This window comes from Dietzia sp. (assembly GCF_036741115.1).
Lineage (GTDB): Bacteria > Actinomycetota > Actinomycetes > Mycobacteriales > Mycobacteriaceae > Dietzia.
Map to the genome: position 1 here is coordinate 1 of NZ_DAINST010000002.1, position 57,671 is coordinate 57,671.

The following is a 57,671-nucleotide window of genomic DNA, read 5'->3' on the forward strand; positions in this document are numbered from 1 at the left end:
GGACGACGGGGAGCTCATCCACTTCTGGGTGCGCGACCACGGCCACGGCATCCCGCCGGGACAGGAGGAGCTCATCTTCGACCGCTTCGCCACGGCACGCGGGCAGCTCCGCGACCGGCGGGCGGGGACCGGGCTCGGGCTCGCGATCGTCTCGACGATCGCCGCGGCGCACGGCGGTACGGCGGGGGCCGCAAACGCCCCGGACGGCGGCGCGTACTTCTCCATCACGATTCCGCTCATCCGGCCGCGGCGTGCGTAAACACTCCTCGGCCCGACAAACTCGTCCCTGCCTACCCTTGGCCTGGCGCTATAGTCGTGAGTCGTGACAGGCCGACGGCCCCTCGAGGGACCGGAACGCGCTCGGACGGCACGCCTGCCCCGCATGGCGGATCCACTATGCTTGTGCGAGGTTTTTGCCGGTGCGTACCCGGGACCGCGTCGTCGTCGGCGCAGCGGACAACCCCGTAATGGAGGACGCTAGATGAAGAGCATTCTGGTCGTAGAAGACGATGAACTGATTCGATCAATGCTCGTCAAGGCTCTTTCCGAGGCGGAGTACACGCCGCTGGAGGCCGCCGACGGGGAGAGTGCCCGCTCGATCCTCGCCTCCATCTCCGATATCGATCTCGTGATCCTCGACATCGGCCTCCCCGATATCGACGGCTTCGAGCTCCTCCGCCAGGAGCGCGAGCGGGGCCTCGACGCGCCGGTCATCATCGTCACCGCGCGCGACAGCACCGACGACACGGTCGAGGGCCTCGAATCGGGTGCGAACGACTACGTCCCCAAGCCGTTCCGCGTCCCCGAGCTGCTCGCACGGATCCGCCTCCGTCTCAAGGAGCACGACGAGTCGGCGGGAGACGATTCCGCGTCGATCATCGAGCACGGCGGCCTCCGCCTCGACATCCGCACCCGCCGGGTAGAGGTCGACGGACAAATCGTCGAGCTCACCAACCGCGAGTTCGCGCTGCTCGAGCTACTCATGCGGCGCAGCGGCGAGACGATCAGCCGGCTCCAGCTGCTCAACAGCGTGTGGGGCTCGGAATTCGATCCGGCGTCGAACATCGTCAACGTCTACATCCGCTCGTTGCGGCGCAAGATCGGCGAGCAGAAGGTCCAGACCATCCGCGGCGTCGGCTACCGGGTGGGTTAGCGTCCGCGCTTCTCCAGCACCAACACGAGGTTCGACACCGCGACCTCGCGGAACAGCGGGATGCGCGTTGCCCACCATGCCCACGCCGGGTGGTAGCGCGGGAAGGCGGCGAGGAGTTCGGCATCCCCAGAGGCCGTTACGTGCTCGGCCCAGCGCAATCCCTCGGCGCAGCCGACCTCGAACAGCGACTCGCCGTAGAAATTCTTGGGTCTGTGCCCGTGCCGACGCTCGTACATCCGCGCGGCCCTGGCTCCGCCGAGATAGTGGGTCAGCCCCATCTCGTGCCCGCCGAACGGACCGAACCACAACGTGTAGGAGAGAACGATCAGGCCGCCGGGCCTCGTGATCCGCACCATCTCGTCGGCCATGGTCCATGGCTCGGGGACGTGCTCGGCGACGTTCGAGGAGAAGCACACATAGACCGCGTCGTCGGCGATCGGCAGAGCCATGCCGGAGCCGCGGATCACGGATTCGTGGCTCAGGCCCGCGGCGGAGAGCTCGACGGGATCCGGCTCGACGGAGACGTAGCGCGCGCCGACATCGGCGAAGGAATCGCGGAAGTATCCGGGCCCGCCGCCGACGTCGAGGACCGTCGCACCGGCCAGCGCGTTGTCGTGTCTCGCCGCTCCCGCACCCCGGGCGGCCCCCCGCGCGCCGCCGGCGTCCCCCGCCTGCGCGCCGGCCACGAGAGCGCCGAGCAACTCGCGCGTGTCGTCGGCGAGGCCACGGTAGAAGCGGTCGGGATCGGATTGCTCGAGCGGAAAGGAACGAAGGAGCCCGAGCGAGCGCGAGAGCGTCGCCCGCCCTTCGAGGAAGCGCAGCGTCTCCGGGCGCCGGCCCGGCACCGCGAGGCGGCGGCCCCGCTCACGGAGCGCGGCCAGTCGAACCGATGACGGCGTCGGCACCCTCACGCCCCGACGTCCCGGCGATCCGCCCCTCGACCGAACGGGCGCCTGCCGCGCCGCGCCTCGACGTGGGGAGTCGCCGCCGCTCCGCGGTTCGGCTTCGCCGCAGCGGTCTTCTCTGCGGCGCCCGAGTAGCCCGGCGAGGCGTCCGCGGACCCGGCGTCGTGATCCGCAGAGTCATCCGCATCGGGTGCGGAGTGGGCGGTCGGCACGATCGTTTCTGCGTCGTCGGGCGCCGCGCGCTGGGCGCCGCTCGCGTGACCCTCGGCGGCATGTGCGTCGGCGGTCGTGGTGGTCCACTCGCCTCTCGGCTCTTCGGAGGACCGGGTGCGTGTCGCTCCGTCCACGTCGTCCGCGGTGGAGTCGGTCGTGGGGCTCTGGCTCGAGTCGACGCCGCCTTGCTTCGAGGTGGTCGGCAGCGAGGTCGCCGACGTCGTGGGCGCTGCCGTGCTCGAGGTGGTCGTGACCAGGGTTGACTGCGCAGTCGAGGGTTCGCGCACCGACGACGCGGCGGTCGACGTAGAAGTCACGGTAGTACTGCCGCATATTCTTTCGCCGGATTCGAAAACACAGAACGAGGGCCGATCCTTCTCCCGCGAGGTCGAAGTGGAGGAAGATGGCGTTCGATCGTCGATTGCCATGTCTCCATCGACTGCACCGGCCAGCTGATCCGCAGGAACCTCGACGGGCGCATGTTCGCCCTCTACCGTGCCGTTTCCGCTTCCATCCTGCGGCGAGCCCGGCACCTCGGGTGCGACGGGAGTTGCGGAATCGAAGTATGACGGCGGGAGGACGGAGTACCGGTTATCGCGGGTATTCGGGGTGGCATTGCCCGAGGACGGGCTCATCGAGCCGCTCGTCGAAGTGCCTTGGGCCGCGCTCGTCGACGAGGTATCCGACGTGCTCGTCGCGCTCGTTTCACTCGATTCGCTCGGCGAGGACGGCGCGCCGGAGGGAGACTGCTCCGGCCCCTGTCCGGTTTCCGGGTCGCTGCCGTCGTCGCCGCTCGCCACGCCCGAGGGGGGCGAGTCCGGGCCGGTCTGGTCCGAGGACCCGCCGATCATCACGGCTCCGCCGACTGCGGTGGCCGCGACGAGGCCCACCGCGCCCGTGATGGCGGTGATCGCCCCGAGGCCCAGCCCGCCTGCGGTCCCTGCGACTCCGGCTGCGCCTGCAGCGCCAGCCGCACCGACTCCGGCCGCGCCCGCGGTCCCTGCGGCCGCCGTGGTCCCCGCGCCCGCGGTTCCCGCCGCAGCGCCTGCCGAACCGGCGGTCCCGGCAGCGCCGGCCGCCCCGCCGCCCGCCGAGCTGTACGCAGCATGGCCGATGGCGCCCGCGAGCGCCGCGGACCCCGCCGCGCCGGCCACGAGCGTGAATCCCTCAGCCGAGGGCATGCCGGCGGACGCGGACCCGAGTAGCCCGGAGAGCGGGGAGGCCGTCTCCCCGCTGCCCTCAAGCAAGTGCTCGAGGTCCTCGCCCGTCAAGGGCATGCCATCATTGTCCACAGTTCTCCAGTTCACCAGAAGGCGAGATCGTTACACGTCGGGCGGTTTTTCCGGGCTCTTCGGCGCCCTTCTTCCGGTTTTTCGGCTATAACCCGCCGTCCCGGGATCCTTTCGGCTCTGCGAGCCGGCCCCTCGATCTCCCCCTGGCGGAGAGTTCCCCGAAGTCTCCGTAGCTTCGGCCTTGCGTTCCTCGAGAAGCTGCTTCTCGAGCGAGCGGAGACCGCGATGCGCCGACGTCCGCACGGCGCCGGGCTTCTTCTCGAGCACCTCTCCGGCGCTCGCCACGTCGAGGCCGACGATGCTGCGTAGGAAGACGGCCTCGGCCTGCTCCTTGGGGAGCCGCGCGATCCGCGCCAGCGCCTCGGCCGTGGCGAACCTGTCCTCCACGGTCTGCGCGGTGTCGGTCTCCGCTGCCAGGACGCCGACGAAGTCGTCGACCGTCGCCACTGTCTTGGGGCGCGAGCTCTGCCGTCGGTAGTGGTTGAGCGCGCGGTTGCGGCCGATACCGATCACCCACGCGCCGATCGTGTCGGCGCCGCCGATGTAGCGCGGAAGACTCCGCATCACCTCGACCCATGTCTCCGAGGCGATATCGTCGGCCTCGCGACCGACCATGAGCACCAGGTATCGGGTCAGACGCGGGTTGAGTACCGAGAACAGGACGCCGATCGCACGACTCTCACCCATGACGGCGGCGGCCACCAGCGCATCGTTGATACCGGCGACGGCGCGCGGCGAATCACCGTCGCTCCGGGACTCGGGTTCCGGCGCGGTCGGCGCTTCGGCGGGGTCCACTGGGTCGACCTGGCTCGAATAGTCGGCCACATCGCCCCCCTTCCCCCGTCTGACCACGCGATCACATCATTCCACTGGATTGTTATGGCCCCGTTTCCGCTCGTCAAATCGGTATTCACATAGCGTGACTAACTATCGGCGGCGCCGAGCATGCTGGGGATGCAGCACTCGGAATCACACCGACCGAGCGGGTATTGTGTCTCGCCATGGCTCGTTTCGTTCTCCTGTGTTGGCGCGACTGCGCGCACCCTCAGGGCGGCGGAAGCGAGCGATACCTCGAACACGTCGGCCGGCACCTCGCCTCCCGTGGCCACGACGTCGAGTTCCGCACCGCCCGCTACCGAGGCTCGGCCCGGCGGGAGCGGAGCGGCGGCGTCACCTACATCCGGGGCGGAAACCGGCTCGGCGTCTACCCGCGCGCATGGGCCTACCTGCTGCGACGCCGGCTATTCGCCGCTCTGGGCCGTGAGGCGCCGATCGACGCCGTGATCGACACGCAGAACGGCGTGCCCTTCTTCGCGGCACCGTTCTCCGGCGCGCCGACCATCGTGCTCACGCACCACTGCCACAGGGAGCAGTGGCCCGTCGCCGGGCCCGTGCTCGCGCGCATCGGCTGGTGGACCGAGTCCCGGCTCTCTCCGCTCGTGCATCGACGCCGGCAGTGGCTCACGGTGTCGGGGCCGTCGGCGGAAGAGCTCGCACGGCTGGGGGTACCCGCCGGAAATATCGCCATCGTGCGAAACGGGGTGGATCCGGTGCCGGCGGCCCTCGTGCCCGCCGAGCCGGCTGCGCCCTCGGATCCCTCCGCCCCACCCGATCCCGACGGTCCAACGGCGCCCGTACGACCGCCGCGGCTCGTCGTGCTCTCCCGCCTCGTCCCGCACAAGCACGTCGAGGACGCCCTCGACGCCCTCGCCGAGCTGCGCCCGGAGTTCCCCGGGCTGCGTCTCGACGTGATCGGCGACGGCTGGTGGGCCGAGAAGCTGCGCGAGCGGGCGGCGGAGCTAGGGGTGGGCGGCGACGTGGACTTCCACGGCCACGTCTCGGAGGAACGCAAACACGAGATCCTCTCGGGAGCGGATCTGCACCTCATGCCGTCGCGCAAGGAGGGCTGGGGGCTCGCGGTGATCGAGGCCGGCCAGCACGGCGTGCCGACGATCGGCTACATGCATGCGGCGGGCCTCTGCGATTCCGTCGACTCCGGCCGCACCGGCCTCCTCGTCGAGGATCTGCCGCAGCTCGTGTCCGCCGCGCGCGGTTTGCTCTCCGAGCCCGTCCGCCGCTCCGCGCTCGGCGCGGCCGCCCGGGCCAAGGCCGAGACTTTCTCTTGGACCGCCACGGGGGACGCGGTCGAGTGGCTGCTCGGCGAGGCGGCGGCGGGCCGCATCCACGCCGGCGATATCGCCGCACCCGCTGGCGGAGAGGGCGCCGAGGGATAGCTCGGAGTTCGTCTACTGTCCCCCGCCGGGCATAGACCGCCCGTGGGGGCCATTCCCTCTATGACGGCGCGCGCCGCTCCTCCCCCGGCGCGTCACGGTAGCCCCTGGTGCCACCGCAATGCCGCCGAGGAGCAGTGCGCCCCAGGCGATGTGCGCCGCCACCGCCGCGGTTCGGGCCCCCGTCGAGGCCGCCGGCGCCTGGGGTTCGCCGTTGTTCGCGGGCAGGCGCCACAGCGACAGCTCGTCGTCCTGGAACACGAGCTCGGCGTGCGCCAACGTCTCGGCGGACTCGCCGCGCTCACCTGCGCTCGTGCGCTCCTCGAGCACCCAGCCGACCCCGAGCGCCGTGAGCCGCGCCGGGTGGGCCCCGGCGATTAGCTCGGTCTCCGCGACGCGCGCCTTCGTCCCCTCGCCCTCTACGGCCTGTCCACCGACGTAGAGGTCGCCGCTGGCGAGGACCGGCGCGTGGAGGAGGCGGGCGGCGGGATCGAGGACGGGCCGCCCGTCCGCCCACAACGGCGTCCTGCGGAACGAGCCGTCGGGGAGAACGAGCACGCCGGCGGCGGCACTCGCCCCGGCGCCGGCGCCGGTCCCCGCATCTGCGCCCGCCCCGGCATTCGCGCCCGCCCCGGCGCCGGATCCTTCCCAGTCCGCGACGATGCTGTCGACCTCCGTCCAGCCCTCGCCATACCGCGTGGCCTGGAACTGCTCGGCGAGGAACACCGGGGCGTCTGGCACAGCGAGCAGCGGTACGAGGCCGAAGGCGGCCGCCACGGCTCCCATGGCCCCGGTGCGCGGCGCCAGCGCCGTAGAGGCGCGCTCGACGCACAGAGTGAGCGCGACGACGAACCCGGGAATAGCGAGGCCCACCCATTTCTGCCCGTCGCGGACGACCCCCGCGGCGGGGAAGGAGTCGACGAAGGACGTGACCACCGTCTGGCCTAGCCCGGTCGCGGCGATCGCGACGAGCAGGACGACCACGACGGCGCCCGTCACGGCGAAGCGGAGGGCAATGTCGCGGACGGGGTCGGCTGTCCCCGAGCGGCGCCGGGAGCCGATTATCGCGAGCACGGTCCCGACGCTGAACACGGCGATCAGCGCCGCCGAGAGTAGGAGCGCCCAGGCGCTGTGCCTGCTCCCCGGCACGGCGTCGGCGTTCCAGATCCCGCCGAGCGAACCGAGGGAGCCGAGCGTGCCGAGCAACGGCTCCGCGCGCGCCGCGAACGCCGCGACCCCGGCCGCCGATGAGGACAGGCCCAGGTCCGTCGCGCCGAGCTGCAGCCCGTCGCTCCCGCTGCCCCATCCGAAGGCCGTGGCGATGACGACGGGCAGCGCGCTGATGACGAGGGCGAGGACGGCGACGAGCTCGATGCGCCCCGGGCGGCCGACGACGATCGGCGAGTGCTGGTCCTCCTCGTCCGGGTCGTTGTCGCCGGTGTCGGTCGGTGCGAGCGCGGCCTCCCCGAATGCGCTGGCCCCGGGCTCGGGGACGAGAGCGACCTCGGAGTCCGTGTGCCATCGGGCGGCGCGGCTCATGCGGCCGGCGAAGGAGCCGATCCCGCAGGCGATCACCACCATCACGAGGCCCGTGGGAGTGAATGCCGCGAGGGCGATGAGCGCGGCGACACCGGCGTGGATCCGCAGGTCCCGCGGGAGCCGGTGGGCGCCGCGTTCCTCCGCCGTCAGGAAGAGAAGTGGGATGAGCGCCGCGGCCGCGACGCCCAGGAGCAGCGACCACGCGCCCTGCGCAAGGCGCTCGACGACGAACGGGTTCCACACCGCGAGCACGATCGCGGGGGCACGGAGCCAGAAGCTCCGCGCCGCCGCAGGGGCTGCGACGCGCGCCCAGCCGCGCCCGGCGACACCGAGTAGAGCGAGCGCGAGAGCCACGAGTAGCGGAAGGACCAGCGCCTCCGGGAGGCCGAGCAGACGGAACACGCCCTGCACGGCCCACATCGCGGTGTCCTGGGGGACGGCGCGCGCGGCCTGCTGCCCCACGCCGAGCGCCCCGTCCGACAGCGGCGGGCGCGGAGTCGATACGGCGTCGCGGAGTAGCACGAAACCGCCGCGCTCTCCTCCCGCGGCGGCGGCCACGAGCACCTTGCCCCACAGTGCCGCGACGAGCACGGCGATGAGCAGCGCATCCGGGAGCCACGACCGGGCGAACCGGCCGCCGCGCGCTCGTCGAATGGGCTGCATACCCCGACGTTATCGGCACCGGGCGGGTTCCGTGGGAGCGACTGGCACACTGTTTATCGTGTCCGACGAGCCGAAGAACCCCGCCGGCGGCGAAGAGTCGGCCGCGGACCCGGTCGTATCTCGAGACTCGGCGCCGCCCTCGGTACCGGTCGAGGCCCCCTCCGAGACACCAGCCTCGGCACCGGCACCGCAGAGCGGCTTCGGCCGCAGCGCTATCGTCGTGACGCTCGGCGCGATGATCGCCAACGTCGCCGCCTATCTCGTCCACCTTCCCGCTTCGCGCTGGCTTGGCCCGGAGCTCTACGGCGAGTTCGCGGCGCTGCTGTCCGTCCAGCTCATCGCCTCGGTCCCGACGCTCGCCCTGCAGGCCGTCGTCGCCCGTGACCGCACGCAGTGCGCGGGGACGAGGCGCCTCCGCCGGGTCGGGTACTCCGCAGCCGTGGCGCTCGCCGTCATCGTCGCTCTCGCCGCGTGGCCGGTGGCATGGGCGCTGTCGACCTCGGTGTGGACCGTCACGGCCGCCGGGCTCGGTGCCCCGCTTCTCGCCGTTCTCGGCGTGGAGATGGGGCTCCTCCAGGCCGAGGGACGGTTCCGGCGCTTCTCCTTCTTCTCCGCGCTCACCGGGGTCGGCAAGGCGGCGCCCGCGGTGGCGGCCCTCGCGCTCACGGGGCAACCGGCTCCAGCGCTCGCCGCCGAGGCTCTCGGCGTGGCACTCGTCTACGTGGCCGCACGGGCGAGTTCCCGGAGCAAGGAGGCGGCGGGCTCGGCAGCACCCGCAGAACAGTCCGCAGAGACCCCTGCCGAGCCACCCGCGCGCACTGATCTCGCGGCCGTCGCGCGCGCGAGCCAGGTCCAGCTCGCGCTCATCGCGCTCACCTCGGCAGACCTCCTCATCGCCCGCAGCGTCCTCTCCCCCGGAGATGCCGGCCTCTACGCCCTCGGCTCCATCGCCACGAAGGTGGGCTTCTGGCTCCCCGCCGCGATCGCCACGGTGCTCTTCCCGCAGATGGCCCGCCCGGAAACGCATGCCCGCGCGCGCCGGCTCGCGCTCTCCGCGGTCGCGGCCATCGGCGTGGTCCTCTGCGCGGCCGCCGCCCTCGTCGCGCCGCTCGTTCCCGTCGTGATCGGCGAGGACTACGCCCCCGTCTCCGGTCTCCTCTGGCTGTTCACCGCCCTCGGCGCCGTGCAGTCCATCCTCCAGGTCCTCCTGCTCGCCGGCATCGCAGCGCACCGCACACGCGAGTCCGGATTCGCCTGGCTCGGCGTGCTGTTCGTCGCCGCGCCCCCGCTCCTCGCGCACTCCGGCGTGCTGGGCGACGCCGCGCGGGACGCGCTCTCCGTCCCCGTACTGGCCGGCTGGGCCCTGGTATTTCTCCTCCTGACGGCAGGGCTCGCCGCGTTCGCCCTGCGGTCCCGCCCGGCGCGGGGCGCCGACTGATCGGCAGGCGCAAGAGCGGCCCCGTATCCCGGTGAGTCCGGGGTACGGGGCCGCTCGCTGTGGGCCAGGGCGAAGTCGGCGTGCGCCGTCATGCACCCGAATCGTGCGCCGAGCCGGGCGCCGGGCCCAGCCGGCCGGGAATGGTGCCCGGCCGGCAGGGGCCGCCTAGCTAGCCTCGGCGCCGTGCGACGAGGACGCCGCCGATGACGAAGAGGAAGCCGATGATCCCGAGGCTGATCGGGAGGACGCGGCCAAACGTGTTGATCCGCGAGGCCGACTGGTTGGAGGAGTCGACGGCGCGATCGATGGACGGCTGGTCCCACTGCGCGACGAGGTCGATCGCGGTGCGGGTGGGCGTGTTGCGCTCCTGCTCGACCGCGGTCTTATCGTTCCAGAACTGATCCGCTTCGCCCTGGTTCTCGGCGAAGAACTGGAACTGCTCCTCGCGGCCGTCGAGGACTCGGCCGGTGACCTTCGAGACCTTGATGGTGCGGTGATTCGTGTAGAAGCGGCTCATCTGGACTTCACGCGCCGCGTCACCGGGGAGGCCCCAGGCGCCCGCCGTGCCCTTGATCCGGTAGGAGGCGAGGATCGAGTTCGTGGTCTGCGAGAAGCCCGGGTTGATCGCCTGGAGGTGCGCGCCGATCGAGGTGTACATGTCGATCGGACCGATCTCTTGCTCGTAGACGTTGACCTTGACCCCATCGACCTCCGACTCCTCCTTGAAGTGGATGGGGTTCGTGGTGAACGTCGCCTGGTCGAAGTACGGGTAGTCCTCGTTCTTGGGATCGAAGGGCCACTTGTACTGCAGGCCGTCGCGGTGGAAGTCGCCGGGCGCCTCGCCGGTCGTGCCGGAATCGATGAGCTCGACCGAACCGTTGTTGTCGGCGACGGGCTCGGCGGTCTTGCGGTCGAGGGTCACGCGGTCCTTGGTCGCGCTGACGAGCGCGGCCTTCTCGTCGCCTGCGTCGAGGCGGTCCTCACGGACCACCGACTGCACAGCCTGAAAGGTCGTCTCGTCCTTGTTCCCGGGCTCCACGCCGTAGACCTGTCGCTGTGAGACCAGCGGCACCTTGGACATGAAGCAGGACATGGGGAGAACCGCGTTCTCCTTCGGCGTCTCCGCCTGGTCCTCGGCCGGCTCGTCCTCCCCCTCGGCGGGCTCCTCCGGCTTCGCCTCCTCGGCCGGCTTGCACTCGGATTTCTGGGCGTTGTCGCCCGTGGGCTTGCCTGATGCGAACGCTGCGGAGTCGAGCAGCGTGGCGTCGTCCTTCTCCGTCACGGACAGGGAGTCCACGTCCAGCGGTGTCACCTTGTTGGCCGGGACCACGACGAACACGAGCATGAGGGCCGCGGCCAGCGCGAAGCCGCCGATGGCCATGAGGATCGCGGGGAGGAGGCCGGCGATCCGGCCGTTGGCGCGGCCTCGGCCGCTTCGGCTTCTGTCGCCGCCGCTAGTGGCGTTCGCCCCAGACGTGGGAGAGGACATTCTTGAAGCTCCTTTTCGGCGAATCCCGTCGCGCGATCCGCGGTGCCGGTGGGGCGCGTCCGGTGGATCGGCCGGGAGACCGTCGATTTTCAGGTCACGGGGCAGTATATGTGCGACCGTTGCCACAACCCGAACCGACGCGGGCGCCACCGGCCAAATCGCGGCACGGTGCGGGCTCTTCCCGGGCGTCTGTGGCCCCTTCGCAGTGCCCGGCGCGGCTCCGAGTTCCACACGCGGCGCGGAGGTGCGACGATGAGCATCACGATCATGAGCAACTCACCTCGCGCCAAGGGCGCCCTTCCGCAGCGCGCTGCAACCGGCTTCATCGCGCCCCTCGAGGGCATGCGCGCGATCGCCGCCGTCGGTGTTGTCACCACTCACGTCGCGTTCCTCACGGGCACGTCGACGGGCTCGGTGATCGCCCGGATCTGGGGCCGCTTCGACCTGTGGGTCGCTGTGTTCTTCGCGCTCTCGGGTTTCCTCATGTGGCGCGGGATCGCTCGCGCGGCGCGCGCCGACGCGCCCCCGCGCCCCGCGGGGAGCTACTTCCGTTCCCGCGCCGCACGCATCCTCCCCGCATACCTGGCCATGGCGCTGACGGCGCTCGTCCTCCTCCCCGGCAACGTCGGATTGCCCATCCGCGACTGGATCGCCAACCTGCTGCTCCTCCAGGTCTTCGTCCCCGGCTCCCTCGTCGACGGGCTCACGCACGCGTGGTCCCTATCCGTCGAGGCGACGTTCTACGTGGTGCTGCCCGTGCTGTGGCTTGCACTGCGCCCGCTGTCCGGGCGGGCGGCGCGGTGGCGGGCTCCGATCATCGCGGCGGTTGCCGTCATCTCTCTCGGCTGGGCCTACCTCCCGCTCGCCGCGTGGGGGCTGCCAGGGGAGGTCAATACGCACACCCTCCCGCCGGCCTTTGCTTCGTGGTTCGCCGCCGGGATGTTGCTCGCCGAGTTCGTGGCGGCGCCGCCCGCGTGGCTGCTGAGGCTGTACGCGGCGCGCTGGTCGCGCTGGGCGTGGTGGGCGCTCGCGGCGGCCGTCTTCCTCACCACGACGAGCACACGCCTCTACACCGAGGGTTTCGTCCAGGCGACGCCGGCGGAGTTCGCGGGGCGCACGTTCTCGGGCGCGCTCATCGCATGGTGCCTGCTCTCGCCGCTGGTGCTCGCGGCGCCCGGCGCGCGCTTCCGCGTGCTGTCCTCGCCGCCGATGCTCGCACTCGGCCGCTGGTCGTACGGGATCTTCCTGTGGCACGTGCTCGTTCTGCAGCTGCTCTTCTCGCCGCTCGACGTGCCGATGTTCGGCGGGCACATGGCGCTCATGTGGGTGGCCACGCTGCTCGTGACCATCGTCGTCGCCGCCGCAAGCTACTCCTGGGTCGAGGAGCCGGCGCGCCGCTTCTGGTCCGCGCGCTCCGCCGCTCGCGCCGAGCGCTCCGCCGAGGAGTCGAGCGTCGCCCGGGCGAAGACCACCGAGAGCGCGGCGAGCCCGAAGAGCTGAGCGGTGATCGAGTCGCCGCCCCACACCGTTCCCGGCCAGGGCTGACGGCCCACGAGCGCCGCGCCCACGGCGAGCGCGCCCGCGGAGAGCAGCGGTGCGGCGCGCGGCGGGAGGCGACGCAGCCAGAGGATCGCGGCCCCGAACATCGCCAGCCCGGGGATGCCGCCGAGGAACAGCCCCGCGACCGCGCCGCCGATCGCCCAGCGGCGGCGGGTGCCCCGGATGGGCTCCGCCGCGGCACCGGCGCGGTCGTGCCCGCGGGCGAAGAGCATCCACAAAACGAAGACCAGCGCGAATGGTCCAGTCGCGAGGGCCGCCCTGTACGGGGTGTCGAGGGGGAACGTGAGCACGACGCGCGCCCCTGCGGGGGCACCGGCAGGAAGCACGAAGCCCTGTTGCCAGCCGCCTACGGGCACCGCGGAGAGTGGCGTGGAGCCGTCGGCCGTGACGAGCCGCGCCGTCCATCCGGTGTTGTACGACTGCGGGACCACGAGGAGGCTCCCGGTGTCGCCCGTCGGCGAATCGAGCGAGAGCTCGCGGCGCGCCGGCGACCACTGTTCGACGGAAGTAGAGACGCGCTTCTGCTCGACCGCGCCGAGCGTCCGCCCCGCGAGCCCTGGAGGGCTCAGCTCGATGCCGTCGACGCTCAACGCGGGGCCCGGATCCACCTCGACCGTGGTGTGCCCGGCCGGCAGATCGAGGGCGGTGTCGGCCGTGGTCCCGCACGGCGCGGCGAGGACGGGAGTGCCGCGGCGGAGGTCGTCGACGCTCGCGCGCAGGGTCATCCGCGTGGAGGACACGGTTTGTCCGCCGTCATCCACGACCTTCACCTCGGGCCCTGCGGAGCACGGCACCTCCACGAGGTCGCCAGACGAGCCGAGGGCCGGGGCGAGAGACTCGCCGCGCGCGCCGAGCACATCGACCTCGCCGAGAGCGACGGGGCGGGGCACGAAGCCCTCGCCGGCGTCATTGCGGACGTTGGACCACTCGGTGATCCGGAGGGTCACCTCGTCGTTCGTGGCCCGCGGCAGGTCGAGGACCCACGAGCCGTCGGACTCGGCGGGCACGTCGGCGAGGTCGAACTCGGTGGTGCGGTCGCCGACCGCGACCTCGATCTTCTCGGGCTCGGCGCCGTCGACGGCGGGGGCCGGGGTCACACGCACGGCGCCGACCGCGCCGCGCCGCGGCAGCGAGACCTTTAGCTCGGGTGTGGGGGTCTCGGCATCGGCGTCGGCGCCGTCCTTGCCGTCGCCCGAGCCCGAGCTGGTCGTCTCCCCCGCGACCACTCGGTCGCGCTCGGGGATCGTGTCGGTGGGGGCACGCCACGCAGTGAGCGGGTCGCCGTCCACGGCGGCGAGCGCGTTGCCCATCGGATCGTCGACATCCGAAGCACCGCTCGCCGTGCGCTCCGCGCGCCCGGCGGTGAGCAGCGAGTCCAGTTCGGCGCCGGGCCGCGCGCGCATCGTGAGCACAGGCCGCAGCTTTTCGGCGGCCGCCAGATCGAGGGTGCGCGAGAACGTGCCCGGCTCCTCCGCCGCCATCTCGAGGCTCGAATCGCATGGCGTGGCGCGTTCGGCGCCCGGGCGGTTCCCCGGCCCGGCGATACGCCCGGCCTCGGGCAGGCACGCCGAGCGCCCCGGGTAGTCGGTCCCCAGCGACCAGCCGAGGACCTGCCCGTCGGCGCGCGGCACGTCGACCCCGCGGCGAGGGAGAACATCCTGCCCCGCGCTCGTGAGTCCGAGTTCGGAGACCTCGAACGCCGTGCCGCGCGTCCCGGACTCCGTGGCGGCGGCCCGGATCTCGATAAAAGTAGTGGGCCCGGCGGGGAGCGCCACCGAAGCGGCCGTGCCCGGGGTGATGCTCTGCAGCGCCGTGCCGTTGTCCGTGCGCACCTCGACCCGCACCACCGGCGAGCCCTTCTGTTCTTCGGCGGGCGGCGTGAGCATCCGCAGCAACAGGCGGTCTCGCGGCTGTGCGATGTCGATGCGCACGCTCTGCCCGAACGCGCCGTAGCCGGTCCGCGAGCGCCACGAGGTGCGCTCGTCGCGGTCGGCCAGCGCGGCGACGCCGAGCCCGATCTGCACGGGCCCGGGCTGGTTCGCGTCGCCTGCCGAGCTCGACACGCCGATCGAGCCGCCGCTCCAGCTCGCGGAGGTCCGGCCCCGTGCGCCCGCGGCCGCGTTGCCCTCGGAATCCTGGTCCGGATCCCCGACCTGCGCGGCGTAGTCGGGTAGCGGGCTCAGCGTTTCCCGCTCCTGCCCGGGCGTGCGCAGCTCGGAGGTGGATTGGGTCGCGCGCCCGAAGTCCGTCTCGCGGTTCGTCGGGGAATCCGTGCCGATGACGGCGGTCGGCGCGATCCCCGCGCCGGCGGCGTCACCGGCGAGCAGCCGCGCGGTTGGATCGACTGGCCCTTGCGCGCGCAGTGCGGCGACGTCGTCGAGCCGCGCGAGGGATTCCGGCCCGCCGGCGACCTGCGGCACCTGGTCGAGCGGGACGGTGTAGGGCTGCTGCGCGGCGTCGGTTCCGGGGCCGACACGGTAGATCACGATCGGCGGCACCTCCGGGCGGAATCCGGAGTCCACGGTGGCCGTGGCCTCAGCACCGACCACGGGCTCGGAGCCGAGCGGCTCACCGAAACTCGCTACGGGCGTGAACCCGCCGGAGGAACGCAGCGCCTCGTGCACGAGCGCCGGCCGGGTGCGGCTCTGGTCGGGGACGAGATCGGCGCGGACCACGACATAGCCGATGCCCTGCTGCTCGAGCGTCGCAGACAAGCCGGGCGCGGGCCGGCCGGAGTCGAAGACCCGCTGCACGGAATCGAGTGCACGGATCGCGGGCGCGGGTTGCAGGGGAATCGAGTCGCGGACGGCCCATGGCGATTTTGCGAGGGGCTGCAATGTCTCGTCCCTGCTCGTCCCCCACACCTGCACGCCGAACGAGGTTCCGGGGGCGACGAGCGTCCGCGAATCGGAGGCGTTCTCGGCGAGCCAGCCGGCGGCCTCGTCCCAGTACGAGGCGGGCGCGTCGTGCGGGCCGTTGTCGGCGAGCTCCCCCTTCCACACCGGCACGACCGCGAGCGCGAGCGCGAGGACCACCGCGAGCGCCGCAGCGAGCCCCGGGTAGGCCTCGACGTGCTCGAGCCGTCGCACCAGGCCGGGCGCGGCGCCCCGCTCGCCCGAGGCACCGTCCCTGTCCCCGGCACTGGCCCTGCCCCTGACGGCGGACGCCGCTCTCCCCAGCGCGTACGCGAGGCCGAGCACGATCGGGATCCTTCCGACGGGCTCCCATTTGTGAAGGTTCCGGAGCGGCGCGGCGGCGCCGTCGAGGAAATCGCGCACGGCGCTGGCGAGCGGGAAATGCGGGGCGAGGTGGGAGTCCCAGGTGCCCATGTAGGCCGCCGTCATCGCTAAGAGCCCCACCCCGAGCATGAGCGCGAGCCGGTCGCGGTGCGGGATGGCCGGGGCCGGGGCCCGATCGCGCCCATCGGCGCGCGCCTTGGCGGCCGGCCACGCGAGACCGGCGAGGCCGGCGCCGGCGACGACGGCGGTCGCGACGATCACCAGCGGGGAAGAGACGAGCGGGGCGTTCGCCGGCACGGCCGGGGAGACGTAGGGGACCCAGGCGCTGGTGCCGCGCACGACCTCGACGAGGGCGGCCCAGCGGGAGGTCACGGCCGAGGACTCGATGTAGTCGAGGAAGGGCGGCGCGACACCACCGAGCACGAAGAGCGGCACGATCCACCACAGGCTGACCAGCGCGGAGAGCCCGATCCACCACGCGGCGACCCGCCGCCACGTCCTATTGGGCCGGCACGTGAGCAGCCAGATCAGCGCGGGGAGGCACGCGGCGACCGTGGCGACGGCGTTGACCGCGCCCATGAGCGCGAGCGCCAGCGCCCCCGCCGCCCCCGCTCGGCGCGGAGTCCAACGCCCGGTGAGCCCCGCGTGCACTGCGAGGAGCACCCACGGAGCGAACATCATGGGCCAGATCTCCGAGGAGATCGAGGTGAGCGAGGTGAGGACCTTCGGCGCGCCGACGTAGGCGAGCGCGGCTAGCACCCGCCACGGACCGGTAGCAATACCGAGTGCGCGGGCGAGCCGGTAGAGACCGGAGAAGCCGACCGTGAGCGCGATCGCCCACCACAGGCGCTCCGTGAGCCACGGCGGGACGTGGGCGAGCTGCCCCAGCGCGAAGAAGGCGCCGTGGGGGAAGAGGTAGCCGTAGGCCTGGTTCTGCACCTGCCCGGAGAACGACTGGTCGGTCCAGACGTGCAGGCTGCGGCCGAGGAAGCCCGCCGGGTCGACGAGCAGGTCGTATTTCGTGTCCGAGACGATCTGGCCGGGCGATTGCAGCCCGACGACGATCAGGAAGAACGGGAAAGAAAAGAGGACATCCGCGAGCGGGACGCCGAGGAGGTTACAAACCCGGGCCCGGAGCGGCGCGGACGCCGTGCTCACCGCCGGTTAGTTACGCGAGCCGTACTCGACCTGGCCGAACAAGGCCTGGTCCGCAGGCGGGGTGTCGAGCTCGGGGACCGAGTTCTGCGCGAAGGCCGCGCCTCCGATGAGGGCGACGGCCACGCCGACGACGGCTCCGGCCACCAGGCCGACCACGCCACTGGTCATTGACTTCATCTAAGGATCCTCCGCTGCGTTCGCACCGCCCTGCCTCCGGGCATTTCGAGGCGAGCGTCCTCCGCTGCGACTTTAACAGCAGCACCGGCACGGACCCAACGGCACGGCGCGGCGAGATGCGGGCGAGCAGCCCGGCGGGCGAGCATCGGCGGACCGCTTTCTCCCCATCCGGGTGACGCCGGATGTTACCGGCGGGTAATGTATGTCACAGCGCGGGCGCCCAGGGCTCCCGTAGAGGACAGTTCGCAGGCAGGGGCAACGGCCGAGCGCAGGCGAGGCGAGACCGAAGAGTCGGAGGTGCACGTGGCGAGAAGGACTACGCTGGCGGCAACGAAACCGGCGCCGAGCGGCAAATCGCAGACGGGCAAACAGCCGACGGACAACTCGCAGTCCGGCAAAAGGCAGTCCGGAAAGTCCAAGAACGCCCGGACCTCCAAGCGCATCCCGCGCGCGATTCGCGAGCAGCAGATGCTCGATGCGGCGATCTCGATCTTCGCCGAGCACGGCTACCGCTCGACCTCGATGGATGCCATCGCGAAGGCGGCGGACACCTCGAAGCCTATGCTCTACCTCTACTTCGGCTCCAAGGAAGAGCTTTTCCTCGCGTGCGTCACCCGCGAGTCCGGGCGGCTCATCGACACCCTCAGCTCGCAGATCGCCCCGGACGACACGGGCAGAGAGCGCCTCCGCAAAGTCATCACCTCGTTCCTCGAGTTCGTCGAGACGAACGCGGATTCGTGGAACGTCGTCTACCGTCAGGCCGAAGCCGAGCCGCCGTTCCGCGAGACTGTTCAGTCGACCCGCAAGCTCTTCATCGAGCTCACCGCCGATCTCCTCGAACGCTCCACGGCAGAGACCTATTCGAGGGAGGACGCCGAACTCATCGCCGTCGCCCTCGTCGGCGCGGGCGAGTCCGTCGCCGACCGGGTCGCCTCGCACACGGTCGAGAAGAAGGCGGCCGCCGATCTCATCGTCCAGCTCGGCTGGTCCGGGCTCTCCGGCACAGAGTCCGCAGGCGTACCCCGCGCCCGCCGCTAGCGCCCCACCACGAAAGAATCGACACAGGGAGAGTCTTGTCCGTGAACCCGCAGCCCAAGCAACACACGGAGAACCGATACAAGCGAGTGACCGCGCTCGACGTCGCCCGCGGGATTCCGGACATGATCCCCGACCTCCCCAGCGTGTTCCGCGGGCTCGTGCTTCTGCGCACCATCCGCAAGAGCCACCGCCGCTCCATCGGCCAGGTGTTCGAGAAAAACGTCGAACGCCACCCGGACTCGCCGTTCATCCGCTTCGCCGGCGAGACCCTCACCTATGCCGAGTCCAACGCGCGGATCAACCGGATCGCCTCCGTGCTGACGGCGAAGGGCGTGGGTTCCGGGGACACCGTCGGCATCTGCATCACCAATAGGCCCGAGGCGCTCCTCTCCGTCATCGCCACGGTCAAGCTCGGCGCCAACGCGGGGATGATCAACGTCAACCAGCGCGGCGACGTCCTCGACCACTCGCAGAAGCTCCTCGGCTCGAAAGTCGTGCTCGTCGGGGCGGAGTGCGCCGAGGCCTTCGAGTCGCTCCCCTCCGGTTCGGAATGGGTCGGCGAAGTCATCGGCGTCGAATCGGACCGCGACCTTCGCGTCGGCTCGTACACGGCCGGCGAGCGCACCGAGTCGATGGCCGCGCTGCCGTGGCTCGGGGAGACGATCTCCGAGTTGGGCGATCGCGCGAGCGCGGAGAACCCGCCGTCGACCGGCAAGGTGACGGCCGGCGAGACCGCTTACCAGATCTTCACCTCCGGAACCACGGGGATGCCCAAGGCGTCGAAGATGTCGCACCTGCGGTGGAACAAGGCGATGGTCGCGTTCGGCCTCTCCGGGGCACGCCTGCGCCACACCGACGTGCTTTACTGCCCGCTGCCGCTGTATCACAACAACGCGCTGACGGTCGCGCTGTCCGCTGTGCTCGGTGGCGGGGGTTGCCTCGCGATCTCGGAGAAGTTCTCGGCACGCCGCTTCTGGTCGGAGATAGTCGACTCGCAGGCCACCGCCTTCATCTACATCGGCGAGCTGTGCCGCTATCTCCTCAACCAGGCCGAGCGCCCCGAGGAGCACGAGCATTCCCTGCGGATGATCCTGGGCAACGGCCTCCGCCCGGAAATTTGGAAGGAATTCCAGGAGCGCTTCCGGATTCCCCGCGTCTGCGAGTTCTACGCCGCCTCCGAATCGCCCGTCGCATTCGTCAACGCGTTCAGCATCGACGCCACCGCAGGATTCACCACCGTCCCGCACAAGCTCGTCAAGGTCGATACCGATACCGAAGAGCTCATTCGCGGTGCCGACGGCAAACTCGTCGAGGCCAAGCCGGGCGAGATCGGGCAGATGATCGGCCACATCACCAAGACCACGCCCTTCGACGGATACACCTCGAAGGAGGCGACGGAGAGGAAGATCGTCCGCGACGCCTTCAAGAAGGGCGATGCCTGGTTCCTCTCCGGCGACCTCATGTTCAACCAGGGCTTCAACCACGTGGCCTTCGTGGACCGGCTGGGCGACACCTTCCGCTGGAAGGGCGAGAACGTCGCCACCACCGAGGTGGAGGGGGCGTTCGCCGGTATCGACGGCGTGGATACGGCGACCGTCTACGGAGTCCAGATCCCCGGCGCGGATGGCCGCGCCGGCATGGCCGCGCTCAAGCTCGTGGACGACGCGGAGTTCGACCCGGTCGCCACCGCACATGCGCTCACCGCGCGCCTCCCCGGCTACGCGGTACCGCTGTTCATCCGACTCGTCGACCAGGTCGCCCAGACCTCCACGTTCAAGGTGCAGAAGTCCTCGCTCAAGAAGGAGGGCTACGACGCCTCCGCGACGAAGGACCCCATCTACGTCTTCTGCCAGTCCGAGTGCACCTTCGTCCCGTACTACGAGGGCGCGGAGCTCGATGCGGCTGCGGGCTCGGTCTCCTCGTAAACTGGCATCTTCTCGTCAACCGATCTCTCATCTGCGGGCCTGCGCGCAGCGGTTCTCCCGCCGGCGCACCCAGCCGCGCGCGAGGAGCGTCACAGCGTGCCGCGCGGGCACGAGCGCACGCACCTCATTAGGATCAGCTCAAGCGTTTCGGCGTGCGCCGGCGCCCGGATCGGCCTCGTCGCCCGGGCTCGGTCACCGTCACGAGCCGGGAGTACTCGTCGAGCAACTACCGAGCTAAAGAGCCATCGAGCACAGCAGGGGGAGATGAGCATGTCACGCCGTGGGGGCCCGAGCTGGCGACGCCCCGCGACCCGCAGACAGCTGCTCCTCGGAATGGCGGTGGGCATGGGCGGCGCCGCGGGACTGTCGCTGGCGCGGCACCAATCCGGCGGCGAAGGCCTCTCAGGCGCCGTCGCGGAGGAGGTCCGCGGCGTCGACAGGCCGAGCACCTTCCGCTATCAGCGGCCCGACGGGCCCGTCTCCGTGATCCCGCCGCGACGGGAGTTCTACATCGACGCCGAAGCCGGGGCGCAGCAGACCTTCGGGGACCTCTACCTCCCTGCCACGGCTAATCCGTCGTTGCCCGTCGTCATCCTCATCCACGGGGGCGGCTGGTCGAAGGAGCTGGGGCTCGAATACATGGGCAAGCTCGCCGAGGACCTTGCCTCGTTCGACGTGGCGGTGTGGAACATCGAGTACCGCCGCATCGGCTCCGGCGGCGGCTGGCCCACCACGGTCCAGGACGTGTGCTCGGCCGTCGACTACCTGCAGGACATCGACAAGCAGATGGGCGGGCGCCTCGACCTCGAACGCGTGGCGGTGTGTGGGCACTCCTCCGGCGGGCACCTCGCGCTGTGGGTCGCGGGACGCGAACGTCTGCCCGCGAACCTGCCCGGCGGCAAGCCGAAGCAGGTCGTCAGCCACTGTGTCTCGCTCGCCGGGGTCGCCGACCTGGTCAGCGCCGAGGAGTCGGGCGACCGCTACCTCAAGGACCTGCTCGGCACCACACTCTCCGACAACCGGGATCTGTTCGTGCAGGCCAGCCCCATCGCGCATCTGCCCACCGGATGCCAGGTGGTCACCATCCACGGCGAGAACGACGACGTCGTGCTGCCCTCGCAATCGCGCGCCTACGTCGACGCCGCGCGGGCGGCCGGCGACGATGCTCGGCTCGAGATCGTCCCGGGCGGCAACCACGATCCGTGGACGGATATCCGGCAGTCACCGTGGAAGCGGGCGCGCACGATCCTCTTGTCGCAGCTGCGCGTGCCGGGGTCCTCTCTCACTGTGACCACCCCGACCACCACGGCCCCGGCGAACCCCTGATCCGCCGGCTACGTCGTGTAGTCGGCGTTGATCGCGATGTACTCGCGCGTGAGGTCGCAGCCGTACACCGTCGCCGCGCCGGCCCCGGGCCCGTCGGCGACGCCGAGCTCCACCCCGATCTCGACTGTATCCGCGGCCATGATCCGCGTGAGCTCCGCGAGCTCCGCCTCACCCGCGAAACGCGGATAGGTCTCGAGGTCGCCGAATACGATCCGCACCTTCTCGGGGTCGATGTCCTGGTCGGGCCCACCCGCGCGGCCCAGCTTGCCGATCGCCATGGCGACGCGGCCCCAGTTGGGATCGGCGCCGTGCACTGCGGTCTTGACCAGCGGCGAATTGAGCACCGCCTTCGCCACGCGCTTCGCCTGCTCGTCGTCGCGCGCCCCCGTGACCGAGACCGTGAGCAGCTTGCTCGCGCCCTCACCGTCGCGCGCGAGCTGCTTCGTGAGGTCGAGGCACACCGCACCGAGGGCCTCCTCGAACGCCTCGCGTTCGACCTCCCCCGCCTCCCCGGAAGCCAGGATGACGGCGGTGTCCGAGGTCGATGTGTCCGTATCGACGCTCAGGGCATTGAACGTGCGGTCGACGACGGAGCGGAACCCCGAGTCGAGCGTCTCCGCGGGCACCTGGGCATCGGTGCAGATCACGGCGATCATCGTCGCCATGTTCGGCTCGACCATTCCCACGCCCTTGGCGATCCCCACGATGCGGGCATCACTCCCCGGGACCTGCGCCTCCGCGGTCTTGGGATGGGTGTCGGTGGTCATCATCGCCTCGGCGATCGCCCAGGCATCCGCCCCGTCGGCGCCGTCGGCGCCGTCACCCATACCGGCAAAGGCCGCGCGCAGCAGGTCCATGGGGTAGCGGCGGCCGATCACGCCGGTCGACGCGACGAGCACCTGCTCCGGCTCGACACCGGCGACCCGCGCGGCGAGCTCGCGGAGCTCGCGGGCGTTCTCGAGACCGACCTCGCCCGTCGCGACGTTCGCGTTCTTCGCGACCGTGACCATCGCGCGCGCATCGCCGCGGCCCGCGATCTCCCGGCTGATCACCACCGACGCTCCCGCGAAGAGGCTCTGGGTGAACACGGCGGCCGAAGACGCGTGCCCGGCACCGGGCGAGATGGCGAGCACCGAGACGTCGGAGCCCTGCTCGCGCAGGCCCGCCGCCGTCACAAAGGAGCGGAATCCCCGCGGGAGCTCGAGTCGCCCACGCTCCGGCGACCGCGCCTCCCGGGCGGTCTGGCCGCCATCCGACGAGTCACGGTCCGACGTGCCCGGTTCCGCCGGAGCCCGATCCCGATCGGCAGGGATACCTTCGACACCGTCGCCGCTTTCCGCATGTGAGGACATGGGTGCCATTGTGGCCCAGCCACGCGCACTCGCGCGATTCCCTCGCGGCGTTCCCTCGCCAGATCCCGCACCTCGCGGCCATTCTCCGGCCGCCCGAGTTCTGGCAGGGTGGAGGCATGGTCCACGTAGAGCTCGATCGGGTTGTCGAAGGCACGGGAGTCGCGGGGGCCTGGGAACGGCTCATCGACGTTTCCAGGTGGCCCGATTACTTTCCCGGCGTCGAGGAGGTCGCGCCCGTCGACGGAGGCGAGTTCGCCCCCGGCTTTTCTTGGCTCGAGAAGCGCTCGGCTGCGGGCTTTTCCGGGGAGCGGCGCTGGCAACTCGTCTCCGTTTCCCCCTACGCGGAGTTCACCGCCGAATCCCTCGATTCCGGGGAGCGCACCCGGATCACATGGGCCGTTGCTCCGCGGGGAGAGGACGGCGCGCTCCTCTCGACCCGCTACGAGCGGGAACTCGAGCACGCTCCGATGATCGTCGCGGTGGCGCAGCGCCTCACGGACCCGCTGCACGCGCGGGCTGTGGCGAAGGCTCTCCGGCGCGACCTGGAGGCTTTCGCCGCCCAGGCGTAACGGGCGGGAGAATATCCGTGGCCACGGGTTTCGGACCGCGGCGCAAAGGTTAAGCTAATCCCCATGAACTTCCGGACCAGGCTCCGCGCCGCGCCCCTGTGCGTCGTCCTGGCTGTGGCCTCCGGATGCTCGAGCCTCACCGCGCCGACGTCCGAGCCGACGGTTGCGCAGCCGACCGTCTCGGCGGCCTCGTCCACCACCGAGCCCCCGACCACCTCGAACTCGAACTGCGCCGTGACCACCGAACTGGACTCGATGGAAGTGCGGACGAAGATCGCGCAGCTGCTCACCGTGGGCGTCTCGAGCCCCGAGGACGCGGCGTGGGCGGTCAACGATTTTCATGTGGGCGGCATATTTATCGGTTCAGAAGTCGCCGAGTCCGTTCTCTCGGCCGGGATATTGCCGCAGCTCCGCCGTCAGGCCCCCTTCCCCACGACCGTGACCATCGACGAGGAGGGCGGCCGGGTCACCCGCATGGACCAGGTCTCCGGCCCACTGCCTTCGGCGCGGCAGATGGCGAGCATGCCCATCGACGACGTGCGCAACCTCGCCCGCGCGCGCGGCGAGGAGATGAACCGCCTGGGGATCACCGTCGATTTCGCGCCCACGGTCGACGTCACGGATCGCCCCGACGACGACGTGATCGGTGACCGCTCGTTCTCCCCCGACCCGCAGGTGGTCACGGACTACGCGCGGGCCTTCGCCGAAGGGCTCCTCCAAGCCGGGATCACGCCGGTGTTCAAGCACTTCCCCGGGCACGGTCGGGGCTCCGGAGACTCGCATACGGGTTCGGTCACGGTCCCGCCGCTCCCCGACCTCGCCGGCTACGAGCTCCGCCCGTTCGCGCAGCTCGCCGGGATGCCGGGCACGGCGGTGATGATGGGCCACCTCGAGATCCCAGGGGTCACCGCGCCGGGCGAGCCGGCCTCGCTGTCGCCGGCGGCCTACCAGCTGCTGCGCTCCGGCGCCGAATACGGCGGGCAACCCTACGACGGGGTGATCTACACCGACGACCTCTCGGGCATGCGTGCGATCACGGATAACCACTCGATCCCCGATGCGGTGCTCCTCTCGCTCATCGCCGGGGCCGACGCCCCGCTGTGGATCAGCACCAACGATCTCGATGCGACGATCAGCACGATCGAGGCGGCGGTCGCGGACGGGCGCTATCCCGTCGAGCGACTCGACGAATCCGTGCGGAGGATCACCGAGCTCCGCGCTTCGAACTCCTGCGGCGAGTAGCGCCGACTAGCTCCGGGTAGCAGGTCCGTGGGGCCGCGCGCATAATCTACCGGGTGTCCACCATCGTGTTCTTCCACGCCCACCCCGACGACGAGTCCTCGCAGACTGCGGGAATGATGCATCGCGCCGCAGCCCTGGGGCACCGCGTCCTACTACTCATCGCCACCGACGGACGGCACGGAACCCCGCCGGCCAAAGGCGGCGACATCGTGGCCCACCGGCGCGGGGAGGTCGAGGCCTCTACCCGCGCCCTCGGCATCGAGCCGCCGCTGTGGCTCGGCTACCACGACTCCGGGATGCTCGGCGACGAGAAGAATTCCGACCCCAGTGCCTTCGCCTCCGCCGATCTCTCCAACGCCGCGCAGCAGGTCGCGGAGATCCTCGCCGCCGAGTCCGCCGACGCCGTGGTCATCTACGATCACCACGGCGGCTACGGCCACCCCGATCACGTCAAGGTCCACGAGGTGGGCATGGCTGCCGTGGAGCTCGTGAGCCGCACCGACGGGCAGCCCGTCGAGGTGTTCATCATGTCCAATGACAACTCGGCGTTCGCCTCCGCATTCGCAGATCCCCAGCTCGTCGCCGTGCTCGAGCGGGAGGCGCCCGAGATGGCAAAAGCCTTCGCGGAGATCGATCCCGAGGAGCTCGGAAAGGGCTCGGACGGAGAGCTCATGGGCCTCCCCGCGTCCGACCTCGTCTGGCGGATCACGCTGTCGGAAGAGGAGCTCGCCGCGAAGCGCTCGGCCATGCAGTGCCACGCCTCGCAGACGAGTGACGTCGGGTTCATGCTCGCCCTGCCGCACGAGATCTACGCCCGCCAGTTCGGCGTCGAGCACCTCACGACGCCGGAATACATCGGGGCCCGCGGCACCGTCGGCCCGCCATCGGAGGGCTGGCCATTCGGAGCCAAGGAAGGTTAGTCCCTAGTCCAGCACCCCGAGCTGCACGAGGCGCACGACGGCCAGCGCCACTAGCGCGACGCCGACCACGATGGTCAGCCATCGCCCGAGCGTCTTCGCCTTGTCGAGGAATGCGTTGATGCGCGCGGTCGCTGCATCGACCCGCGAGCTGTCCACCCGGCTGAGGATCGCGATGAGCACTGCGCTCGGCGCGATGGCCACGAGCGCAAACACCACGATCTCCACGATCTGCTGCACGAGATTGGTCTCGGCGAACGAGATGATCACTACGCCACCGGCGAATGGCGCGGACGTCCCCGATTGGATGATCCCGAGCATGATCCCCGTGCCGAACAGCCCGATCGACTGCATGATCGATTTCGGGATCGGGCTCTCCTCGGCGATGGTCTCTTCGAGCGCATCGACTGCCGCCGCGTCGTAGCCGGAGTTGCGGGAGTCCGCGAGTGTCGCCGCCGAGCGTTCGGCCCTCGGTTTCGGCGAGACCTTGAACCCGAGGACGAGCAGCACGATGCCGACCACTCCGGCGACGATTGCGGCGATGGGGTTGTCCCACAGCCGCCGCACGAGGTCCTGGTTCGAGCCGATGACCCACACCGACAGCGCCGCGAGCAGCAGGATCCCGATAAAGGCGCCGCCGGTGAACTGCGCGGCGCGCGGCGCGAACATTCCTTTCTTGTCGCGAAGGCTGAGCCACAGCCCGGCGATCACGGCGAACGCGAGGAGGTTGACGGAATCGATGGCCGCCAGGCCCATGAGCTGGACGATGTGCCCGAGGATCACGCGGCGGCACCTCCCTCTCGCTCCGCGGCTCCGCGCCGCAGCACCGACACGTCTTGACGCGTTTCGTCGACTTTCCAGTCAACCGTACCGGGGAAGCGCACAATGACCCTCAGAGCATCGATCGGTGCATCTGCCGGGCTCCACGGTGAGCGAAAGGACCGGCACGGCCGAAAGGACCCAGTCGCCATGGTCTCTCCCCACCTCTCCCACCGACCGCGCGCGGCCTTCTTCGTAGCCGCCGTGTTGTCGTCCGCGGCCCTCTCCCTGGTTACCGCAGGCGAAGCCGCGGCAGCTCCCGGGGAAGCACCGAACCCCCGGGTGACGGCGAACGACGCACCTTCCGAGGGCGTCGAGGTATACCAGCAGCCGGCGAGGGTCGTCGGGCCGAACGCCGACCCGGGCGGCATCGCCGGGCCCGCGGTCCGCACCATCGCCGTCGCCGCCGACACCGCCCCGGACGCGGACCCGGCCGGCGCCGTCATCCTCTCGGCCCTTCCCGACGGCGAACCGTGCCCCGCCGCGGGCGCGACGCTCGTCATCACCTGGGTCAACATCGATACCGGCGTGCGAGGTACGAGCGACGTCGATGCGTGTGGCGCGGACGGCGCCCTCGCCGAGACCGGGGTGGGGCAGACCGTCTTCTCCACGAGGATCGAGGCGCCGGGGCATTCGCCGGTCGGCTCCTCGGGCTCGGTCGGCGACGCGAATCCCTCGCCCTATCTCTCGGGCAATGGCGCGTTCGAGGTATCCGCGTAGACCGGTTCAGGGCGCGCGGTCGCGCTCCGGGCGCCTAGCGGAATTCGAGGTCGGGATCGTCGATCCGCCCTCGGGTGAGCACCCTGCGGTCGTCGACGAAGCGGTTGCCCATCGTCCACGAGCCGGAGTCGAGGACCCGCGGCAGACGGTCCTCGTCGCGCTTGATGTACCCGGCGCCGAAATCGAGGAGCGGCCGCGTGGCGGAGAAATCGCCGTGGAAGCGCGGGGTCACCACCTCTGCGCCGCGGGAATCCATGTGGTCGAGGAGCCGCGCGAAGTGGGCGGCAAGCAGACCGATCTTCAGCGTCCACGACGAATTCGTGTATCCGACGGCGAATACGAGATTGGGGACGTCGGAGAGCATCATGCCCTTGAAGGCCGCGTGGCGACCGACATCTACGGGATCACCGTCCACGGACAGGGCGATGCCGCCGAGCGGCGAGAGGATAAAGCCCGTCGCCGTGACGAAGAGGTCGCACGGGAGCTCCCGGCCGGCACGGGTGAGCACGCCGTCCGGCGTCAGACGGTCGAGGTGATCCGTGACGATCTCGGCCTTCCCCTCGGCCAGCGTGCGGTAGAAATCCCCGCCGGGCGAGATGCAGAGGCGCTGGTCCCAGGGATCGTAGGGCGGGTTAAAATCGACGTCGTAAGGGTAGCCGTCCGGCAGGTAGCGGCCGGCGAGGGCCTTGAGCACGGCGCGACCACCGCGCGGGAAGCGGCGGAACGCGGCGTACTGGGCGGCCTGGATCGCGATGTGGATGCGCCGCACTGCGCGGTGCCCGCGATGTGGGCCGAGCGCGCGGATGAGCGGACGCACGAACGGCGAGCGGCGGAACAGCGGCAGCACGTAGGACGGAGTGCGCTGGAGCATGGTCACCGAGGCGGCTTTCTCGGCGAGCGCGGGGATGAGCGTGATCGCGGTCGCGCCCGAACCGAGCACGACGATCCTCTTCCCGGAGTAGTCGAGATCGTCCGGCCAGTACTGCGGGTGGATGATCTGCCCGCGGAAGTCCTCGCGGCCCGAGAGCTCCGGTTCGTTGGCGCGGTCGTAGCGGTAATAGCCGGAGGCGTTGAAGAACCACCGGGCACGCACGGTGGTGCGGCGGGGCGCCTCGCTGGGCGAGCCGGGCGCCGAGACCTCGCAGTCGATCTCCCACAGCCGCGCCTCGGAGTCCCAATTCGCCCCAACGACCCGGTGCCCGAAGCGAATCTTCTCGTCGATCCCGTACTCGCGCGCGGCTTCGCGGATGTAGTCGAGGATCTCGCCGCCGGGCGCGACGGCCTCGTCGCCCTCCCAGGGCTTGAACTCGTAGGAAAAGGTCTGGACATCCGAGTCCGAGCGCACGCCCGGATAGCGGAACAGGTCCCACGTGCCGCCGATGGCCTCTCGCGCCTCGAGCACGAGCACGCTCTTGCCCGCTTCGCGCCGCTCGAGCTCGATGGCCGTGCCGACGCCACTGATCCCCGCGCCGATGATCGCGATGTCGACGATTTCGCCGTTCTCGCCGTTCTCGAGAGACATTCCGCCCTCCCGCGGTTGCGTTCTCCGGTTACCGCCCGGTTGCCGTAACGCTACCTGTTATCCCCTGACCGCGGCACGAAGATGCTCGCCGGTGATCGTCGGCTCGTCTGCATCGATCAGCGCGGCCGGGGTGCCCTCGAAAACGACCTCACCACCGCGCGAACCCGCCCCGGGGCCGATGTCGATGATCCAGTCGGCCGCGGCCATGACCGCCATGTTGTGCTCGATGGCGACGACGGTTCGACCTGCATCGGCGAGCCCCTGCATCATGTCGACGAGGCGCCCGGTATCGGCGAGGTGGAGGCCCGTGGTCGGCTCGTCGAGGACGATGACGGGCTCGGATTCCGTGAGCCTCGCCGCGAGCTTGAGACGCTGCCGCTCGCCGCCGGAGAGCGTATTGAGCGGCTGGCCGAGGCGGAGATAGCCGAGCCCCACGTCGTTCATCCGCTTGACGATCTTCCCCGCCTCGCCCGTACTGAACAGCTCGGCCGCGGCCTCGAAGGAGGTGGTGAGCACGTCGTAGATCGAGCGCCCCTCCAGCTGGTACTCGAGCACCTCGGGAAGGAAGCGCCGGCCCTCGCACTGCTCGCAGCGCGTGGCGACGCCGGCCTGCATCGCGAGGTCGGTGTAGACCACGCCGAGCCCGCCGCAGCCGGGACACGCGCCCTCGGAATTGAAGCTGAACAGCGCGGGCTTGACCCCGTTGGCCTTGGCGAACTGCTGGCGCACCTTGTCCATGACCCCGGTGTAGGTCGCCGGGGTCGAGCGGCGCGAGCCGCGGATCGGCGCCTGGTCGACGACGAGCGCCTCGGGGTGTCCGTCGAGCGCCGCGTGGATCAGAGAGGACTTGCCCGAGCCCGCGACGCCGGTGATCACCGTGAGCGTCCCCCGCGGGATGCGGAGATCCTGCTCGTGGACGTTGTTCCGCGAGACCTTCTCCACGAGGAGCTCACCTTCGCCGAGGCGGGGCTCCTCGCGCAGTTCGAGGCCCGCCCGCAGGGAGCGCGCGGTGACGGTATCGGCGCCCGCGAGCTCCTCCCCGTCGCCGAGGAAACAGATCTCGCCGCCGTGCTCGCCCGAGCCTGGGCCGAGGTCGACGACGAGGTCGGCGCGGCGGATCACCTCCGGCTTGTGCTCGACCACGAGCACCGTGTTGCCCTTGTCGCGGATGCCCTCGAGGAGGTCGATGAGCCGGTTGATGTCGTGCGGGTGCAGGCCGATCGTCGGCTCGTCGAAGACGTAGGTGACGTCGGTGAGCGCGCTTCCCAGGTGTTTGACCATCTTGACGCGCTGGGCCTCGCCGCCCGACAGCGTTCCGGCCGCGCGGGAGAGGCTGAGATAGCCGAGGCCGACGGTGATCATCGAGTCGAGCATCGCGGCGAGGGCGTGCGCCGTCGGCGCGACCTGCTCGGCGTCGATTCCGCCGACCCACTCGCGGAGCTCGTCGATCTGGAGATCGAGGAGTTCTCCAATGGCCCTCCCGTCGACCGTCGCGGTACGTGGCGCCTCGGCGAGCCGGGTGCCGCCGCACTCGGGGCAGGCCTCACGGGCGGAGACCTTCTCGACGAAGTCGAGGATGTGCTTCTGCTTCGGCGGGGTGTCTCTATCGAGGTAGAGCTGCCGCAGTTTTTTCTCCAGGCCGAGGTAGGTCTGGTTCGAGGACCCGCGCTTCTCCTTGACCGGACCGCCGAACATGAACCAGTCCCACTCCTCCTCGGAGTAGTCCTCGATCTTCTTGTCGACGTCGAGCTTGGGGGTGGCCTCGTAGGCGGTCCAGTGCCAGTCGCCGACGTTGAAGCCGGGGGCGGAGATCGCGCCCTCGGCCAGCGATTTCGACGTGTCGAGGAAGACCGAGCGGTCGAGGACGGACACGGCGCCCACGCCCTCGCACGCGGGACACATTCCCTCTGGGGTGTTGAACGAGAACATGTAGCTCGCGCCCACGTGGGGCTCGCTGAGGCGCGAGAACAGCAGGCGCAGATAGGAGTTCGCATCGGTCGCCGTGCCCACGGTCGAGCGGACGTTGGCGCCCATGCGCTCCTGGTCGACCACGATGGCCGCCGTCAGATTCTCGAGACGATCCACTTCGGGTCGCGGGAGGGACGGCATGAATCCCTGGATGAAGCTCGAGTAGGTCTCGTCGATGAGCCGGCGCGATTCTGCCGCGACCGTGCCGAACACGAGGGAGGACTTGCCCGACCCTGAGAGGCCGGTGAAGACCGAGAAGCGCTTCTTCGGGATGTCGACGTCGACGCCCTTGAGGTTGTTGACGCGCGCTCCGCGCACGCGGATGTGGCCGTGGGAATCGGGGTCGGTGGGGCGCGCCATGCAGGCGAGGATACCGGCGCCCCAACCCCGCTGGACCCTATGATCGGGCGCCTCGCCCCTACACTGGGCCACGGCTCGGGCACCTCGCCCGGACGCTTCGAGGAGGATGGACGATATGGCGGATTCCCCGATTCCCAAGGTGCATTCGCACGATGGGCTTGAGCTCCCGGCGATCGGCTTCGGGACATACAAGCTCAAGGGGCGCGAAGGCACCGATGCGATCGCGCGCGCGATCGGCAATGGGTACTCGCTCCTCGACTCCGCGTTCAACTACGAGAACGAGGGCACCGTCGGCCAGGCCGTGCGGGCCGCGGGACGCGAGCGCGCCGGCCTCACGATCACATCGAAACTGCCGGGCCGGCACCACGAGTACGCCGCCGCGATGCAGACCATCGAAGAGAGCGTCTTCCGCACCGGGATCGGCTACATCGACCTCTACCTCGTGCATTGGCCAAACCCGAAGCAGGGCAAGTTCGTCGACGCCTGGCGCGCGCTCATCGACGCGCGGGAGCGTGGGCTCGTCGGCGCCATCGGTGTGAGCAACTTCCTTCCCGAACACATCGAGACCCTCGAGCGGGAGACGGGCGTGCGGCCCGCCGTCAACCAGATCGAGCTGCATCCGCACTTCCCGCAGGAGGACATGGTCGCGTTCCACCGCGAGAACGGGATCATCACGCAGGCGTGGAGTCCCATCGGCCGGGCGAACGAGATCCTGTCCGAGCCGGTGATCGGCGAGATCGCCGAGAAAAAGGGCAAGGATCCTGCGGCGATCGTGCTCGCGTGGGACGTGGCGCGGCGCGTGGTGCCGCTCCCCAAGGCATCGTCCGACGAGCACCAGCTCTCCAACCTCGCGGCGGGTTCCATCGAGCTGTCCGACGACGAGATCGCGGCAATCACGGCGCTCGGCCGCCTCGACGGACGGATCAAGGGCCAGGACCCGGAGACGTACGAGGAGTTCTAGGGTCCGGGAATTCGATGAATCGCAATTAACCCTTTTGGCACGATTGGGTGGAATTGTGATTACGATCACTGTCATGTCGAATCTCGCCCGTGCCAATAGCGTCGACGCCGTCGTCCGGAGGTCCGCCGCGCGCACCCCGAACGCCGTCGCACTGCACTTCGCCGACCGCGCGCTCACCTACGCCGAGCTCGACGCAGCCGTCTCCCGCGCCGCCGGCCGCCTACTTTCCCTCGGCCTCGAGCCCGGAGACCGGATCGCCGCGTACGGCACGAATTCCGATGCCTACGCGATCGCCTTCTTCGCCGCATCGCGCGCCGGGCTCATCCACGTGCCGATCAATTACGCCCTCCAGGGCGAGGAGTTGACCTACATCCTCGCGGACTCGGGCGCCACGGTCCTCGTGGTCGACGCCGCGCTCCGTCCCCGTTTCGAGGAGATCGCAGCCGACACCTCGGTCCGGCACGTCCTCGACTTCCGTGAGGGCCCGGATTCGCTCCTCGTGCAGGCCGGCTCCGGCGAGGTCCCCGAGCTCAGCCCTCCCGAAGGCGGGGACGAGCTGGTCCAGCTGATGTACACCTCGGGGACGACGAGCAAGCCAAAGGGCACGAAGATCAGCCACAGCGGCCAGATCCACCACTATCTCTCCTGCTTGCAGGCGCTCGACTACACCCCGGACGACCGGCCCCTCGTGTGCATGCCGCTGTATCACACGGCAGCCATGCACGCGTTCCTCGTTCCCTACCTCGCGATCGGCGCCGAGGTTTTCCTCCACGAGCGCCCGGACATCCCGACGCTCCTCGAGACGATCGAACGCGAGAGGATCGGTTCGATGTTCCTCGCGCCGACCGTATGGGTCCCCCTGGCGAACCACCCCGACCTCGACAAGCGCGACATCTCTTCGCTCAAGAAAGCCCAGTACGGCGCGTCGATCATGCCGACGCCCGTGCTCCAACGCCTGCGGAAGCGGTACCCGGAGCTCGGCTTCTACAACGCCTTCGGGCAGACCGAGATCGGCCCGGTGGCCACCGTGCTCCGTCCCGAGGAACACGACGAGCGCCCGGCGAGCGCCGGCCGCCCCGTGATGTTCGTCGAGGCGAGAGTCATCGATCCAGAGGGCAACGACGTCGCCCCGGGCGAGCAGGGCGAGATCGTCTACCGCTCCCCCCAGCTGTGCCTCGGCTATTGGAACAAGCCGGAGGCGACCGACGAGGCCTTCAAGGGCGGCTGGTTCCACTCCGGCGATCTCGTCGTCCGTGACTCCGAGGGGTTCGTCACCGTCGTCGATCGCATCAAGGATGTGATCAACACCGGCGGCATTCTCGTCGCGTCCCGGGAGGTGGAGGAGGCCGTCTACGAGCACGAGGCCGTGGCCGAGGTGGCGGTAGTCGGCATGCCGCACGAGCGTTGGATCGAGCAGGTGACGGCGTTCATCGTGGTCAAGGACGGGATGGACGAACCGAGCGAGGACGAAATCATCGAGGTCGCATCGCGACATCTCGCCTCGTTCAAGATGCCCAAACAGGTGATCGTCGTTCCACAGCTACCGCGGAATCAGAGCGGGAAGCTGCTCAAGCGCGTCCTTCGCGAGGGCGCCGAGGAATGAGCTCGGAACCTCTAGCGGACTCCGGAGGGGCCGTGGTGTAGGCGCCGCGGGAGTGGATGGTCGAGCGAGGTCCGGCTCTGCTGCCTGCTGTGGGCGGTAGAGGGGATGGCCGACGCAATGGCCGAGTACGAGGACGCCGTTCTGGCGTTCGTGCCCGAGCACGGCGGCGCGGTGGTGTAGCGCGCCCGCAACGCACGCTCCACCGGGGATGACGGCGCAGGTCCCCACGGCACGCCGGACGAGGTCCAGTTCTTCCGCTTTTCTTCGCAGGCCGGGCTCGACGCATACCTCGCCGACCCGCGGCGTGCGGCGATATCCGCTGAGCGCGACAGTGTGGTCGCCCGGACCGAGCAATTTCCTGTGGCATTCGACTAGCGGCGGCCGATCAGCTCAGCCCCGCCCCGTTTGCACCCCACCCTTGCCCAATACTTCTAATTAATATAGAACTATTGGCGAAAGCGAAGGGAGGGCGCCATGAGATTCACGGTCGACACCGGCTCACCGGTCCCGCTCTACGAACAGCTGGTCCGGCAGGTATCCACGCGGGTCCACGACGGGACCCTGCAGCACGGTGCCCGCCTTCCCGCCGCGAAGCAACTCGCTGCCTCCCTCGACATCAACGTCCACACCGTCCTCCGCGCATACCAGGACCTCCGCGACGCCGGTCTCCTCGAACTCCGCCGCGGCCGCGGCGCGACCATCACCGGCCGCGCAGGCTCGCTCGCCACCGAGGTCTCCGATCTCCACGCCGCCACCGAACGCGCCCTCTCCGCCGGTCTCTCGCCGGCCGAGATCCGCGCCGCCATCGAAAACCAGATCTCCCGCTCCATCTCCACCCCACAGGAGGGCTGAGCCATGTCCACGTCCACCGACCGCCAGCCGCTTCTCCGCGGGCCCCTGCGCCACGCCACCGCAGTGGCGACGTGCACAATCCCTCTACTTTTGTCCTGCGTCTACGCGGCCTGCGCGTTCGTATGGCGCGACCGGCCCCCCACCGAGATGGCCACGCACTTCTCCGGCGGCGGAAACCCGGACGACTGGTCGTCCCGGACGTCCACGCTGTGGACCTTTACCGCGATCGTCGTTCTCCTGCTCGCCGTCCCGCTCACATTGACGCTCGCCGGGATCGTCCGCGGGGCCGCAGGAAGACTCCTCGCCGCGGTTCTATCCGGAGCAGCGGGCGCGACCGGCACCGTCTCGATCCTCGTGCTCTACGTTCAGCTCGATGGCAAGGATCCGTCGCTCGGATGGGTCCCGATGCTCCTCGTCGCCGCTGCAGCGATCGTGTGCGGCGCCGTCGCTGCGCTCACCTTCCCTGCCCGAGCGACTTAGTTACAGGCAGAGCCGGGGCTCGCAGAACGCGGGCCCGAGAACCGCCTCGCCGCAGGCGAGAAGGTCGCATTCTTCGGCGCCCAGAGCGGCAGCCCGTGGCTCATCGCAGGGATACTCCTCCTGCTCGTCGGCAGCGCTTTCGCCGCGTCGTTCGCCTCGATCTGGGCCTCGGTCGCCGTCCTCGCTCTCGCCGTTGTCATCTTCCCCATGTCGACGCACCTCCGCGTCCGCATCGACTCCGCCGGCGTCGCGTGGGCCTTTGGTTTCGGCTTCCCCCGAGGCACGATCGCCCTCGCCGACATCGTCTCCGCGGAATCCACAGCGATCCACCCGCTGGAACACGGCGGCTGGGGACATCGAATCCGCCCCGCCGGGACCGGGATCATCGTCCGCAGCGGGCCGGGGATCCTGCTCCGCCTCCGCAGCGGAAGGAAGGTCGCGATCAGCGTCTCTCAGCGCGACGAGGCTGTAGAAACGCTTCACCAGCTGCTCAGCACAGACGGGGACGGACCCACTATTCGCCAGTGAACTGCGGGGTCTCCTTCGCCGCGAACGCGGCCGGCCCGATCTTCGCGTCGGCCGAGGCGAAGACCGCTCGCCCCTGCTCGGCATCGAACCGGAACGCCTCCTCCTCGTGCATCCCCTCGGTGGCGCGAACGGTCCGCATGATCGCCTGCACTGCGAGCGGCCCGTTCGCGGCGATGCGCTCGGCGGCCTCGATCGCCGCCTCGAGTGCCTCGCCATCCTCCACGACCCGGCCCACGAGCCCATAGCCGAGCGCTTCCTCTGCAGAAACAGAGCGAGCAGTGAGCAGCAGGTCCATCGCCACCGTGTACGGGATCTGCCGCGGCAGGCGCACCGCGGACCCGGCGAGCGGATACAGTCCCCACTTCGCCTCGGCGACCCCGAAGCGGGCCGATCGCGCGGCGATCCGGATGTCCGTGCCCTGGAGGATCTCGGTACCGCCCGCAATCGCGGGCCCCTCGACCGCGGCGATAAGCGGCTTGGCGAGACGCCGCCCCTTGAGCAGCGCCGGGAGCCGAGCGAGGTCCCAGCCGCCCTCGGCGAATTTATCGCCGGGAGCCTTGTCGTTCATCGACTTGAGGTCCGCGCCGGCGCAGAAAAAGCCGCCCGCCCCCGTGAGCACGCAGGCACGGATCTCCGGATCCGAGTCGACGAGGTCCCACGCCTCCTCCATTCCCCGGAGCATCGCCGAGGACAAGGCGTTCCGCGCCTCGGGGCGGTTCATCGTCACGACGAGCACGTGTCCCCGCCTTTCCGTGAGCAGCTGGCGGTCCTCGGGCGTCGGTTCCGACATCGGCACTCCTCCTGGTCCGCGCGAGGCAGGCATCGAACAGACCTCCGTAAACGTGACGAACATCACTCGTTCGGCTGCGGGAAACGATAACACGTTCTAGGTTTCGGGCATGGCCTTCCACATCGCCGATCTGTTCGAGCACAGCGTGGACTTGGTGCCGGAACGCGCCGCCCTCGTCCAGGGCGAACGCACGCGCACGTACGCCCAACTCGAGCACCGCGCCAACCAGCTCGCCCACGCACTCCGCGACATGGGCGTCGGCCCCGGCGACCGCGTCGCCGTCTACAGCAGGAACACCATCGAGGCCATCGAGTCGATGCTCGCGATCTTCAAACTCCGGGCGGTGATGGTGAACATCAACTATCGCTACGTGGCCGCCGAGCTCCTCCATATCCTCCACGACTCGCAGGCGCGGACCGTGATCTGCGAACGCAGGTACGCAGACGTCCTGACCGAAGCCCTTCCTCAGGCGCCGGACGTGCGCTCCGTGCTCGTGGTGGAGGACCGTTCTGACGCCGCTCCTCCCACCGGCGGGGCGGCCGCTGTCGTGGAGTACGAGGATGCGCTCGCGGCGTTCGGCGGCGGACGCGATTTCGGCCCACGCTCCGACGACGACGTCTACATGCTCTACACCGGCGGCACGACCGGGAATCCCAAGGGCGTGATGTGGCGGCACGAGGACGTGTTCATGGTGCTCGGGGGCGGGATCGATTTCCTCACCCGCGAGACCGTCGCCGACGAATGGGAGCTCGCGAACAAGGGCGCCGCCGCCGATCCCATCGTGAGCCACGCGCTGCCGCCGCTGATCCACGGCGGCGCGCAATGGGCGATCCTCCAGGCGCTTTTCGGCGGCAGGAAATCCGTGATCGAGCCGGAGTTCGACGCGGCGACCGTGTGGCGGAACATCACGCGGCACGGGATTAACCTCATGTTCGTCACCGGGGACGCGATGGTGCGCCCGCTCCTCGACGCGTGGGATCCCGAAGAACACGACGCTTCGACGCTGTTCTACATCGGATCCTCCGCCGCGCTCCTCTCCCCGACGGTCAAGGAACAGTTCCTCGAGCTGTTCCCCAACGTTCTGCTCTCCGACAACATCGGCTCCTCGGAGACCGGTTTTTCTGGAATGGAGAAGGTCGAGAAGGGTACGGGGAAGTCAGGCGGCCCCCGGGTCTTCATCGACGCCGAGACCTCTGTAATCGATGCCGACGGCAAGCCCGTCGAGCCCGGATCGGGGAAGGTGGGCAAGCTCGCCCGGTCCGGTCACATCCCGCTCGGTTACTGGAGGGACGAGGCGAAGACCGCCAAGACTTTCCCCACCCTCGGCGGGAAGCGCTACGCCATCCCCGGCGACGACGCCCGAGTCGAGGCCGACGGCACCGTGACCATGCTCGGCCGCGGCTCGACCTCAATCAATACAGGCGGGGAGAAGGTCCACCCCGAGGAGGTCGAGGGCGCGCTCAAGGCGCATCCGGAAGTGATCGACGCGCTCGTCGTCGGCGTCCCTGACGAACGGATGGGGACGAAGGTCGCCGCCGTCGTCTCCACGCGCGGCGGGCCGGTGGCGCTCGCCGAGCTCAACGAGACCGCGCGTAAGTACGTGGCCCGCTACAAATGCCCGCGCGCGCTGTGGATCGTCGACGAGATCCGGCGCAGCCCGGCAGGGAAGCCCGACTACCGCTGGGCTGCGGAGATCACGCAATCGCGCCCCGCCGACGATTCCATGGAGTTCTCGCGATGAGATCACAGGACGCACAGCCCGCGACGGCCTCCGCAGACGCGGAGAGCCGGCCGATCCGCACCGCGCTCACCGAGCGCTTCGGAATCGACTACCCAGTCTTCGCCTTTACCCCGTCGAAAGTCGTCGCCGCAGCGGTGAGCCGCGCCGGCGGCCTCGGCGTGCTCGGTGCAGTCCGCTACAACGATCCCGGCGAGCTAGACGCGGCGCTGACCTGGATGGACCAGAACACCGACGGCCGCCCCTACGGCGTCGACGTCGTGATGCCGAACAAGGTCCCCACCGAGGGAACGCCGCAGGATCTCGCCGCCCTCGTCCCCGCCGAACACCGTGCGTTCGTCGACCGCGTGCTCTCCGACCTCGGGGTGCCGCCACTCGATCCGGCGGACGCCGATCGCAACGCGGGCGTCCTCGGCTGGCTGCACTCGGTGGCGCATTCGCACGTCGAGGTCGCGCTGCGGCACCGGCCAGTGCTCATCGCCAACGCGTTGGGATCCCCGCCGCCCGACGTCATCGAGCAAGCGCACGCCGGCGGCGTGCAGGTGGCCGCTCTGGCGGGGGCGGTCGAGCACGCGCTCGCGCACGTCGATGCGGGGGTGGATGTCGTGATCGCGCAGGGCGGAGAGGCAGGCGGGCACACCGGCGAGGTCGCGACGCTCGTGCTCGTACCGGAGATCGTGCGGGCGCTCGGCGGGCGCGCGCCCGTGCTCGCGGCCGGCGGAATCGGAAGCGGCGCGCAGCTCGCCGCCGTGATCGGGATGGGGGCCGAAGGGGCGTGGATGGGCTCGCGATGGCTCACCGCTCGCGAATATTCTGACGACGGAGGGTCGAAAGCGATGCAGCGCGCCCTCGTCGCCGCCTCCTCGCGGGACACGGTGCGAACGCGGATCTACTCCGGCAAGCCGGCGCGGCTACTGCGCTCTGCGTGGACGGATGCCTGGCAGGCGGACGGAGCGCCCGAGCCTCTACAGATGCCTCTACAAAATCTGCTCGTCGCCGAGGCGCATCAGCGGATCGCCGCCGTGCAAGACCCTCAGGTGGTGGCGATGCCCGCAGGGCAGATCATCGGTTCGCTGGACGGCGTCGTGCCGGTGACGGAGACGATGGACGAGATCGTCGACGAGTACCACGCTGCGGTGGCGCGGATGCGAGGGACGGTCGAACGGGGATAGCCCGGGCGCGGGGTGCCGCAGAGGTCACGCCCAGGGGTCGCCGCTGTCGACGAGGATCCCGCCCAGCTCCGCGAGCTGCGTCGTCGTCCCACCCAGGCGGAACTCCGCGGCCTTCGCTGCGAGGAAGTACCGGTGCAGACCCTCGGAACGGTCGAGCCCGGTGCCGCCGTGGACGTGGACCGCCGTGTGTGACACGCGGTGCGCGGCCTCGCACGCCCAATAATGCGCCGCGCCGACCGCGGCCCGCGCGGCGTCGCCGGGCTCACCTCCACAATTGTCGAGCTCGCTCGCCGCGCGGAGAACCGAAAGCCGGACCGCATCGACATCTATGAGCCCGTCCGCGAGCCGCGCCGACACGGCCTGGAAGGTCCCGATCGCCCGACCAAACTGCTCGCGCCCCGAGGCGTACTCGGCCGTCCTGCGCAGCGCGGCATCTAGCACACCCCATTGATACGCGGCGAGGTGCATCCGCCGGCGCAGCACGAGCAATTCGAGCGCCGCCTCCGCGATCGGCGCCTCGTCCCCCGCGCCCTGGGCGAGGGTCACCCGGCCCGCGCACGAGAAGTCCACGGGCACGAGCCGCTCGATCTCCACTCCGGTCTCGGCGGCGCCGTCTCCCGCAGCCTCTCCCCCGCCGCCGAGCGGCACGATCCGCAGCATCCCCGAACCCAGCACGAGCAGCATGTCGGCAATTGGCGCCCACGGCACGCGGTGGAGAACCGCCTCACCTGACGCCGGAGCTCCGAGCCCCGCCGGGAGATCCGGTATCGACGCGATGCTCCGTCCCTCGGCGACGTCCGTGGCCTCGGCGACGTGCCCCGCCGCCGTCAGCGCATGAGAGCCGGACACGGCCGATTCCAGCGGAACCGGCGCGAGCGCCCTGCCGAGCTCGCGGAACACCAGGGCTTCGGCGACCGCGCCGAGCGCCGCCCCGCCGCATGCCTCGGGCGCGAGCGCCTGGGGAACGCCTGCCTCGAGCAGCGCCGACCACAGCGCCTCATTGATCCGGGCGGTCCCGCGCTCGGTGCCCGCCGCCTCGGAGCCCGGACCGAAACGGGCGTCGAGCTCGGCAAGCGAGTCCTCCCCCGCGAGCGCCGCGCACAGCTCTCGGACGAGGGCGACGAGCTCGGCCGCCTCGGGTGTGGGTTCGAAGTCCATGAGTAGGCTCCTCTACTTCTGTCGACCGGCGGGCGCCACCCGCGGTGCCGCCGGTAGGCCGAGCCCGGCCATGGCCATGATGTCCCGCTGCACTTCGTTGGTCCCGCCGCCGAAGGTAAGGATCAGTGCGGAACGGTGCAGGCGTTCGATCCTGCCGCGCAGCACGGCGGCCGGCGAGCCCGCGCGCTCGATGCCCGCGGGCCCGAGAACCTCCATGAGCAGCCGATACACCTCGCATGCCGCCTCGGTGCCGAACACCTTCGTCCCCGACGCCGAGACCTTCGCCGGCGCGTCGTCCCCGGCGGACACCACCTCGAGATTCCGCAGAGCGAGATACTCGGCCATCGCGTGGACGCGCGCGAAGTGGACGCGCACCCACTCGAGGTCGGCGACCCGCCCCACCCCGGGGATCCCCGCATCGGCGCACGTCGTCGCCCGCGCCCAGTCGAGGACCTGCCGCAGCGAGGCCTGCAGCGCCCCGGCTGTCGTCAGCGAGACCCGCTCGTGGTTGAGCTGGTTGGTGATCATCGCCCAGCCGCCATTCTCGGCGCCGATGAGGTTCTCCGCAGGCACCTCGACGGCGTCGTAGAACGTTGCCGACGTGTCCGGCCCGGCCATCGTGCGCACCGGCGTCCACGAGAATCCGGGCGCGTCCGTGGGCACCGCGAGGAGCGAGATCCCCTTGTGCCGAGGCGCCTCGGGATCCGTGCGCACGGCCAGCCACACCCAGTCCGCGTATGCGATCAACGAGGTCCACATCTTCTGCCCGTCCACCTTGTAGACGGGACGTCCGGCGTCATCCGTGGTGCGCACCGCACGCGTGCGCAGACCGGCGAGGTCCGTGCCCGCGCCGGGTTCGGAGTAGCCGATGGCGAAATGGAGCTCGCCTCGCGCGATCCGAGGCAGGAAGTACTCCTTCTGCTCGGCGGTGCCGAACGCCATGATCGTCGGCGCCACCGAGTTGACCGTGAGAAACGGCACGGGCACCCCAGCAATCGCGGCCTCGTCGGCGAAGATCAGCTGCTCGATCGCGGGCCTCCCGCCGCCGCCGAATTCCTCCGGCCAGCCGAGTGCGAGCCACCCGTCGCGGCCGAGTTCGGCGACGACGTCGCGGTACGCGCTGCCGTGCCCGTACTCGCCGGTCGTCGCGGCGAACGCCTCGCGCCGCTCGGGGGTCATGAGCCGCTCGAAATACGCGCGCAGCTCGCGCCGCAGCTCGGCGTGTTCTGGCGAATAACGCAGGTCCATCGCGTGCCTCCGGTCGTTCGTCCGCTAAGCGCGTGGCCCGGTGGGGTCTGTGGGTGCGGCCGCCCTCTCGGGCTCGTCGGCGCCGACCACCCACATCGAGAAGTACTGGCTCGCCCCGCCGTAGGCGTGCCCGAAGGCGAGGCGCGCGCCGGGGACCTGGTGCTCGTCTGCCCGTCCCATTACCTGCCGCGCCGCCTCGAGGAAGCGGATCAGGCCCGAGGCGCCGATGGGGTTCGAGGAGAGGACGCCGCCCGAGGGGTTGACGGGGAGGTCCCCGTCCGGCGCCGTCGCGCCCTCAGCGACGAGCTTCCAGCCGTCGCCGGCCGGGCAGAAGCCGAGGTTCTCGAGCCACATCGGTTCGAACCAAGAGAACGGTACGTAGATCTCGGCGACGTCGATCTCCGCGCGCGGATCGGCGATCCCGGCCTCCGCCCACAACGCTGCCGCGGCGTCACGCCCGGCGAGAGGGCTGCGGTGGTTTCGGCCCGAATACGTCCCCGCCTCGGTGCGCATGGAGGTCGCGTGGATCCATGCGACTCCGCGCCCTTCGGCCTCAACCGAGTGCGCGGCGTCGGCGTCGCCGATCACGATCGCGGCGGCGCCGTCGGAGGAGGGGCACGTCTCGTCGTAGCGGATGGGGTCCCAGAGCATTTGGCCCGCCATGACCTTCTCGACCGTGAGGTCCGGCTGGTGGAGGTGCGCCTTGGGGTTCCGGGCACCCGCCTGCCGGTCCTTGACCACGACCTTCGCGCCGGTATCGACGGGGGCCCCCGAGGTCTCGATGTACGAGCGGACGTGCGGCGCGAAGTGTCCGCCGGCGCCCGCGCCGACCGGCGCCGCGAACGGCACGGGCAGGCTGAGCCCCCACATCGCATTGGACTCGGACTGCTTTTCCCAGGCCAGCGCGAGCACGCGACGGAAGCGCCCGGACTGGACGTGCGAGGCTGCCGCAATCGCGGTGGAGCCGCCCACCGAGCCGGCCGTGTGCACGCGGAGTAGCGGCTTCCCCACTGCTCCGAGCGCATCGGCGAGCATGAACTCGGGGATCATCACGCCCTCGAAGAGGTCGGGCGCCTTGCCGACGATGATGGCGTCGATATCGTCCCAGCCCACTCCGGCGTCCGCCATCGCCTCGTCGATCGCCTCGCGGCACAGGCCGGCCATCGAGACGTCGAGGCGTCTCGAGGTGTGCCTCGTCTGTCCGGTGCCGAGGACCGCTGCGGTGCTCATCGCTCGTCCCTTCCCTCGAGGACTGCCACGAGGTTCTGCTGCAGGAGGTGCCCGCCCGTGGCGTGCCCGAGCGCCCTGTCCGCACGGCCCTCGTGGATCGCGCGGGCCGCGTACCCGATCCGCTCGAGGCCTGCGGAAAACAGCGGGTCCCCGAACATCGCGCCGCCGGACGGCGTGATCTCCACGCCGTCGCCGAGGCCGAGCTCGGAGCGCACGATGAGCTCCTGGTGGCTGTAAGGAGTGTGGAGCTCGGCGACGTCGACCGCGGCGGTGTCACCTGCCCCGGCAGCCGCCGCGAGCTCCGCCGCACGCCGCACGGAGAGGCTCGTGGCGAGGTCCCGGCCGCCGATCTCGGCGGAGTCGATGGCCTGCCCCATTCCCGCGATCCACGCGGGCCGCGCGCAGAGCTCTCGTGCTCTGTCGCCCGCGGCGAGGATCACGGCGCACGCCCCGTCGGTGACCGGCGGCACGTCCCATTGGCCGAGGGGCGGGGCGACGTCTTCGTCGCTTCCATACCCCTGGCCGGCGCCAGCGCCTTCCCCGGCGTCGGCCGCCCCGCGCCCGTGTACCCGTTCCACCACCGCGTCCATATCTTCCCGAGAGAATCGGCCCGAGTCGATGCCCGCCCGCGCCTGGAGCGCGGCGAGATGGTGGCGTCCCGGCCACAGCGGGGACTGTGTGTACGGGTCGAGGGACATCGCCATGGAGGCATCGAGGTCTCCGGAGGCGGAGGCCTTGCCGAATCCGTAGACGAGTGCCGTGTCCGCGTGGCCCGCGCCGATGGTGAGCCACGCCTCGAACAGCGCCCACGCGGCATCCCCCTCGACGTGCGATTCCTGCACCGGCGGGTGGGCACCGATGGAGTCGAGCGCGGAGATAAACGAGAACGCGCGCCCGGCGAGGTAGTCCGACGAGCCGGAGCACCAGAAATCGATGCCCGTCCTGTCGAGCCCGGTCTGCTCGAAGCACCGCGCGAACACCGGGGCCAGCATCTCGACGCCGTTCGTGGTTCCCGGGGTCTCCGGAACGTACGCGGCGTGCGCGAAACCGACCACCGCCACCTCGCGCGGCCCGGCTCCGTTCGATCCGCCCATGTCGTTATCTCCCGCCATGTCTGTCGCGGCCCTCTACAGGTGTCGCTCGTAGCTCGAGGGATCGGCATCCGATTCCCCCGAGGGTTCGAAATACTCGATGGACGCCATCGAATGCGTCCGCTCCGCCTCGGGCCGCCAGTGTGCGCGGACTCGCATCCCCATGCGCACCTCGGACGCCTCGCAGCCGAGCACGAGGTGTTGGATCGGCAGGTCGGCCCCGTCGAGGAGGATGTACGCCGTCACATAGGGCGGCGTGACCTTCTGCCCCGCGAACGGCACGTTGACGATCCCGAACGTGGTCACGGTGCCGTGGTCGGCGACCTCGACATACTCGCCCATCGGCACGCCGTCCGAGGGGCAGTAATCGCGCGGTGGCACGTAGACCTCGGGCCCGTTCGACCGGCGCCGCCCCACGATCCGCCCCTCGACGAGCCCGCGGAGGAAGCGCCGCTCGGAGAAGCCGGCCGTGTGCGTGTAGTCGAGCTCTACGGGGGTCACGAGCCGTCCCGATTCGTCGAGCCCGGCACGGCTGGGAATGACGGCGGACGCCGCTTCTTCCTCGGGCCCGCCCGCGCTGCCCGCCGGGACGAAGTACAGATCGCGGACCGTCCCCCGCGGCTCGGGGACCCAGCGCGCCTCGACGCGCATCCCGGTGGCCATGTCTGCGGCAGAGCCTGCGGCCACGACGTGGAGAAGCGAGGTATCCGCCCCGTCGAGGCGGATCAGTGCCAGCGCGTGCGGGGCGGACAGCTGCATCCGCGGGATCGGCGCCGACACCCAGGTCCAGGACTCGACAGTGCCGCCCGAGCCCAGCTCGACGAGAGCATCCACCTGCAGACCCTCGTGCGTGGAGGGGTCGAACTCGACGGGCGGGGCGTGGACGCGGCCGGAGCGGTCGCGCACGCCCACGAGGCGTCGCTCGCGGAGCCCCGTGAAGAAGGCGCCGAGGATGGGGCCCGTCGATCGCGTGTAGTCGAAGGACGGCGCGAGAGGGGCTGCGAGTGGCTCACCCTCCGGGGGGACGATGTCGACTGCGGCGGGGGCGAGCGCGGAGCTGGGTGCCATATTTCGCAGTGAACCACAGCCCGCGGCCGCCCGGACACGATTTCCGAACACCCGTACAGACAGGTGTCCATCGGTGTAGGAACGAGGAGAGGAACGAATCGAGGGCGGCGCGCTTCCGGCGTTCACGCCGCCACCGCAGCGCGCACCGGGAGAACACGATGACCGCCGAGCAGGACGAACAGGCCACAGCGAACGATCGGCCAGAACAGACTCCGACCCCGCGCGTGCCGCCGGCCGCCGGCGTCCCCAACCCGGCGACGGGCACGAACGTGACCAGTGCTTTCGAGATCGCACGCGTCTCCCCCGAGCGCCCCGCTCTCATCGCCCCGGACGGAACCGAGGTCTCCTACGGCGAGTTCGCCTCCCGCACCCACCGCCTCGCCCACGGGCTCCGCGCGCTCGGCCTCGGCGCCGGGGACTCGATCGTCCTCCTCGCCCCGAACGGCCGCGAGTTCCTCGAGGTCTATTTCGCCGCGCTCGAGATCGGCCTCTACATCGCTCCGGCGAACTGGCACCTCGCGGGCCCCGAGGTCGCCTACATCCTCGACAACTCCGAGGCCGGCGCCTTCGTCGCGGCCGAGCGATTCGCGGAGGTCGCCGTCACCGCGCGCGAATCGGCCGCTCTCGATCCCGCCCGCTGCTTCGCCATCGGCGAGGTCCCCGGCTTCCGCCCGATCGACGAGCTCGCCGCGGGCCACCCGGACACCCCGCCGGACGGGCGGACGCTCGGCGGGCCGATGCTCTACACGTCGGGCACGACCGGGCGCCCCAAGGGCGTGCGCCGCCCGCTCACCGGGGCGAGCCCGGACGAGATCACGGTCCCCAACTACTTCTTCTTCGCCGGCTTCGGAATCGAGGCCCCGGACAACGTCCACATCTGTGGCTCGCCGCTGTACCACACGGCGGTGCTCAATTTCGTGGTCATCTCGCTGCAGCTCGGGCAGCTCGTCGTGCTCATGGACCGCTGGTCGCCGGAGGCCATGCTGCGACTCATCGAGCGCCACGGCGTGACCCATTCACACATGGTCCCCACGCAGTTCTCGCGCCTCCTCGAACTCCCCGAGGACGTCCGCGAACGGTACGATGTGTCGAGCCTGCGCACCGTGATCCACGGTGCTGCCCCGTGCCCTCTACATGTGAAGAGGGCGATGCTGGAGTGGTGGGGCCCGAAGCTCACGGAGTACTACGCGGGCACCGAGGGCGGCGGTTGCACGATCACCGGAGAGGAGTGGCTGCACAAGCCCGGCAGCGTGGGACGGCCGTGGGCCACCTCCGAGATCCGCATCCTCGATGACGACGGAGGTCCGCTCCCCACCGGCGAGATCGGCAACGTCTACGTGGAGATGCGCGGCTCGTCCTTCAGCTACTACAAGGACCCCGACAAGACCGAAGGTGCTCGGGTCGGGAAGATGTTCACCATGGGCGACCTCGGCTACCTCGACGCCGACGGCTATCTCTTCCTCTGCGATCGCAAGAACGACATGATCATCTCCGGCGGGGTCAACATTTATCCGGCCGAGGTCGAGTCCGAGCTCCTCGCGCTCCCCGAGGTCCGCGACGCCGCGGTGTTCGGCATTCCGCACCCGGATTGGGGCGAGGAGGTCAAGGCGGTCGTCGAGCCGTCTGCGGGCTCGGTGCCCCCCAACGAAGCCGCCGCGGCCGCTCTCGCCGAGTCGATTCTCTCCGGGCTCTCCGGCCGGCTCGCGCGGTTCAAGATGCCGCGCTCGGTCGATTTCGTCGAGGCTCTGCCACGGCAGGAGAACGGCAAGCTCGTCAAGCGCGTGCTCAAGGATCCGTACTGGACCTAATGCCCAAGTGTGTGAGCCGGAGTAAATGCGGCGAAAGGGCCTTTGATTTCAGGTGCCGCTGTCCTCGGGCGACTTCACGCTCGACGCCGCGGGCCCGCTGACTCGCTCGTCTCTTCCGGCGCGCACGTCTTCCTATGCTGCCGATCGCAGCTTAGTCCGGTGCATCGAGTGGCGCTCCTTGAGGCGTGTGTGCCGCCCGAGCGGCACCACGCCGAGCTGCCCTCCCCGCACGATGGGCTCGTCTGACGGCTGACGCCGCGGTCGACTCTTGCTCGGCGCCTAGTCGACCACAACGGCCACGCCGCCTACATGACCGTGTGGCCGAAAGAGTTTGATGTGCCAGAGCTACTCTTTGGCGACGCGTTGATCCTCACCGAAGGGAATGCCCGGCGAGCTAACTGGTTGATTCTCCGGACAGATGCTGTCTGAGATCTCAATTGAGGTCCCTCCATACGCGATGCCGTTCTTGGGCAGATGACCTGAGAACCTCTCGCATCAACCGTCCGTGGTCGTCAATCTCGGCCTCGCCCCACATAGTCCTCGAATGGGTAATCGCCGCCATGATCTGGAACTTCAAGGACTCCCGGTCGGACCGGTACTGCTTCTCCTTCGCCGCAGCGGAAAGGTTATTGCGCTTGCTGTTCTCCGACCTTGACATAATCGCGAGGTTGCCGAAGCTGTCGAGAACCTCGGAGGGCAGCCGAACATGCCCGGCAGCTGTGTCAGGATTCTGTGGTTCGAAGTGTTCGATAGACGTGCGATAGCGAAAAGCGAAGCTGCCCGCATCGATCAATCTTTCATCGACAACAACTCCGTCGGTGAGCTCCGCCAAAGCTGAGTCCCCGGAATCGAGTCGGTTCCACAGCAGGTAGTCCAAGTAGTTGAAGAGGAAATGCGGCACGCCCACGCCCCGGTCGACCGCCTCCGGGCCTTCTGTTTCACCGATTTGGGGCCAGAGATATTCTGAGCGTCTGGACGCCAGAGCGTTCAAGGAATCGAGATAGCGCTCGCCGTCGACATCCCCCTTGACGTGCTTAAACCAGAGGATTTCAAGGAAAGCGTAGAGGAAGTTCTTGTATGTTCGCCGCGAATCGGTGACCTGAAACATCGACTGTATGTGGATGATCCGATCATGCACACGTTCAGGCAGCTCATCTCCGTCACGCAAGGAACCGCCCGGGAAGGTGTTCCGCGGCGATAGTTTGTAACTGCCTCTCGATCCCGTCCTGTGGGGCCGGTGAAGAACCCACAAAGAGTCATTTTCGCTCACATTCTTATTCTGGTCAGTCTTGATGACGTAGTTGTCGAATAAGAACCGCACGATGAAGAGAGTCCACATAAAGCCCCGAACGTCTTCAGCGGTACGAACATATTCGTCAAAGAGATCGATGAGCCGCTTATCGTCGAGGCCGAACGGGCGGTCTGAATCCGCCCAGTCGAAGGTCGGCGAGGACGGATTCTTCTCTATTCTCAACGATACGTCGAGCCTAAGTGCGTGGAGCAAGAGGTTCGGGAAATCGATAATTGACTCGTAACGATCGAGGTCTTTTTCTTGGCCATCCTCAACGACCGAGCACTCAGCATCGAGCACGCCTCCCAAGGTCGTCCCCACTGACTCTGCTGGCGTGACCTGTCCGCAATCCGCCACGAGTTCGTCCCACGAGTCAACTTCGATTCGATCCCAGTTCACGCCGAAGATGTCGCTTCGATTGTTCGAAAGGAAGCCCATTTGCAGATACCGTGTCATATCGGAGCACGCGTCCCATAGAGCCGTGAGCGTCGATCGCTCATTGTGGGATTCCTCCAGCTTGTTCAGCAGTCGCGCCTTAACGATCTCGTGCTTCGAGAGCTGCTCACCCCGGCTGTTCATGATCTCGAAATAGTGGTTGAGGTCCGTGTCGCCGGGGAGCGAAGCCCGCACAACAACCACGGAATCTATTAGATACTCGAGATCATTCTTCTCTACAAAAACTGCCTCACCGTTCGCAGCCACAATGCAACGAGTGATCACCTGGATACCATTCGCGATCTCGTCGGTAGCGAGAGTCCTCGCGGGCGACTCGAGTGTATAGAGGTCGTTCGGGTATTGAGCAAGGGCGGCGAGATCGGATTGCGACCGTTGTCGCCCCTCGAAGGTGATCGTCGTCGCCGGGACGACGGCGTCTCCGAGAAGTTCTCGGCATACCGGGTGGCTGAGAATCAATGCCAGCGTAGTGAGACGCTGCTGGCCATCCACGACCTCCAGCCTCTCTACCGGAGCTCCGTCGATAATTCGAGTGTCGCTGTGGACAACTATGGTCCCGAGGTAGTAATTGGGGACACCCTTGATTCGCGCGTCGCGTACGTCCCTCAGTAGCTGCTCAATCTGCTCCTCTCCCCAGGCATAGGCGCGCTGGTAGACGGGGATAACGTAGCTGCTGTCCTCAAATAACGCCCGGACGGTGAGGTCTTCGGGTGGAGTGCTCACTATTACGCTCCCTCAGCTACTTGGTCCATGATGTTCCAACTCCGCTCGAAGAAGTAGTGGAGATCCTCGTATCTTTCGAAAGACGCAGGGCTTGATACCCGGACGATGCGAACAAAATCCGCGGGATCTATTGATTGCCGGAGCTCGGAGAACAGATTCACTGCCGGAAGGTTGCCTCGATCGGTGATACCAAGAGCGTAGTTATTCACCGTCGCCCGCTTAAGCGTGCGCATCTCGACTCGTAGTGCCATCGCATAGCGGACAAAGAGTGTCACGGCTCTGTCGAGGAGCTCGCCACCAAATCGATCAACGTAGTAGAAGGTCAGGCATCGGATGAGATCGAGAACGAACGCGAATCGTCTATCTCCCGAGAACCGAGCCATGTGGGAATTCAAGGCGTCGAGCACAGAAATGACATTCGCAGGTAGTCGGATCTCGCCAACAGGCCCCTCTGATCGATGAGCGTCATCGAAAAATCCGACGGCCCGACCGAGGCGATAGTAGTGACTAGTCATCTGGAAAAACGTCTCGCCGTTGATGATCGGCTGATCGACCTGAAACGGAAAATCGATCGAACGAATAACCCCGTAGCGAAGCAGAGTGTCATTTGACGCTCGATAGCTATCCGTGAAGTTCTTCGCATAGAGGTACGGAAGCGACCAAGGCGCGCCCACTTGCGTACCGCCTTCTTCCCGGATCCCTTTGAATATGTCAACGTTACCGCTGGTGAATCCCTTTTCGGGCACATCGCGGCCGTTGGACCAGCGCTTGATCTTGAAGAGGACGTCGTTGAACAACATCGATACGGACGCCGCCGGCATCTCCTCCCAGAGCCTCACCATCTCGTCGCGCATGTTGATCATGCCCGGCAGCGTCCTCATCTCCCTGAGGTGAAAAGCCTTGAGCAGATCTGTCGTGTACAGCTCCTTGCCTCGGGTGTTCTGGGAGTCGAACATCTGGAATGCCGCGTCGAGGTCGTCGAGAGTCATGATCACGACCTCACACTTGCCGAGCAAAGTGTCGAGAAGTTCTTGCCGGTCGTCTTTTGACCACGTTCCCAGCATTTCTCGAAGGTGAGCGAAATTCGCCGCGAGGTTGGCTACGCTCCGCCTTCGGCCGTGCTGGGGAACATCAATGCTACGTAGTCGATCGAGATCAGGAAAGGTTGACGAGCTTGAGTGGACGATCTCGGGCGACTCGCAGAGAGCGATGGCAAGGAGAGCGAACGTGAAGAAGCGTTGCTGTCCGTCAACGATATCCGCGGAGCCTTCCGGCACAGTCCCGGGCGGACGATGAGTGATGATCGTGCCGACCCGGTACGAGCTCTTTTCTCGAAAGGCCCAGATGTCACGGACGAGCTCATCAACGTTTCTTATAGACCACGAATAAGGCCGCTGGTAGTCCGGAATCGCCAATTCGGTCGCGAGCAGATCGCCAACGGACTTGAGTTGAGCCAGATTACTTCTTCCCACTGGCCGAGAGTACCTCGCCCGGGCCCGTGGCTTCCCGGATTCAGGCGCGTAATCAACGAGCCTAACGAGCGCCTATTCGACCGTATCGGCTCAGCTCCCGACGTGCTTCGAGACCCGTTCCGGCAGATCCGCAGCCGCCGAATTCTCGTACGGCACCTCCTCGCCCGCGGGCACGGGACCGGGAGCGGTGCCGTCGCCGAATGGCGAACCACCGAGCTCCTCACGGTGATGCGGCGTGAGCAGCCCGGCGAGGCTCGGCCCCTTGGGAACCACACCGCGGGGATTGATCTCGTGGTGCACCACGTAGTAGTGCTCCTTGATCTGCGTGAAGTCGGTGGTGTCGCCGAATCCCGGGGTCTGGAACAGGTCACGGAGGTAGCCCCAGAGCGCCGGCATCTCGCTGATCTTGTTCCGGTTGACCTTGAAGTGCCCGTGGTAGACCGCGTCGAAACGGACGAGCGTGGTGAAGGTCCGGATATCGGCGGCGGTGATGTGGTCGCCCACGAGGTAGCGGCGGTTCGAGAGCCGCTCCTCGAGCCAATCGAGGGTGGCGAAGACCTCATCGAACGCCTCTTCGTGCGGTCCTTGGTCCGCAGCGAAGCCGGTGCGGTAGACGCCGTTGTTGAGCGAGGGGTAGACCCGGTCGTCGATCTCCGCGATCTCGTCCGCCTGCTCGTCCGGCAGCAGGTCGGGGGCACCTGCGCGGTGGAGCCCGCTCCATTCCCGGACGAAGTCCGTGTTCATCTTCGAGAAGCCGTTGGTCACCACGGACCGCGACTCGATGTCGACGAGCGCCGGCACCGTGATCCCGCGCGGGTAATCGGGAATCCGATTGAAGTACGCCTCCTGGAGGCGCTCGATCCCGAGCACAGGGTCCCGGCCCTCGGGGTCGAGGTCGAAGATCCACGAGTTCTTGTCGTGCGTCGGGCCGGCCAGGGCGAGCGAGATCGAGTCCTCGAGGCCGAGGAGGCGCCGGGTGATCACGGAGCGATGGGCCCACGGGCACGCGCGCGCGGCGGCGAGCCGGTAACGCCCCGCCTCGACGGGCCACTTCATTTCGCCGATGACGTCGCCCTGCGGGGCACTGCCCGGCTCGAGTGATGCCACCACCCGGTCGTTGATGTACGTGGTGTCCCGGACGTAGGCTCCGGTCTTCGGCAGGTTGTCGGGCTTGAGATCGGAAGCGTTCTCTTCGGCCATGGGTTCCTCCTACCGCGGTGGATGCGTCGTCGCGGGCCGTCCTGGCGGCGTCGCAATACAGTTTGTTGATACGTCAACCACTATACGTCGCCTCTTCCCCGCGTGCCAGAATGTCCGCATGGATTCCGCTCACGTGGTCGATGTCTCCGAACGCTACGCCCGCTTCGCCGAGTTCGAGGTCCGCGGCCGGAACCCCGTCTATGCGTCCTGGGCGACGGGGGTGGCAGGGGACCGCCGGACGGCGGACCTCATTGCGCAGCTCCCGCCCCTCCGGCGTCAACCGGTCCTGGTCTTCGCCGTGGCGCGCTTCCTCGGCGCCGCAGAGACCACCGACTACGAGCAGTTCGCGGCGTTCCTCAACGAGCGCTGGGACGACGTCGAGACCGAGGCCCTCCGCCGCGCCACCCAGACCAACGAGGCCAAGCGCACCGCTTGCCTGCTCCCGTTCTTCTCCGCGGCCGCCGCGGGCGCGCCCGAACCGGGGGCGATCTCGCTGATCGAGGCCGGCGCCTCGGCGGGCCTGTGCCTCTATCCCGACCGCTACCGCTTCCGCTTCGCCGTCGAGGACTCGGCGACCACTCTCGCGCTCGACCCACCGGGCGCCGGTCCGGACGCACCCGTTCTCGAATGCTCTGTACGCGGGATGATCGCCCCGCCCCGCCGCGTCCCCGAGGTCCGCTGGCGCGGCGGCGTCGACCTCAACCCGCTCGATCCCGCCGACGCGGACTCCCGTCGCTGGCTCGAGGCCCTCGTGTGGCCGGGCCAGCCCGAGCGGATCGACCGTCTCCGCGCCGCGCTCGACATCGCCGCCGCCGAGCCGGCCCACGTCCTCCGTGGCGACCTCGTCGAACGGATCGCCGATGCCGTCATCGAGGCCCGCAGGGCGGCACCAGAAGCGCGGCCCGTCGTCTTCCACACGGCCGTACTCGCCTACCTCGACCCCGACGACCGTGCCCGCTTCGCGGACACGATGGCCGAGCTCTCACGCTCGGAGGGCGCCGTGTGGATCTCCTCCGAGGGGGTCTCGATCCTCCCCGAGGTCGCCGATCGCCTCCCGGCCGCGATCCGGAAGAACAAGGGGATGTTCGCCATCGCCGTCAACGGTCATCCACTCGCCACGACGCACGGCCACGGCGACTGGGTGCGTGCGATCGAACCCTGAGCCCGGACCCGGAACACGACGACGCCCCCGCCCCGGAAATCCCTGGCGGGGGCGTCGTGTCGAAAGACTGCGGCCGGATACCGGCGGTGACTAGTCCTCCGTGATGAGCGGGTACACGCCGTTCTCGTCGTGGACCTCACGGCCGGTGACCGGCGGGTTGAAGACGCAGAGCATGACCATCTCCTCCTCGCAGATCACCTGGTGCTTCTCGTGACCGTTGAGCAGGTACATCGAGCCGGCGGCGAGCGGGTACTCGGTGTCGTTGTCGAGGTCGCGCAGCGTCCCCTTGCCCTTGACCAGCCACACGGCCTCGATGTGGTTGGCGTAGTGGAACTCGTTCTCGGTTCCGGCCGGGATGGTGGTCTCGTAGAAGCTGAAGCCCACCTTGTCGCCTCCGAGCACGATGCGCTTCGAGCGCCAGGTGTTCTCCTCGTTGGAAACGTCGCGGTCGGTTCCGGTGATCTCGTCGGTAGTACGGACGATCATGTTGAGACTCCTTCTCGCATGTGTGTTACTACTTTTGTCTAGCGATTCGCGTCGCGGGGTTCCCCGGACGGCTCCCGACGGCGGAGGCCGGAACTTTCCGGCCGGGCGCCGCCGCGGACCACCGAGGTTACGCCGAGAGCAGCTCGTCGATCACGTCGTAGCAGATCTTCGAGCCCTCTTCGAGGTCCTCTCGGGAGATGACCAGCGGCGCGAGGAACTTGACGACCTCGTCGTTCGGCCCCGCGGTCTCGACGAGTAGCTTGCGATCGAAGCAGCCGGCAAGGACCTCCTCGGCGAGCTCGGGCCGCTTGGTGAACGCGATGCCGAAGGCCATGCCGCGGCCGCGCAGCTCCAGCTCCTCCGGGTACTTCTCGACGAGCTTGCCGAAGAACTCGCGGAGCCACTCGCCGTTGGCGAGGGTGTGCTTCTGCAGCTTGTCGTCCGACCAGAACTTGTCGAGGGCCTTAGCGGCGGTGACGAACGCGAGGTTGTTGCCGCGGAAGGTGCCGTTGTGCTCGCCGGCAGCCCAGACGTCGAGGTCCGGGCGGAAGAGGGTGAGCGCGAGCGGCAGGCCGTAGCCGCCGATCGACTTCGACAGTGTAACGATGTCCGGCTTGATCCCGGCGAACTCGAACGAGAAGAACTCGCCCGTGCGGCCGCAGCCCATCTGGACGTCGTCGACGATGAGGAGGATGTCGTGGCGGACGCAGAGGTCGTTGAGGGCGCGCAGCCACTCGGCGCGCGCGGCGTTGATGCCGCCCTCACCCTGGACGCACTCGACGATGACGGCGGCTGGCCGGTTGATGCCCGAGCCCGAGTCCTCGAGGACCCGCTCCATCCACTGGAAGTCCTCGGTGATGCCGCCGAAGTAGTTGTCGTACGGCATGGGGGTCGCGTGGACGAGGGGGACGCCGGCGCCCGCGCGCTTCATCGAGTTGCCTGTCACCGACAGCGAACCGAGGGTCATGCCGTGGAACGAGTTGGTGAAGTTGAGGATCGCCTCGCGGCCCGTGACCTTGCGGGCCAGCTTGAGCGCCGACTCCACGGCGTTCGTGCCCGTCGGTCCGGGGAACATGACCTTGTAGTCGAGGCCGCGCGGCTCGAGGATCTTGTCCGTGAACGTCTGGAGGAACTCGCGCTTGGCGACGGTGAACTTGTCGAGCGAGTGGGTGATCCCGTCGCGCTCGATGTACTCGAGGAGCGCGGCCTTGAGATCGTCGTCGTTGTGGCCGTAGTTGAGCGCGCCGGCGCCGCCGAAGAAGTCGAGGTACTGCTCGCCGCTCTCGGTGGTGAGGCGCACGCCCTTCGAGGAATCGAAGACGTCGGGCCAGTTGCGCGAGTACGAGCGGACCTCGGACTCGCGATCGCCGAAGATCTGCACGTCCGAGTCGCCCTCGTAGGCGGCGATGTCCTCTGGAACCTCGTTGTCGTTCTGCTTGTCTGTCATCGAAATCAGCTCCTTGTGGGTAATTCCACGTGGTGAATCGTGATTAGCCGCAGCTCGCGCAGGCGCGCGGAAACCGTTAGGCGATGGTGTAGAGATCTTCCGGCTCGTGGCCCTCGCCCAGATCGGCGGCCGAGAGGTAGTCCTCCTTGACGAGCTCCTTGCCGCGATCGCGTGCGACGGAACCGAAGAGCTTCTGCGAAGCCTCGTTGTCCGGGCTGATCGTGGTGCGCAGGCGGACCACGCCTCCCGGCTCGAGGCGATCGAGGATAGCATGGACCATTCGCGCCGCGAGGCGCTTGCCGCGCTGGTCGGCGTCAACGCCGACCTGCCACAGGAAGAAGGTGTCCGACTCGGAGGGGCGGGAGAAGCCGGTGACGAAACCGACGACCTTGCCCTCTACCTCCGCGACGACCGAGGTCTCGGCGAATTCCTTCGCCCACAGCGTATAGGCGTAGGTGGTGTTGAGGTCGAGCACCCCGGTATCCCGGGCAACCTCCCACATCCGCAGTCCATCGGCGACGACGGGCACCCGAAAGGTGACTCCATCTGATTCGCCGGAGCCGCCGTTTCCGGCTGCTCCGTTCTCGGATTCAGGTCCCTCTGTGAAGGTAGTCATTTCCCCAACAACGTTATGTGACGAACTTTCTTATGCCACCCGGACCGGCCCGGGCTCGCCGAAAGCCCGCAGGAATACCCTTTGTATCCACAGCTTACCGCCCCCATGTGATGTTGCACACACGAAACGGATGCCGGTCGGATCAGGGCTCTCGCAGCTTCGACCGCAGCCGAGTCTAGTCGAGTTCCCTTCGCCACCCCCTGGGGGCGTGAGCCGCGGGGACCGGGGAGTCGCCCCGCCTGGCCCCAACGATGGAGCCATAGCCGTTGCGGGGCAATACTTGTCCCCTCGAATTCCGGCCCGTGGCGCCCTGGCGCAATGCACCCGCTACGATTCCGAGGCGTCGAGGCAGGCGGTTGCCGGCCCGAATCCGGCACGACACCAGCCCGGAAAGGACTCCATGTCCACCCCAGGGAATACGGAACCCGAACCGAAACCAGACCGATCCGGCAGCAGCGCCGGCGCCGGTTCCACATCCACACACAAGACTGACGGCGGAGGAAACGGGCGCGACCGCGGCCGGCGTCGCCGCCGGGTCTACGGAGGGAAGACTGCGAGCGAGCGCGAGAGCGCGCGGCGGCTGGCTCTTCTCGACGCCGCATTCCACCTCGTCGGCGCCAACGGCTACGGCGCTGCCACCGTGCGCGCGATTTGTCGGCAGGCAGGGCTGTCCGAACGCTATTTCTACGAGAGCTTCTCCTCGCGAGGTGACATCCTCGCGACTCTGTACGACCAGCACATCGAGGAGATCCGCGACCGCGTGCTCGCCGCGGTCGCCGAGGTCGCCGAGGACGACGTCGCGGAGGCCGAAAAGTCCGGAGCAGTCCATCCGCTCATCACCGCGGCGACCCGCGGCTATGTCGAGTACTGCCTCGAGGACCCGCTGCGCGCGAACATCACGGTGATCGACGCGACGACTGCGGGCGCGGACAGGGAGGACGGCCTCATCCCGTCGGCAAATTTCTCGTTCAGTCGGCTCATCGAGGACTACGCGGTCGCGCTCCTCGGCCGCCCGCACCCACGGCTGCGCGAGTGCTCGATCGGCATGGTCGGCTTCTCCTCGCGACTGCTCAACTGGTGGTACACGAGCGGCAAGCGCGGGGACGGCTCCGAGCTGGTCGAGCCGATCACGCTGATGCTCCAGGCGATGATCGACCGGATGGCCACCGAGCTCTCGTCGGAGGACGCCGGTGGCTCCGACGATTCCTTCACCTCGGTGCGCGAACACCTCAGCCGCCCGCGGCCCGCGCGCACCGAGGAGCCCTAGAGTCCGCGCGAGATCAGTTCCTTCATGATCTCGTTGGCGCCGCCGTAGATCCTCGCGACGCGGGCGGCGGCATACATCTGCGCGATGGGGTACTCCATCATGTAGCCGTAGCCGCCGAAGAGTTGGAGGCAGCGGTCGGTGACCTCCCCGAGCACCTCGGTGCAATGGAGCTTCATCATCGAGGCCGTCGCGGCGTCGAGTGTCCCGTCGAGGAGCATCTGGACGCCGAGGTCCGCCATGGTGCGCGCGGCGAGGACCTTGGACTTGCAGTCGGCGAGCTCGAACTTCGTGTTCTGGAAATCGAAGATCGTTTGCCCGAACGCGCCGCGCTCCTTGGTGTACGCAATGGTGTCGAGGATCGCGGCCTCGGCCATGCCCACCGAATCCACGGCGATGCTCAGGCGCTCGCGCGGCAGCTGCTTCATCAGCTGGTAGAAGCCCTGGCCCTCCTCCTCGCCGATGAGGTTCTCGGCCGGCACTCGGAGGTCGTTGAAAAAGAGCTCGGCCGTGTCTGCGCCCCGGCGGCCGATCTTGTCGAGCACCCGGCCCACCGAGTAGCCCTCGCTCTCGGCATCGACCACGAAGAGCGAAATCCCCTTGTGCCCGGCCTCTGCGTCGGTCTTCGCCACGACGACTACGGTGTCGGCCGATCCGCCGTTGGTGATAAACGTCTTGGACCCGTTGATCACGTAGGAATCGCCGTCGCGCTTCGCGGTGGTACGAACGCCCTTGAGGTCGGAGCCGGCCCCCGGCTCGGTCATGGCCACGGCGGCGATCTTCTCGCCGGAACCGATCGCCGGAAGCCAGGTCTTCTTCTGCTCCTCGGTGCCGTATTCGACGATGTAGTGCGGGGTGATGGTCGAGCCCACTCCGTAACCGAACGCCGTGTCCTTCGCCAGGCACAGCTCGTCGGCGACGAGCATCTCCATCGCGGCGTCGCCGCCCTGCCCGCCGTACTCCTCGGGCATGTCCACGCCCACGAGGCCGGCGGCCGCGGTCTTGCGCCACGTCT

General features: G+C 69.0%; 45 protein-coding genes and 1 pseudogene (1 of these 46 running past the window's edge). 22 read left to right on the forward strand and 24 right to left on the reverse strand.

Features of this window, described 5'->3' with window-relative positions; genetic code table 11:
- Nucleotides 1–259: ATP-binding protein (locus V7E05_RS00430; protein WP_333617708.1), on the forward strand; the 259-nt coding region annotated here is incomplete at its 5' end.
- A gap of 222 nt (nt 260–481) precedes the next feature.
- On the forward strand, nt 482–1,153 hold the full coding sequence (locus tag V7E05_RS00435) for a response regulator transcription factor (RefSeq protein WP_333617709.1): 672 nt from the start codon (nt 482–484) through the stop codon (nt 1,151–1,153).
- Here V7E05_RS00435 and V7E05_RS00440 read toward each other — a convergent pair.
- The 3 genes from V7E05_RS00440 to V7E05_RS00450 form a co-directional block, all read right to left on the reverse strand.
- The gene (locus V7E05_RS00440) at nt 1,150–1,998 is read right to left on the reverse strand and encodes a class I SAM-dependent methyltransferase (protein WP_333617766.1); all 849 of its coding nucleotides are present in this window, start codon (nt 1,996–1,998) and stop codon (nt 1,150–1,152) included. The two genes, V7E05_RS00435 and V7E05_RS00440, sit on opposite strands and share 4 nt — an antisense overlap.
- A gap of 62 nt (nt 1,999–2,060) precedes the next feature.
- Nucleotides 2,061–3,548, reverse strand: coding sequence for a hypothetical protein (locus tag V7E05_RS00445; RefSeq protein WP_333617710.1), 1,488 nt, complete (start codon nt 3,546–3,548; stop codon nt 2,061–2,063).
- 45 nt (nt 3,549–3,593) lie between these two features.
- Nucleotides 3,594–4,388: an RNA polymerase sigma factor gene (locus V7E05_RS00450; RefSeq protein WP_333617711.1), complete on the reverse strand. Its 795-nt coding sequence runs from the start codon at nt 4,386–4,388 to the stop codon at nt 3,594–3,596.
- 176 nt (nt 4,389–4,564) lie between these two features.
- On the opposite strand from V7E05_RS00450, the gene V7E05_RS00455 reads away from it, so the two are divergent.
- Nucleotides 4,565–5,797, forward strand: coding sequence for a glycosyltransferase family 4 protein (locus V7E05_RS00455; protein WP_333617712.1), 1,233 nt, complete (start codon nt 4,565–4,567; stop codon nt 5,795–5,797).
- A gap of 12 nt (nt 5,798–5,809) precedes the next feature.
- Here V7E05_RS00455 and V7E05_RS00460 read toward each other — a convergent pair whose 3' ends face one another.
- A complete protein-coding gene (locus V7E05_RS00460) occupies nt 5,810–7,996 on the reverse strand; it encodes a hypothetical protein (RefSeq protein WP_333617713.1) in 2,187 nt (728 codons plus the stop codon).
- 58 nt (nt 7,997–8,054) lie between these two features.
- Between V7E05_RS00460 and V7E05_RS00465 the strand changes: the two genes are divergently transcribed.
- Nucleotides 8,055–9,434 carry a polysaccharide biosynthesis protein gene (locus V7E05_RS00465; protein ID WP_333617714.1) on the forward strand — a complete coding sequence of 460 codons (1,380 nt, stop codon included), beginning with the start codon at nt 8,055–8,057 and terminating at the stop codon, nt 9,432–9,434.
- A 169-nt stretch (nt 9,435–9,603) separates the two neighbouring features.
- Here the strand turns inward: V7E05_RS00465 and V7E05_RS00470 are convergent, their stop codons facing one another.
- Nucleotides 9,604–10,923: a DUF3068 domain-containing protein gene (locus tag V7E05_RS00470; RefSeq protein WP_333617715.1), complete on the reverse strand. Its 1,320-nt coding sequence runs from the start codon at nt 10,921–10,923 to the stop codon at nt 9,604–9,606.
- Nucleotides 10,924–11,175: 252 nt separating this feature from the next.
- Here V7E05_RS00470 and V7E05_RS00475 point away from each other — a divergent pair, with 252 nt between their 5' ends.
- Nucleotides 11,176–12,423, forward strand: a complete 1,248-nt coding sequence (locus tag V7E05_RS00475; protein ID WP_333617716.1) for an acyltransferase family protein — start codon at nt 11,176–11,178, stop codon at nt 12,421–12,423.
- Between the two features lie 896 nt (nt 12,424–13,319).
- On the opposite strand, the pseudogene V7E05_RS14245 reads toward V7E05_RS00475, so the two are convergent.
- Nucleotides 13,320–16,880: pseudogene (locus V7E05_RS14245) on the reverse strand (alpha-(1->3)-arabinofuranosyltransferase domain-containing protein); the annotation flags it as partial.
- A 6-nt stretch (nt 16,881–16,886) separates the two neighbouring features.
- Nucleotides 16,887–17,057, reverse strand: a complete 171-nt coding sequence (locus tag V7E05_RS00485; RefSeq protein ID WP_333617717.1) for a DUF2613 domain-containing protein — start codon at nt 17,055–17,057, stop codon at nt 16,887–16,889.
- Between the two features lie 468 nt (nt 17,058–17,525).
- Between V7E05_RS00485 and V7E05_RS00490 the strand changes: the two genes are divergently transcribed.
- The 3 genes from V7E05_RS00490 to V7E05_RS00500 all read left to right on the forward strand — a co-directional run bounded on the left by V7E05_RS00490 (nt 17,526) and on the right by V7E05_RS00500 (nt 21,346).
- Nucleotides 17,526–18,095 carry a TetR/AcrR family transcriptional regulator gene (locus tag V7E05_RS00490; RefSeq protein WP_333617767.1) on the forward strand — a complete coding sequence of 190 codons (570 nt, stop codon included), beginning with the start codon at nt 17,526–17,528 and terminating at the stop codon, nt 18,093–18,095.
- A gap of 41 nt (nt 18,096–18,136) precedes the next feature.
- Nucleotides 18,137–20,020: a long-chain-acyl-CoA synthetase gene (locus tag V7E05_RS00495; RefSeq protein WP_333617718.1), complete on the forward strand. Its 1,884-nt coding sequence runs from the start codon at nt 18,137–18,139 to the stop codon at nt 20,018–20,020.
- A 270-nt stretch (nt 20,021–20,290) separates the two neighbouring features.
- On the forward strand, nt 20,291–21,346 hold the full coding sequence (locus V7E05_RS00500) for an alpha/beta hydrolase family protein (RefSeq protein ID WP_333617719.1): 1,056 nt from the start codon (nt 20,291–20,293) through the stop codon (nt 21,344–21,346).
- A gap of 8 nt (nt 21,347–21,354) precedes the next feature.
- Here V7E05_RS00500 and argJ read toward each other — a convergent pair whose 3' ends face one another.
- Nucleotides 21,355–22,698 (reverse strand): bifunctional glutamate N-acetyltransferase/amino-acid acetyltransferase ArgJ, encoded by a 1,344-nt coding sequence (gene argJ / locus V7E05_RS00505; RefSeq protein WP_333617720.1) that lies wholly within the window; start codon nt 22,696–22,698, stop codon nt 21,355–21,357.
- Between the two features lie 8 nt (nt 22,699–22,706).
- On the opposite strand from argJ, the gene V7E05_RS00510 reads away from it, so the two are divergent.
- The 3 genes from V7E05_RS00510 (at nt 22,707) to V7E05_RS00520 (ending at nt 25,429) form a co-directional block, all read left to right on the forward strand.
- Nucleotides 22,707–23,267: an SRPBCC family protein gene (locus V7E05_RS00510; protein ID WP_333617721.1), complete on the forward strand. Its 561-nt coding sequence runs from the start codon at nt 22,707–22,709 to the stop codon at nt 23,265–23,267.
- Nucleotides 23,268–23,330: 63 nt separating this feature from the next.
- Nucleotides 23,331–24,509 (forward strand): glycoside hydrolase family 3 N-terminal domain-containing protein, encoded by a 1,179-nt coding sequence (locus V7E05_RS00515; protein ID WP_333617722.1) that lies wholly within the window; start codon nt 23,331–23,333, stop codon nt 24,507–24,509.
- 53 nt (nt 24,510–24,562) lie between these two features.
- Nucleotides 24,563–25,429 (forward strand): PIG-L family deacetylase, encoded by an 867-nt coding sequence (locus V7E05_RS00520; protein ID WP_333617723.1) that lies wholly within the window; start codon nt 24,563–24,565, stop codon nt 25,427–25,429.
- 3 nt (nt 25,430–25,432) lie between these two features.
- Here the strand turns inward: V7E05_RS00520 and V7E05_RS00525 are convergent, their stop codons facing one another.
- Complete coding sequence (locus V7E05_RS00525; RefSeq protein ID WP_333617724.1) at nt 25,433–26,209, reverse strand: hypothetical protein; 777 nt, start codon at nt 26,207–26,209, stop codon at nt 25,433–25,435.
- Nucleotides 26,210–26,395: 186 nt separating this feature from the next.
- Here V7E05_RS00525 and V7E05_RS00530 point away from each other — a divergent pair, with 186 nt between their 5' ends.
- Complete coding sequence (locus tag V7E05_RS00530; RefSeq protein ID WP_333617725.1) at nt 26,396–26,965, forward strand: hypothetical protein; 570 nt, start codon at nt 26,396–26,398, stop codon at nt 26,963–26,965.
- A gap of 34 nt (nt 26,966–26,999) precedes the next feature.
- Here V7E05_RS00530 and V7E05_RS00535 read toward each other — a convergent pair whose 3' ends face one another.
- Complete coding sequence (locus tag V7E05_RS00535) at nt 27,000–28,487, reverse strand: flavin-containing monooxygenase (RefSeq protein ID WP_333617726.1); 1,488 nt, start codon at nt 28,485–28,487, stop codon at nt 27,000–27,002.
- Nucleotides 28,488–28,544: 57 nt separating this feature from the next.
- Nucleotides 28,545–30,815: an excinuclease ABC subunit UvrA gene (locus V7E05_RS00540; RefSeq protein ID WP_333617727.1), complete on the reverse strand. Its 2,271-nt coding sequence runs from the start codon at nt 30,813–30,815 to the stop codon at nt 28,545–28,547.
- A 115-nt stretch (nt 30,816–30,930) separates the two neighbouring features.
- Between V7E05_RS00540 and V7E05_RS00545 the strand changes: the two genes are divergently transcribed.
- The 5 genes from V7E05_RS00545 (at nt 30,931) to V7E05_RS00565 (ending at nt 35,239) form a co-directional block, all read left to right on the forward strand.
- The gene (locus V7E05_RS00545) at nt 30,931–31,776 is read left to right on the forward strand and encodes an aldo/keto reductase (RefSeq protein ID WP_333617728.1); all 846 of its coding nucleotides are present in this window, start codon (nt 30,931–30,933) and stop codon (nt 31,774–31,776) included.
- A gap of 73 nt (nt 31,777–31,849) precedes the next feature.
- The gene (locus tag V7E05_RS00550; protein WP_333617729.1) at nt 31,850–33,379 is read left to right on the forward strand and encodes a fatty acyl-CoA synthetase; all 1,530 of its coding nucleotides are present in this window, start codon (nt 31,850–31,852) and stop codon (nt 33,377–33,379) included.
- 474 nt (nt 33,380–33,853) lie between these two features.
- Entirely contained in the window at nt 33,854–34,231 is a 378-nt protein-coding gene (locus V7E05_RS00555; RefSeq protein WP_333617730.1) for a GntR family transcriptional regulator, read from the forward strand.
- A 3-nt stretch (nt 34,232–34,234) separates the two neighbouring features.
- On the forward strand, nt 34,235–34,711 hold the full coding sequence (locus tag V7E05_RS00560; protein ID WP_333617731.1) for a DUF1648 domain-containing protein: 477 nt from the start codon (nt 34,235–34,237) through the stop codon (nt 34,709–34,711).
- A gap of 207 nt (nt 34,712–34,918) precedes the next feature.
- Nucleotides 34,919–35,239: a hypothetical protein gene (locus tag V7E05_RS00565; RefSeq protein ID WP_333617732.1), complete on the forward strand. Its 321-nt coding sequence runs from the start codon at nt 34,919–34,921 to the stop codon at nt 35,237–35,239.
- Here the strand turns inward: V7E05_RS00565 and V7E05_RS00570 are convergent.
- The gene (locus tag V7E05_RS00570; RefSeq protein ID WP_333617733.1) at nt 35,226–36,029 is read right to left on the reverse strand and encodes a crotonase/enoyl-CoA hydratase family protein; all 804 of its coding nucleotides are present in this window, start codon (nt 36,027–36,029) and stop codon (nt 35,226–35,228) included. The genes V7E05_RS00565 and V7E05_RS00570 overlap by 14 nt on opposite strands.
- 109 nt (nt 36,030–36,138) lie before the next feature.
- On the opposite strand from V7E05_RS00570, the gene V7E05_RS00575 reads away from it, so the two are divergent.
- Nucleotides 36,139–37,770 carry an acyl-CoA synthetase gene (locus tag V7E05_RS00575; RefSeq protein WP_333617734.1) on the forward strand — a complete coding sequence of 544 codons (1,632 nt, stop codon included), beginning with the start codon at nt 36,139–36,141 and terminating at the stop codon, nt 37,768–37,770.
- 53 nt (nt 37,771–37,823) lie between these two features.
- Nucleotides 37,824–38,939 (forward strand): NAD(P)H-dependent flavin oxidoreductase, encoded by a 1,116-nt coding sequence (locus V7E05_RS00580; protein WP_333617768.1) that lies wholly within the window; start codon nt 37,824–37,826, stop codon nt 38,937–38,939.
- A 24-nt stretch (nt 38,940–38,963) separates the two neighbouring features.
- On the opposite strand, the gene V7E05_RS00585 is transcribed toward V7E05_RS00580, so the two are convergent.
- Genes V7E05_RS00585 through V7E05_RS00605 form a run of 5 tightly spaced genes read right to left on the reverse strand, consistent with a single transcriptional unit; the run spans nt 38,964 to nt 44,734 of the window.
- On the reverse strand, nt 38,964–40,097 hold the full coding sequence (locus V7E05_RS00585) for an acyl-CoA dehydrogenase family protein (protein WP_333617735.1): 1,134 nt from the start codon (nt 40,095–40,097) through the stop codon (nt 38,964–38,966).
- 12 nt (nt 40,098–40,109) lie between these two features.
- Complete coding sequence (locus V7E05_RS00590; protein WP_333617736.1) at nt 40,110–41,345, reverse strand: acyl-CoA dehydrogenase family protein; 1,236 nt, start codon at nt 41,343–41,345, stop codon at nt 40,110–40,112.
- 24 nt (nt 41,346–41,369) lie between these two features.
- Nucleotides 41,370–42,575: a thiolase domain-containing protein gene (locus V7E05_RS00595; protein ID WP_333617737.1), complete on the reverse strand. Its 1,206-nt coding sequence runs from the start codon at nt 42,573–42,575 to the stop codon at nt 41,370–41,372.
- Nucleotides 42,572–43,687, reverse strand: a complete 1,116-nt coding sequence (locus V7E05_RS00600; protein WP_333617738.1) for a lipid-transfer protein — start codon at nt 43,685–43,687, stop codon at nt 42,572–42,574. The genes V7E05_RS00595 and V7E05_RS00600 overlap by 4 nt, the downstream gene beginning before the upstream one ends.
- A 15-nt stretch (nt 43,688–43,702) precedes the next feature.
- Nucleotides 43,703–44,734, reverse strand: coding sequence for a Zn-ribbon domain-containing OB-fold protein (locus V7E05_RS00605; RefSeq protein ID WP_333617739.1), 1,032 nt, complete (start codon nt 44,732–44,734; stop codon nt 43,703–43,705).
- A gap of 158 nt (nt 44,735–44,892) precedes the next feature.
- Here V7E05_RS00605 and V7E05_RS00610 point away from each other — a divergent pair, with 158 nt between their 5' ends.
- The gene (locus V7E05_RS00610; protein WP_333617740.1) at nt 44,893–46,542 is read left to right on the forward strand and encodes an acyl-CoA synthetase; all 1,650 of its coding nucleotides are present in this window, start codon (nt 44,893–44,895) and stop codon (nt 46,540–46,542) included.
- Nucleotides 46,543–46,975: 433 nt separating this feature from the next.
- Here V7E05_RS00610 and V7E05_RS00615 read toward each other — a convergent pair whose 3' ends face one another.
- From V7E05_RS00615 to V7E05_RS00625, 3 genes are all read right to left on the reverse strand, one after another.
- The gene (locus V7E05_RS00615) at nt 46,976–49,009 is read right to left on the reverse strand and encodes a DUF262 domain-containing protein (RefSeq protein ID WP_333617741.1); all 2,034 of its coding nucleotides are present in this window, start codon (nt 49,007–49,009) and stop codon (nt 46,976–46,978) included.
- Between the two features lie 2 nt (nt 49,010–49,011).
- The gene (locus tag V7E05_RS00620) at nt 49,012–50,481 is read right to left on the reverse strand and encodes a DUF262 domain-containing protein (protein WP_333617742.1); all 1,470 of its coding nucleotides are present in this window, start codon (nt 50,479–50,481) and stop codon (nt 49,012–49,014) included.
- 90 nt (nt 50,482–50,571) lie between these two features.
- A complete protein-coding gene (locus V7E05_RS00625) occupies nt 50,572–51,681 on the reverse strand; it encodes a glutathione S-transferase family protein (RefSeq protein ID WP_333617743.1) in 1,110 nt (369 codons plus the stop codon).
- Between the two features lie 118 nt (nt 51,682–51,799).
- On the opposite strand from V7E05_RS00625, the gene V7E05_RS00630 reads away from it, so the two are divergent.
- Nucleotides 51,800–52,843: a DUF2332 domain-containing protein gene (locus V7E05_RS00630; RefSeq protein ID WP_333617744.1), complete on the forward strand. Its 1,044-nt coding sequence runs from the start codon at nt 51,800–51,802 to the stop codon at nt 52,841–52,843.
- Nucleotides 52,844–52,933: 90 nt separating this feature from the next.
- Here V7E05_RS00630 and V7E05_RS00635 read toward each other — a convergent pair whose 3' ends face one another.
- From V7E05_RS00635 to ectA, 3 genes are all read right to left on the reverse strand, one after another.
- Nucleotides 52,934–53,329, reverse strand: coding sequence for an ectoine synthase (locus V7E05_RS00635; RefSeq protein ID WP_333617745.1), 396 nt, complete (start codon nt 53,327–53,329; stop codon nt 52,934–52,936).
- 127 nt (nt 53,330–53,456) lie between these two features.
- Entirely contained in the window at nt 53,457–54,776 is a 1,320-nt protein-coding gene (gene ectB, locus V7E05_RS00640) for a diaminobutyrate--2-oxoglutarate transaminase (RefSeq protein ID WP_333617746.1), read from the reverse strand.
- 76 nt (nt 54,777–54,852) lie between these two features.
- Nucleotides 54,853–55,278 carry a diaminobutyrate acetyltransferase gene (gene ectA / locus V7E05_RS00645; RefSeq protein ID WP_333617769.1) on the reverse strand — a complete coding sequence of 142 codons (426 nt, stop codon included), beginning with the start codon at nt 55,276–55,278 and terminating at the stop codon, nt 54,853–54,855.
- Nucleotides 55,279–55,792: 514 nt separating this feature from the next.
- Between ectA and V7E05_RS00650 the strand changes: the two genes are divergently transcribed.
- The gene (locus V7E05_RS00650; RefSeq protein ID WP_333617747.1) at nt 55,793–56,659 is read left to right on the forward strand and encodes a TetR/AcrR family transcriptional regulator; all 867 of its coding nucleotides are present in this window, start codon (nt 55,793–55,795) and stop codon (nt 56,657–56,659) included.
- Here V7E05_RS00650 and V7E05_RS00655 read toward each other — a convergent pair.
- Nucleotides 56,656–57,671: the 3' portion of an acyl-CoA dehydrogenase family protein gene (locus V7E05_RS00655; protein ID WP_333617748.1), read on the reverse strand. Its footprint extends 142 nt past the window's final position; 1,016 of the gene's 1,158 nt are visible here — the last part of the coding sequence; its start codon lies beyond the right edge, outside the window; its stop codon occupies nt 56,656–56,658. The genes V7E05_RS00650 and V7E05_RS00655 overlap by 4 nt on opposite strands.

Coding starts and splice junctions, on each gene's coding strand:
- V7E05_RS00650 (WP_333617747.1), top strand. CDS start 55,793: ATGTCCACCCCAGGGAATACGGAACCCGAACCGAAACCAGACCGATCC.
- V7E05_RS00545 (WP_333617728.1), top strand. CDS start 30,931: ATGGCGGATTCCCCGATTCCCAAGGTGCATTCGCACGATGGGCTTGAG.
- V7E05_RS00590 (WP_333617736.1), bottom strand. CDS start 41,345: ATGGACCTGCGTTATTCGCCAGAACACGCCGAGCTGCGGCGCGAGCTG.
- V7E05_RS00635 (WP_333617745.1), bottom strand. CDS start 53,329: ATGATCGTCCGTACTACCGACGAGATCACCGGAACCGACCGCGACGTT.
- ectB (WP_333617746.1), bottom strand. CDS start 54,776: ATGACAGACAAGCAGAACGACAACGAGGTTCCAGAGGACATCGCCGCC.
- V7E05_RS00455 (WP_333617712.1), top strand. CDS start 4,565: ATGGCTCGTTTCGTTCTCCTGTGTTGGCGCGACTGCGCGCACCCTCAG.
- V7E05_RS00470 (WP_333617715.1), bottom strand. CDS start 10,923: ATGTCCTCTCCCACGTCTGGGGCGAACGCCACTAGCGGCGGCGACAGA.
- V7E05_RS00530 (WP_333617725.1), top strand. CDS start 26,396: ATGGTCTCTCCCCACCTCTCCCACCGACCGCGCGCGGCCTTCTTCGTA.
- V7E05_RS00535 (WP_333617726.1), bottom strand. CDS start 28,487: ATGTCTCTCGAGAACGGCGAGAACGGCGAAATCGTCGACATCGCGATC.
- V7E05_RS00610 (WP_333617740.1), top strand. CDS start 44,893: ATGACCGCCGAGCAGGACGAACAGGCCACAGCGAACGATCGGCCAGAA.
- V7E05_RS00515 (WP_333617722.1), top strand. CDS start 23,331: ATGAACTTCCGGACCAGGCTCCGCGCCGCGCCCCTGTGCGTCGTCCTG.
- V7E05_RS00540 (WP_333617727.1), bottom strand. CDS start 30,815: ATGGCGCGCCCCACCGACCCCGATTCCCACGGCCACATCCGCGTGCGC.
- V7E05_RS00605 (WP_333617739.1), bottom strand. CDS start 44,734: ATGGCACCCAGCTCCGCGCTCGCCCCCGCCGCAGTCGACATCGTCCCC.
- V7E05_RS00575 (WP_333617734.1), top strand. CDS start 36,139: ATGGCCTTCCACATCGCCGATCTGTTCGAGCACAGCGTGGACTTGGTG.
- V7E05_RS00435 (WP_333617709.1), top strand. CDS start 482: ATGAAGAGCATTCTGGTCGTAGAAGACGATGAACTGATTCGATCAATG.
- V7E05_RS00595 (WP_333617737.1), bottom strand. CDS start 42,575: ATGAGCACCGCAGCGGTCCTCGGCACCGGACAGACGAGGCACACCTCG.
- V7E05_RS00500 (WP_333617719.1), top strand. CDS start 20,291: ATGTCACGCCGTGGGGGCCCGAGCTGGCGACGCCCCGCGACCCGCAGA.
- V7E05_RS00485 (WP_333617717.1), bottom strand. CDS start 17,057: ATGAAGTCAATGACCAGTGGCGTGGTCGGCCTGGTGGCCGGAGCCGTC.
- V7E05_RS00565 (WP_333617732.1), top strand. CDS start 34,919: ATGTCGACGCACCTCCGCGTCCGCATCGACTCCGCCGGCGTCGCGTGG.
- V7E05_RS00570 (WP_333617733.1), bottom strand. CDS start 36,029: ATGTCGGAACCGACGCCCGAGGACCGCCAGCTGCTCACGGAAAGGCGG.
- V7E05_RS00630 (WP_333617744.1), top strand. CDS start 51,800: ATGGATTCCGCTCACGTGGTCGATGTCTCCGAACGCTACGCCCGCTTC.
- argJ (WP_333617720.1), bottom strand. CDS start 22,698: ATGTCCTCACATGCGGAAAGCGGCGACGGTGTCGAAGGTATCCCTGCC.
- ectA (WP_333617769.1), bottom strand. CDS start 55,278: ATGTGGGAGGTTGCCCGGGATACCGGGGTGCTCGACCTCAACACCACC.
- V7E05_RS00490 (WP_333617767.1), top strand. CDS start 17,526: ATGCTCGATGCGGCGATCTCGATCTTCGCCGAGCACGGCTACCGCTCG.
- V7E05_RS00600 (WP_333617738.1), bottom strand. CDS start 43,687: ATGGCGGGAGATAACGACATGGGCGGATCGAACGGAGCCGGGCCGCGC.
- V7E05_RS00445 (WP_333617710.1), bottom strand. CDS start 3,548: ATGCCCTTGACGGGCGAGGACCTCGAGCACTTGCTTGAGGGCAGCGGG.
- V7E05_RS00560 (WP_333617731.1), top strand. CDS start 34,235: ATGTCCACGTCCACCGACCGCCAGCCGCTTCTCCGCGGGCCCCTGCGC.
- V7E05_RS00475 (WP_333617716.1), top strand. CDS start 11,176: ATGAGCATCACGATCATGAGCAACTCACCTCGCGCCAAGGGCGCCCTT.
- V7E05_RS00625 (WP_333617743.1), bottom strand. CDS start 51,681: ATGGCCGAAGAGAACGCTTCCGATCTCAAGCCCGACAACCTGCCGAAG.
- V7E05_RS00550 (WP_333617729.1), top strand. CDS start 31,850: ATGTCGAATCTCGCCCGTGCCAATAGCGTCGACGCCGTCGTCCGGAGG.
- V7E05_RS00460 (WP_333617713.1), bottom strand. CDS start 7,996: ATGCAGCCCATTCGACGAGCGCGCGGCGGCCGGTTCGCCCGGTCGTGG.
- V7E05_RS00555 (WP_333617730.1), top strand. CDS start 33,854: ATGAGATTCACGGTCGACACCGGCTCACCGGTCCCGCTCTACGAACAG.
- V7E05_RS00585 (WP_333617735.1), bottom strand. CDS start 40,097: ATGGACTTCGAACCCACACCCGAGGCGGCCGAGCTCGTCGCCCTCGTC.